Here is a 55603-nt window from a genome sequence, read left to right on the forward strand (position 1 = left end):
CCACACTAGCAGTCCGAGCCGCCCTCCGCAAGCGCAGTGAAGCGCTTCGATCGGCTGGTTCGGATACTTAGATGGACTCGCCAGCTGGCCGGTGCTTCGCGCTCCGTTCCCCGCTGGCCCTAAGAAAGTTACACACATGCAAACGGAAACACAAATACGCAGGTCAACGCCCTCTCGAAGAGTTAACCGGAAGGTTCGGGCCGATCTCTCGCCCGGCGTCGATCGCGGTCTCGTCATATCGCCTAGACTGAGGACGCCCGTCACCAAAGGTGGTGCGGCGCAGAACCAGGCGTGTCCGGAGGTACCCAGTGTTCGAATGGTCAGATACCGACCGCATGATGCGCACCGCTGTCCGTGAGTTTCTCGACAAAGAAGTGCGCCCGCATATCGACGAGCTCGAACACGGCGATCTCCCTCCCTACGCTCTCCTGCGCAAGCTGTTCGCCTCATTCGGCATCGATGCCCTAGCACGCGATTCCGTCACGAAGCTGCTCGAGAGAGAAAAGGCGGCTGCCGCGACTACTGAGGACCGCGCGAAGACATCTTCCCCAGGCCCACTATCAGTTCGCGGACAAGAGTCGCTCGGCATGATTCTGTGCAGTGAGATCTGCGGGGTCTCCATGGGGATGTTCGCCGCTATGGGCGTCAGCCTTGGTCTTGGCGCGGCGACGATCCAAGCGCACGGGACGCTAGCGCAAAAGGAACGCTGGCTGCCGCAGCTCGTCACCATGGAAAAGGTTGCCGCTTGGGCACTGACGGAGCCCGACTCAGGATCTGACGCGTTCGGCGGGATGAAGACGAACGTTCGCCGCGACGGGGACGCTTACATTCTCAACGGACAGAAGACGTTCATCACCAATGGCCCTTATGCGGACGTTCTTGTGGTTTACGCCAAGCTTGACGAGCAGGACGGCACGCCCGTGCGTGATCGAAAGGTACTGACCTTCGTCCTTGAGAAGGGCATGCCTGGCCTCACACAATCCCCGCCAATGCGCAAGATGGGCCTGCACTCCTCCCCGACTGGTGAGTTGTTTTTTGATGATATTCGGCTGACCACTGCGCATCTCCTTGGTGAGACCGAAACACATGCGGCATCCGATGGCCGGATGAGCGCGAAGCAAGGGTTCGTCACCGAACGTATCGGTGTCGCAGCCATGGCTCTCGGCGTCATCAACGAATGTCGTCGTTTGTGTGTGGAGTACGCGAAGGTCCGAAAACTTTGGGGGACGCCGATCGCGGACTTTCAGCTGATCCAGTTAAAGCTCGCAAAAATGGAAGTCGCACGTGTCAACGTCCAGAACATGGTTTTTCAGGCCATCGAGATGGCACGGAACGGCAAACAGCCCACGCTCGCGGAAGCGTCTGCAATGAAGTGGTATGCGTCTGAGACTGCCACGGACGTCGCGATGGATGCGGTGCAGTTGTTCGGGGGCAATGGCTACATGGCCGAGTATCGAGTTGAGCAACTCGCCCGCGATGCAAAGTCGCTGATGATTTATGCCGGCAGCAATGAAGTACAAATCACGCACGTCGCGAAAGGACTGCTCGAACGATGACGACCGGACCGGACAATCGCGAAGCGCCACCGTATCTGACGATGGCCAACATGGCGATCGAACACATGCTAGCTCCGGCGCACCGCATGGGCGTCACCATCGTTGAACTTGAAGAGGGGCGCGCAGCGGCGGAGGTTCCTGTCGAGGGCAATACAAACCACGTGGGCACGATCTACGCGGGCGTGCTTTTCACCGTCGCCGAGGTCCTCGGGGGTGCAATATGTCTTCCAACTTTCGACAGCACCCAGTTCTACCCGATCGTTAAGGACGTCCAGATACGATTCCGCCGCCCAGCAACCACGCGAATCCGGGCCACAACCGCACTGGACTCTGGCACCGTCGAGAAGGTGAGCGCAGCGGCGGCCGCCAACGGTAAAGCAGACTTCGAACTCGACGCCGAACTCACCGATACGGCCGGCACTGTCGTCGCCACCACACATGGCGTTTACCAACTGCGCCGACACGGCACCTAGAAATCGCTCAGACTCCCTCAGCGCGGCACAGTACGCCGACACGCCCCGCCGATTAATGCGGGATTCACGTGCGCAACTCCGCATTCATTCTGTTCCTCGCTGTATCCGCACCATTCACTCAGACGTCATATGCGCTTCGGATATTGCACGGATTGCAGTGTTCCGCTTAGTGCGACCTGCTGACAGTCCATCCCGAATGGAGCCCGGCTGATGTCTGAACCTATACCCGGTGGCGCAATGACGGCTGCGCCCACCTCGGGTGCGCCACAGCGCGAAGCGCGCGGGCCGCTCGACTTTTTGCCGCTCGGAGCTTCGGCACAGAAGTTCGCCAACTGGCTAGGTGTTGCCGCGGGGATCTATGTACTGATCACCGCCGTAAGCCTGATCGGTGGCGGGTTCAAGGCCGCGACCGGAGATCAGGCCGGCCAGCTGTTCCAATTCGCCTCGAATCCATTCATCGCTCTGATGATCGGTGTCCTGGCAACCGCCGCAACACAGTCGTCGTCGACGACGACCTCGATCACGGTCGGTCTTGTTGCTGGCGGTCTGCCGCTCGAGATCGCGATTCCAGTGCTCATGGGCGCGAACATCGGTACCACTCTGACGAATACGCTCGTGAGCCTCGGCATGGTGCGCGATCGCGACGGCTTTAAGCGCGCGTTCGCGGCCGCCACAGTGCACGACTTCTTCAACCTGATCGCAGTGGCGATTTTCCTGCCTCTCGAGCTGATGTTCGGCCTCCTCGCGCGCAGCTCAGCATGGCTTGCCGACCAGACCTCCGGCACCGACGGGGGGATCTTCGCCACCGTTTTCGGTGGGATCGGAGCCTTCGTCAAGGCCGTGACGACACCTGGCGCGGACGCCGTGAAGTGGAGCACTTCAGCGTTGCCGGATCCCTGGTACGGGATCGCGCTTATCGTCATCGGGATTGCGCTGATCTTGTTCGTCATCAGCTTCATCGGGAAGTTGCTCAAGGTTCTGATGGTCGGCAGGGCCGCCGATGTCCTGCACACCGCAATCGGACGGGGTCCGCTCACTGGCATCGGTTCCGGCGCGATTGTGACAGTGATGGTGCAGTCATCTTCGACGACAACGAGTCTCGCGATTCCACTTGCCGGGTCCGGGCAGTTCTCGCTGCGCCAGATCTATCCTTTTACGATCGGCGCAAATGTCGGCACAACTGTGACCGCGCTGATCGCGGCGTTTGGTTTTACGGGCATTGAGGCCTCGCTCGCGTTGCAGGCCGCGTACGTCCATCTGCTTTTCAACTTGTTCGCGACAGTCGTGATATTCGGGCTTCCCTTCCTGCGGAACGTACCGATCAGGGGAGCGACCTGGCTCGCCCAGCTGGCGACGGATAACAAGCTGTACGCAGCGGCGTGGGTGCTCGGCGTGTTCGTCGTCATCCCGCTGGTTCTCATCCTGCTGACTGTCATCTTCTAGTGAGGCTCACATGACTGACACACCGAACCCCCCATCAAGCCGCCCCGGGGCTGATCTCGATCGTGAACTCGAGCAACTTCTCGCTGAGGCGGAGGAGACCGTGGTCCGGCTCCGCCGTGAGCTACAACACCGTCGCGCTTTCGCGGCGCAGCACGCGGAGATCGAGCGACTAGACGAGCACATGGCCAATGCCCGTGTGCGCTGGAGCGAGGTGCGGGCGTTTTTCGAAGACGTTTTGCGCCAGCTTGTGGCCCGCGAAGACCAACGTGGCGGCACCACCGGAGGAGAACAGTGATCTCGGCCAACACATACCGCCGCAGTCTGCTCAGCGCCTCGGCGGTGGCACTGGCACTCACCGCTGTAACGGCGTGCAGCAGCTCGCAGGCTGATTCGCTGATTGAGGTGTCGGGCTCATCGACTGTTGCGCCGATCACCGAGGCGATAGCGCAGGACGGGGGCTTTAGCGTCAGCGTCACCGCGGAGGGCACGGCCGACGGGTTCGCGCGGTTCTGTGCCGGCGAAACGCCGATTAACAACGCATCTGAAGCGATCCCCGGCTCGGGACAGCGGACCGATTTTGTGGCGATGTGCGCCGAAAACGGTGTCGAGTTCATCGAACTTCCGATCGCGCTCGACGCGCTCAGCGTCGTCCGGAACGAAGCCAACAGCTTCGCTGCTGATATGACGCTCACGGAATTGAGGGAAGTATGGTCGCCTGGTTCGGCGGTGACGCGCTGGAGCGACATCCGTCCTGACTGGCCAGACGAGCCCATCAACCTTTATGGCAGGCCAGATGGCTCGGGTACCTTCGACTACTTCACTCACTTCGTCGTGGGTGAAAGTGGGGAGATTCGGGAAGACTATCGGGCCACCGACGACATGTCTGAACTTGCTCGCTGGATAGCCGAGGACGCGAATGCGCTCGGGTTCATGGGAGTCGGCAACTATCTCGCTGCGGACGAAGAGTTCCGCGACCGGATTTCGAATGTCGCGGTGGACGGCGTGGCTCCTAGCCGCAGCAACGCGCAGGATGGCTCCTACGTGCCGCTTACCCGCCCCCTGTTCATTTACGTATCGGCGACGGCGGCTGCGGACGAATCGGTTGTCGCACTCGTCGAGTATTACCTCAGATCAGTGCAGAGCATGCTGCCCCGCGTCTTCTTCTACGGCCTACCCGAGGAGGCGTACCCGCTGGTGCAGCAACGGTTCACAGACCGTGCTACCGGCACGATGTTCGACGGCGACCCATTCACGGACCGACCGATCATGGAGGTTCTTCAGGCGGAGTGACAGGTCAGCCCAGTTCAGTCTGGGCCCAGCAGCGGCCCCAGTGGCCCGAGGTCGATGTTGAGGTCAGCGGGGGTCAGACCGAAGTGGTCGAGCAGTTCCTGCATCTTCTCGTCCAGCAGCATGAGTGTTTGACCGATTGCCTCGACCTGGTCGTCGGTGAGGTCACCTGCGTCCACTCGGCGCAGCGCCTGGCGCTCCATGAGCTGGCGCAGCAGTTCAACGATCGTGAGGACGAGGCTTGCGAGCCCTCGCTCGACGGATTCGGGGGTCGCGTCGATGCGGCGGGTGAGTTCATGCTCGGGCCGCGCTGACTCATCACCCGCCGGCGTCATGGTCTTCTTGCCTTAGCGCGGGTTCGAGAGCGCTCACGGAGGAGATCAGCGTGCGCAACGAGATTCGCACTAAGTCAACATCCGCGATCGATAGGGTGATATCGCCACTGATCACGACTCCCCCAGCGAGCACGCGATCCAGGAGATCAACGAGCGCGATCCGGCGTTCCGGCTCAGCACGCGTTGCCGGTTCATATCGGGCGACGTCACTCATGGCGTCCTCGGTTCGCCTTGTGCCACCCCTTGAACGGCTGCGGTAAACGAATACGGCGGCCAGGGGCCAGTGAGGACTAAACGTAATGTACTGCTATTCATCTCGTTGACTGCGGCAACGAAATCGTCAGTGCGAGAGTGGTCGACGAGGTACGCCCCATTGAGCAGGACGGGTTCGTCGGTGCCGGCTAGCTGAGGACTGGGGGGAGGCTGGCGCCGAGCACCGACCGCGTAGCGGCAGAGCGTTTCGTGGACGGCGGCCGCTTCTTCGGCTGCCGCCCGGTCCGCTTCTTGCCTCGCTGACAGTTCGGATCGTCTGCGTTTGAGATACGCAGCGCCCGCTCCGCGCGGTAATGCGCCGGTGGACCGCTGGCTGCGCGGCATGCCTGACGGGACCGGGGTGGTTTCACCTTTGCGCACGTGCGCTCGTACTCCCCATTCCGATCGGCCGTCGATCAGCTGCAGCGCACTCGTGAATTCAGCCGAATGCTCTGCAAGTACTTCGCGCACACGGTCATCGTCGTGGCAGACGGTCGCTAAGCGCAGCGGCACCGCGGGAACGAGTTCAGCGACCGCGGCAATAACCGTGTCGTGCGCCCGGGCTACCCGCTCAAGCCAGGTGAGGTTTTCTAAGTTGCGGTGGAGCGCCTCTTCACCAAACTCGTCGAGCCTAACCCGGCCCACGATTGCAGTGAGGCCTGCACCAGAAACCGCGTACACACGTTCACCATCGACCCCCGCAATGGAAGGCAGCCACGAACCTGAAGAATCTGGGCGGTCCAATGCACCAGAGCCTTCAGGATCGCGGTCCTCCAGTTCGCCGTCTCCGGCGGAGACCACCGCGTAAAGCCAGACGCCGGTGTGATCACTCATCGTTGCGCGCCTTCTTCTTCCGCGATACCGCACGGCGAGGTTCTTTGACTTCCTGCTCTAGTTCTGCGAGCCGCGACCGCAATTCCTCGTTCTGCTCCTCAAGTTCTGCCGTGCGGCTGCGGCCAGTCAGCCAGGGATCGTGTTCCCACCAATCGATGCCCACCTCCTTGGCCGTTTCCAGAGACGCGACAACGAGCCGCAGCTTGATCGTCAGCAGCTCAATGTCCAGCAGGTTGACCTGGATATCGCCTGCAATAACCAGCCCCTTATCAAGGACACGTTCGAGGATGTCGCCAAGATTCGCCGAGGAGCTGCCGCCACCTCGGTAGGTAGCGGGCAGTTCGCTGCCGCCGCGGGCAATTGTCATTGCGCCTCATCTCCGCGGCCGCGCATGTAACGCTTGGTCCGCCGCCAGGACAGCAGGGTCCCCTCCTGGTCGAGTTGTACTTCGTACAACGCCAGGATGTCCGCTGAAGAGGGCACCCTGTGATCTTCGATGACCTCAACTTCGACTTCCCAGCCCTCGTCGGTGGGCGCGAGCGAAGTCACCGCTTGGGGTTCTTTTCCAGTGAGTTGCGCTAGGTTGCGCGCAGCTACCTGCGCTGCATCCAGCGGCTCCAGCGCAGAATCGCCATCGGAGGCGCCTTTTTCAGTCGCCATCGTCACGCGCACCACCTTCCGTTTCGCCTGGTGTGCTCTCGCGCGGTGCTCGTGCCCGGTCGAGGATTTCTCGCTGCGCCTGAGCCTCCTGCTCCGCCGAGATCTCCCCCGCTGCCCGGCTGGCAGCGAGGACTTCGAGATCCCGGCGGATCGCACCGGTTGAACGCATCTCTTCATCGACTTGATCACGGATAATCTCGGCCACCGCGACCACGCCACGCACTGGCAGTAGGGGCAAACCGAGAATTCCCGAGATAAGTCCCATGGCTCACGCCTCGGGTGATTGGGTGACGACAAAGTCGTACGCGGCGATCGGCCCATAGAGCGTGACGTCGGCGCGCTCGCTCCAGCTTTTCGCGAGTTCGCCAACTGCCTGCTCAAGATCCTGTTGCCGGTCTCGCTCCATAAGCAGCGCGATGCCAAAGGCGTCCAGTTCGTGGGTCGGATTTCGGACGCTCGATGCTGTCGCTAGGGGCCTAAGCAGTTCCCCCGCGGCTTCGGTGTCGGCCTGCCGTTTGGCTTCGATCGCCGTACTTATCAGTTCTCCGAGTGCGAGGCGGGTCTCGCGGGTCGCGTCTTCAGGCTGCCCGACGAGTGATTCGCGTAGCTTCGCCGCATCCTCGTTCTCGGTCAGAACCTCGCGGAGAATCGATTCTTCGATGTAGCGCGCTTTTACGAGAAACTCCACTTTGCCTTCGAGTTCCCGCAGTGCCGAGCGGAGCTGTTCCGTATTCGGCTCAATCAGCTCGTCAATGACGGCCTGCTCGTCAGTGACCACCGCGCCGAACGAGAATGGGAGCACCGTCGTCTTCGCCGCGACCTCATCCAGGACGCGTGCGTGCGCCATCAAGTCTTCGGGCTGCCCTAGGGGCTGGCTGACCTGGACGTCGCTGACGAGCGCGGCGACGGAGCCGTGCTGTACCTTCCTGACAGTTTGCTCTCCGCCACCAACCACGGGTCCACCGTTGGAAACATCCTTCGCCTCATCCCCCTCGCTTGCTGCGACGATCCCGTAGACGTAGACGGCAGTGCGCTCCTGCTGGCGTGTGCTGGCTTGCTCACTCATCAGGAACTCTCCTTCTTGGAGCGCCGACTCGAGGCTTTTTCTTTTTCCTTGTCGTCATCACTGTTCAGAATGTCGCCCACTTTCTCTCCGGCAGCTTCGAGGACACCCTTCGTCTTAGATTTCGCCCCTCCCGCAGTAACACTCTCAGTCAGGTCACCGAGATCTTTGGGCTCTTCGGTTCCCAATTCGAGGCGGTTGACGGCCTCAGCGAATCGGAGGTAGGTGTCAACGCTTGCGACGACGATTCGGGCGTCGATCGTCAGTAATTCGATGCCCACAAGAGAGACACGCACGAACGCGTCGATAACGAGGCCTTTGTCAAGGATGGTGTCGACGACTTCGGCCAAGTCCGAGGAGTTGGGGCGGGCAACACTTCCGCCGCCGCCTTGCTGTGCTGGTTGGATCGCAGTTGTCATGGGGTGGTTCCTCTGCAGTTTTGCGGTCAGACCGAGCACCTATCGAGAGGTCAGCGGTCTGCGTTTGCAAGCGTCATCGTCGACGCGCGGGAGTCAACTACCCGGAATGCGCAAGGTCGGGCCTAAACTCGCCGCCCGCGAAAAGCGGTGGTCTGGCAGTACCCAGCTTTGCTGCGCTAAACCATCCATACACTCACGATAAGACAATTTTTAGCAGACTGTTCGAAATGTCTGATTCATTCGAAACAACCTCTCCAAGCACGCGAAAAAGCCCGGTGCATCGTGGATGCACCGGGCTTTTCTCGTGCGGACTAGATCAGAAGTCCATGCCGCCCATGCCGCCGGTCGGATCGGCAGCAGCCTTCTCCTTCTCCGGCTTGTCAGCGACGACGGCCTCGGTGGTCAGGAACAGAGCCGCGATCGAGGCTGCGTTCTGCAACGCCGAACGGGTCACCTTCACCGGGTCGTTGATACCAGCAGCGAGGAGGTCTTCGTACTCGCCGGTCTCAGCGTTCAGGCCGTGACCGGTGGGCAGGTTGCGAACCTTCTCGGCCACAACGCCAGGCTCGAGGCCAGCGTTGACGGCGATCTGCTTCAGCGGAGCCTGCAGCGCGACGCGAACGATGTTCGCACCGGTTGCCTGGTCACCATCGAGCTTGAGGTCATCGAGGGACGGGCTGGCCTGCAGGAGGGCCACGCCACCACCGGCGACGATGCCTTCCTCAACAGCTGCCTTCGCGTTGCGGACAGCGTCCTCGATGCGGTGCTTGCGCTCCTTGAGCTCAACCTCGGTAGCAGCGCCAGCCTTGATGACTGCGACACCACCAGCGAGCTTGGCGAGACGCTCCTGGAGCTTCTCGCGGTCGTAGTCGGAATCCGACTTCTCGATCTCGGCGCGGATCTGGTTGACGCGGCCCTCGATCTGGGCTGCATCGCCAGCACCTTCGACGATGGTGGTCTCGTCCTTGGTGACGACAACCTTGCGAGCGCGGCCGAGCAGTTCGAGACCAGCGGTCTCGAGGGAAAGGCCGACCTCTTCGCTGATGACCTGACCGCCGGTGAGGATGGCCATGTCCTGCAGCATCGCCTTGCGGCGATCACCGAAGCCAGGAGCCTTGATGGCGACTGACTTGAAGGTGCCGCGGATCTTGTTGACGACGAGCGTGGACAGTGCCTCGCCCTCGACGTCCTCAGCGATGATCGCGAGCGGCTTGCCCGACTGGATGACCTTCTCGAGCAGCGGCAGCAGATCCTTGACCGTCGAGATCTTCGACGAGACAAGAAGGATGTAAGCGTCCTCGAGGACGGCTTCCTGACGCTCCGGGTCGGTCACGAAGTAACCCGAGACGAAGCCCTTGTCGAAGCGCATACCCTCGGTGAGTTCGAGCTGCAGACCGAAGGTCTGAGCCTCTTCCACCGTGATGACGCCTTCCTTGCCGACCTTGTCCATCGCCTCTGCGATGAGCTGGCCGATCTGCGGGTCACCTGCGGAGATACCAGCGGTAGCAGCGATCTGCTCCTTGGTCTCGATCTCCTTGGCCGTGTCGAGCAGCCGCGAAGTGACCGCCTCGACTGCCTTTTCGATGCCGCGCTTCAGCGCCATCGGGTTTGCACCCGCTGCGACGTTGCGCAGGCCCTCGCGCACAAGCGCCTGGGCGAGAACGGTTGCGGTGGTGGTGCCGTCGCCGGCGACGTCGTCAGTCTTCTTGGCGACTTCCTTGACGAGCTCAGCACCGATCTTCTCGTACGGGTCTTCGAGCTCGATTTCTTTAGCGATGGAGACACCATCGTTGGTAATGGTGGGAGCGCCCCACTTCTTTTCCAGAACGACGTTGCGACCCTTGGGTCCCAGCGTCACCTTGACTGCGTCGGCGAGAGCGTTGAGCCCCCGCTCGAGGCCACGGCGTGCCTCTTCGTCGAACGCGATGATCTTGGCCATTGCGTAGTGATCCTCCGGTTAGGGGGTGACACGATGCTGGCCAGGCGCGGTGCCCGCGACGGACGGCTGGGGGTGTCAGCCCCGGCCTCACCGTCCCGACCTAGCACTCGCATGTCTTGAGTGCCAGCTCCATGTTTAGCACTCGGGCCATGCGAGTGCAAGATCCTAGGGAATCAAGTTTGATCGGTTACGTTTGCCTGCGTGCCCCACCCCTCCCCGACTGGCTCGTCGCCGCTCCCGCCACGCGACGGAGTGGACGCCGCGTGGGTGCGTTTTCCCGACTTTTCGCCGTGGGCGACGGTCGGCGCGGCCATTCACGCAAAGTACCCGGAGCACTGGAATCGCTTCGCCGACCGGCTCCGCCGGGGTGCTGTCGTCGACATGCATGGAACACCGGTAGACGCGGAGACTCCACTTCGCCGGGGCATGACACTTTTTTACTATCGCGACCTTCCCGCCGAGGAACCTGTGCCGTTCACCATCACTGTGCTCTACCAGGACGAGAACATCGTCGTCGCAGACAAGCCCCATTTCCTCGCGACGATGCCCCGCGGCCGACATGTGACCGAGACCGCGACGGTACGGCTACGGCGGCAACTGAACCTGCCTGAACTCACCCCGGCGCACCGGCTGGACCGGCTAACCGCGGGTGTCCTCGTTCTCACCGCTCGGGCGCAGGTCCGGGGCGCGTATCAAGAGCTGTTCGCCCGTCGCGAAGCCGAGAAGGAGTATCTCGCTCTCGCCGCGTTCCGTCCGGCTCTCACGCTGCCCCTCACGCGGCGGTCGAGGATTTCCAAAGCGCCCGGAGCGCGGCAGGCGCACGAAATAGCGGGCACACCGAACGCGATCACGCACATCAGTCTCGACGCACACGACGGACGCACCGCCAGGTACCGGCTGCGGCCGGAGACCGGCCGGACGCATCAAATCCGCATTCACATGTGCGCGCTCGGCATCCCGATAGTGGGAGATCCCCTGTATCCCGAGGTCAACCCCGAACCAGCGGGATTCACCGAACCCCTGCAACTGCTGGCGCGCCGGCTCGCTTTCACCGACCCGATCACCGGCAGGCACCATGTTTTCGTGAGCGAGCGGGAGCTCACGTTGAGTTGATGGATTTCAGCAGGTGCGGCAAGTCGGCAACCGAATCGATCACATGATCCGGCTGGTGCTCAGCATCCTCGAGCAACTCCGGCCGGTACTTGCCAGTGCGCACGAGCACGCCGGTCATCCCGGCCGCCTGTCCTGCAAGCACATCGGCGTTGATGTCGTCACCGACCATCGCGATTTCGCTAGGTGCGACGTTCATGAGTTCCGCCGCCGTCGCGAAAGCGCGTCCGGAGGGTTTACCGACGACCGTGACTGATCGCTTTCCAACCATTTCGAGGCCCGGCAAATACGCGCCAACATCGAGCTTGAGCCCTTCCGACGTCGTCCAGGAAAGCGCCCTGTGCATCGCAATAACCGGCAGGCCCTGAATCATCAGTTCTGCGACCCGGCTGAGGTTTTCGTGCGAGAATACCGTGCCAGCACCGCCCAGAATTACGACGTCGGGTGATTCCTCGGTGAACTCGATCCCCGCCATATCAGTTCGGACATCCCCAGCGTTGAGAAGCCAGCACCGCGAGCCTGGGTGCTGCTTGCGGACATACTCAGCCGTGAGTTTTGCGGCTGTGACGATTTCCGCTGTCTCTGCGGGGATGCCGCATTGCCACAGGCGCATGGCGATGTCGGCCTGCGTGAGAGACGTTGTACTTGTCAAAAATGCGCTTGCGTAACCCGATTCAACGACTGTCCGCACAGCGTCAGCGGCACCAGAAATGGGCCGCCAGGAAGTCACGAGCACGCCGTCGATATCGAACAGCACACCCTTGATCGCCATATCCCGAGAGTACTGACTCGCCCCCGCCAGCGGACCCCTGTCACAAGAAATTCACGCGGCCGAAAAAGCGCCGGTCAGGGTCGTGACGATTACGCCCGGTGCGTCGGCTTCAGTGAGCCGCCCGGCGGCGGTTTCTTCCACCGCGCAGTGCATCACGCTGTAATACACGGCCAGGAGCCAGGACTCAGGGAGATCCGCGCGAAATGCGCCGCACCGCTGACCGGCACGAATCACCGCCTGCACGCGAGTTAGAGGCAGATCGTGCAATTCGCGGATCCGCTCAGCTGTTAAACACTCTTGAGCCGCGACGAGCAGCCCTTTGGTTTGCCCGACGACATGCCAGGTCGCGCGCGCAAGCGCCGCCAGGTCGGCGTGCGGATCGTCACCCTGGATGCCGACGCCGCTCAGGATGCGCTCCGCCTCTCCGATGGCGGTTTCGAAGACTGCGTCGATAAGTTCGGTGCGGGTACAGAAGTGGCCGTACAGGGTGACCCGCCCGACACCTGCCCGCGCCGCGATGGCGCCCATGCTGGCCTCGGGTTCGAGCGCCAACGTCGCACGGGCCGCGCCGAGGATCGCCTCGCGGTTACGCCGTGCATCTGCCCTCATCGCGCCCCCTAACTCATACAGCCGTGTTTAGTTTACTGCTAGGGTCTAACTCGAACATTGATGTACAACTTAAGGGGCTAGCATGCGAAATACACCCAAGCGCGTGGTCGTCCTGGGCGGTTATGGCGCCGTCGGCGCACACACGACCGCACTTCTCCGCAGCGCAGGCCACACCGTGATCACGACGGGCCGTGACCCTGCCCGCGCCGATCATTTACTCAACATTCGCGACCACGCAGCGGCCGCGGCGATGGCACGCGGCGCGGACATTGTCATCAACGCCACCGGCGCCGAGGATCCCGGGCTCGCCATGTCCGTCACTGGCGCAGGCGCGGTGCTCATTGATATCACCGCCACACAGAGTTACCTGGAAGACCTTGCACGGCATCACCACACGGCACCGATACTGGTCAGTGTCGGCGTTGCACCAGGGATCACAAACCTGCTCGCTGCAGAGCTTCATCGGCGCACGCCCGGGCCCATCGACATCGTCATCATGCTGGGCGCAGGAAAGAAACACGGCGCGGCGGCCACCGAATGGACCAACAGACTCGTCGGTGCGCACTTCACCACTCCCGACGGCACGCGCGTCCGAAACTTCAGCAGTTCACGCGTTTTTCGCCTGCCCAACCACGGTCGCCGGCGCGCATACCGGGCCGACTTCTCTGACCAGCATGTCCTGAGCCGTGACCTCGGGACACCTGTGCGCAGCTATTTTTTGCTCGATTCACGCGCCGCCACGGGCGCGCTCGCAATTCTCACGCGCTTACCGGGGCCACCACGGATGCCTGCGGGAATGCCCGTGCCTGGAGCGACGGATCGCTTTCTTCTCCTCGCTCGCGCGACCAGCGGCGAGGCTGTTTACGTACCGGGACGGGAGCAATCCCGCGCCACCGCCGCCGTCACCGCGGCGATGGTCACCTTCGCACATCGGCTCCAGCCGGGGATCCAGCACATTCACCACATCGCAGAGCTAGATGAGGTTGCACGCATTACCGGCCTGACCGTGGGCCAACAGTCCTAGCCAGATGCGGCGTCCCCGTCGAGAATTGCCGGGACCTTCGCGAACCACTCGAGGACCGCTTTTTCGTATGCAATACCGAACTCGAGTGTCGCGCGGCCGAAAGGTGTCATCTCAGCTCCCCCAGGATGCAGCAGGTAGTTTCGCAACCGGTCTTCATGCTCCGCGCGATGACGGGCGAGCATCGCGTCGATCTCAGCGCGATCCAAGAAATCTCCAAATGTCAGCGTGAGCAGCATTGGGACGCGGATGGTGTCGCTGCCTGGCTCCCGGGAGATCCAGTCCCTAAATGCCACCCGGCCCGCGTCAGTGAGGCTGTACGGCACGCGCTCGCGCGCCCCCGCCTCGCCGCGCTGCACGAGCCCGGCCTCGGCCATTGCCGCGAGTTCGCGGTACACCTGACTGCGCGTCACAGTCCAGAAGTCACCGATGCGCTCCGCAGCCAGTGCGGCGAGATCCCACCCAGACATTGCCCCTTGATGCAGAAAACCCAGCAGCGCCGCCGCTGTCGAGTTGATTCGCCGACTCACCCGCACTCCTCATCACCGCACCTTGACATTCCACTGTGGAAGGTCGATAGTTAATCGTAGACCTTCCACAGTGGAATGTGGCAAACCGGGAGGAATGATGAATATCGCCGACGGCGTACGCGCCTCGAACCACGACCGCGAGCGCGCCATCGCAGCCCTCAGCACCCACGCAGCTGACGGCCGGCTCACCTTCGAGGAGTTCGAGCAGCGTGTCGACCACGTATACCGCGCTGTGACGACCGCGGAGGTCGACGCTGTGCTCCACGACCTGCCAGCCGCCCAGCGCACTCCCGGCACCGCTCGCAACCGCCAGCTTCGGCTTCCGGTTTGGCTTCACGCGGAGTGGCGCGCCTGGCTTGGCGTCGGCATGCTGTGCATCGCAATCTGGCTGGCCACTTCACTGGCCGCAGGCACGCTGCTCTATCCGTGGCCGATATGGGTCATCGGGCCGTGGGGCGGTGTCCTGCTCGCGCGTTCTCTAGGGCCCGAGCGGGCACTGTGCACTCGCCGCTCTCACCGGTACCAGCGGTACAACCGCCAGCCAGCAAGCGCTGCGGCACCACCAAGTGCGACCAGCACGAGCAATTTGATTGCGACGAACAGCACAAACAACAGTGCTTCCACACCAGCCATGCACCCTGGCTTACACCTTTCCCACCAGTACCGGCAACAATGGCTGCATGCGCTCGGTCACCGAACATCAAGCAGCCATCAACGCGCTCGTCACCAGCCGGCCGGAAACTGAGGCGCGACTCGCGGCGGCGGCCGGCCGGCCGCTTGCCCGTGATGTCATCGCAACGCGGGCGCTCCCCGGTTTCGAAAACTCAGCGATGGATGGTTACGCGGTTCGCGTCGAGGACCTTGCTGGGGCGACAGCCGAGAAACCAGTGACGCTGCCTGTGGCTGAAGACATTCCAGCTGGCCGCACCGACGGTCCACCACTCGCACCTCGCACCGCCCACCGCATCATGACTGGGGCCGCCGTCCCCGCCGGCGCTGACGCAGTCGTGCCTGTCGAACTCACCGATGCTGGCACAAGCACCGTCGCTATCCGCAGTTGCCCCACACTCGGCCAGCATGTGCGCCGCGCCGGTGAGGACATCTCCGCCGGCGAGGTCGCACTGCGCCGCGGCCAGGTGCTCGGAGCACCCCAGCTCGCCCTGCTGGCGTCGCTCGGGTATGCCACGGCACCCGTCATCCCGCCGATCCGGACAATCGTGCTCTCTACGGGAAGCGAACTCGTCGCACCCGGACAGCCCCTGCGCCGCGGCGAAATCTACGAATCGAACGGCATCATGATCGCCACCGCGGTGCGCGAAGCCGGTGGTGAAGCCGCGCAGCTCCGGTTCGTCAGCGACGATCCCACTGAATTTCTCCAGACACTTCGCGACCGCGCCCCCGAAGCTGATCTCATCATCACATCGGGCGGTGTGAGCGCCGGTGCGTACGAGGTGGTCAAGGACTCGCTCACCGAGCACGGAATCGAATTTCTCAAGGTCGCGATGCAGCCTGGGATGCCGCAGGGGTGCGGCTTTTTTGAGGGGACACCCATCGTCACATTGCCTGGAAACCCGGTGAGTGCGCTGGTGTCCTTCGAAGTGTTCATTCGGCCCGCGCTGCGCCGGGCGATGGCGCTGCCTGCGCCTGAGCGTCCGCGCACGACGGCCCGTTTGACTGAGCCGGTCACCTCACCGCGCGGAAAACGGCAGTTCCGGCGGGGTGTCCTTGACCGGCAAACAGGAACGGTGAAACCCATCGGGCCGCCGGCCTCACACCATCTCCGCTGGCTCGCCTCCGCGAACTGCCTCGTTGACGTCGACGAGGACGTTACGGCCCTTCGAACGGGGGACACCGTCACTGTGTGGGACCTCGACTCGTGCTAAATAAGGCATACTCGACGCGGCATCCGGTGTGCACGCTTGCCGTACTCTGACACGTGAACCGATACTCGACGGAGAGGTGCCGACCCGAAGTGGCCCGCAAACCGACACCGCCCGGGCAAGAGCCCCCCAGCGCATTTGGACACGCGTTAACTCTGGCGCGCTCCCATATTCCACCGGTGCACCCTGCCGGGCTCCCCTTCATTGCCGCACCGCTAGCGGTCGCCGCACTCGGCCGCAAATATCCGTGGGTGCGCCGTGGCGGACTGGCACTCGCCGCAGCAAACGCCGCGTTCTTCCGGCATCCGCATCGCGTACCGCCGACACGTCCCGGTGTCGTGGTTGCACCCGCAGACGGCGAAGTCACGCTCGTTGATACGGCGGCACCACCGGCAGAACTCGGGCTCGGGACCACGCCGCGGCCTCGCGTCAGCATCTTTCTGTCGGTTCTTGATGTCCATGTCCAGCGGTGCCCGGTGGCAGGGCACGTTGCCGACGTCGTGCATCAGCCTGGCCGCTTCATGTCGGCTGATCTCGACGAAGCCAGCGACGCCAACGAACGCAACAGCATGCTCATTCGTACACCCAATGAGCATGAGGTCGTCGTCGTCCAGATCGCCGGCCTTGTGGCGCGGCGCATTATCTGTGACGCCCAAGCGGGTGACGTTCTCACACTCGGCGAAACCTACGGGCTGATCCGTTTTGGATCACGCGTCGACACGTTCCTTCCCCCCGGCACACGCGTGCTCGCAGAACGGGGCCAGCGGACGATCGGTGCGGAAACCGTTATCGCAGAACTCCCGTGACGCGAACGGGTAGCAGCCGGGGACGAAATGGCGGAGCGATGAACGACGAGGAACTGATCGGCGAGCAGGGCCGCCCGGTACGGTCCGCGGGCGTCCGGCTGGTACCCAGCGCGATAACGGTGCTGGCGATGGTCGCGGGCCTGTCGTCGATCAAGATGGCTCTCGATGGCAATGTCGGGCTCGCGATAGCGCTGATCGGGGCGGCCGCCCTCCTCGACGGTGTGGATGGCCGTATCGCGCGCTTACTCGACGCCACCACCCGAATCGGGGCTGAACTCGACTCGCTCTCGGACGCGATTTCGTTCGGGGTCGCACCCGCGCTGGTCCTGTACGTGACACTGCTCGCCGGAAACAATTTCGGCTGGGTCGTCGCGCTGATCTTTGCTGTGTCCATCGTGCTGCGCCTCGCCCGGTTCAACACGCTCATCGACGACACCGAGGCGCCTGCTTACCACAAGGACTACTTCGTTGGGGTTCCGTCACCGGCTGGTGGACTCATCGCACTCGCCCCCCTCGCCGCGTACGCGCAGTGGGGTGCCGGCTGGTGGTCGTCGTTCCCGTTGGTGGCTATCTGGATGGTCATCGCTTCGATCTTGATCGTGAGCCGAATTCCCACCCTCGCCATGAAGCAGGTTTCCGTACCCCCGCGCATGGCTGTTGCCCTGCTGATCGCGGTTGCCCTGCTTGCCGCAGGCCTGGTGACCTACCCCTATATCCTGCTCATCGCGGTCGTCTTTCTCTATCTCGGACATATTCCCTACGCGGTCCACACGCAACGGTGGGTGGCCGCACGTCCCGAAACCTGGGATATCCCGCCCTCTGAGCGCCGTGCGCTGCGTCGCTCTAATGCTCAGCGCCGGTCGCTGGCCCGGCTCGGACTGCGCAGGTCGAAGCCACGCGGCAGGTACTCGAGAGTTGCTGGGCGCGGGCGCGGACGGTAGCGGGCGCGCTCCACTCGTCTAGGCTCGTGGGCGTGAACTACGCCGAGGATGCTGCACAAGTCACGCTCGTCGCGCGGCTGAATACGTCCCACATGGATTCGCGGCGCGGCGTTGTCCGCGTTCACCCGGAGGTGCTTTCCGCTCTCGGCTTGCGGGAATGGGACGCAATAGGGTTGTACGGGACGCGCGCCACAGCCGCCGTCGTGGCACGGTCACCCGAGGGCACGGCACCGCGGGTCGCGCTGCTCGATGACGTGACGCTCTCCAACGCGGGCATCCGCGAAGACACCACCCTCGTGGTCCATCCCGTGCCAGTGCAGACTGCGCGGCGGCTGGTACTCAGTGGCTCAGCGCTGACCACCACGTCCATCGACCCTGCCACGTTGCGCCAAGCTTTGCTCGGAAAAGTGCTCACCGTCGGTGACACCGTTTCCCTGCTCCCCCGCGATCTCGGACCCGGCACCAGCAGTTCGGCTGCCACTCAAGCGCTGCGGCTTGCCGTCGGTATCACGTGGACCTCGGAACTTCTCACCGTCGTCAGCACCGAGCCCGCGGGTGCCGTGAGTGTGCAGCCGAATTCGGCGTTGTCTTGGGATTCAACAAGCGCGCCAAGCCCGAAAGGGCTCACGCGCGCGGTGAATACCGCAGGACAGCCAAATTTCAGCAGCCGCGAAACGCCCGGCCGCCGCAACGACCCGGACCCTGCCGTGCCCGCCCCCCTCGCCGAACGCAAAGCGACACTCTCAGTGGGTGATCTGGTCGGTGTCTCAGATCAGGTAAGCAAGCTCACCGACTGGCTCAGTCTCGCACTGGACGAGCCGGAACTACTCGCTTCCCTGGGAGCGTCACCCCGGCTCGGAGTGCTTGTCACTGGCCCCGCGGGCGCAGGGAAAGCAACCATGGTGCGAGCTGTATGCGCGCAACGGAACCTCGTGGAACTCGATGGACCCGGCACAGGCGCACTCGAAGCGGGCAGCCGGGCGGAAACCGTTTCACAAGCGATCAATGCCGCCGCGGGTGGCGGAGTGCTCCTCATCACCGAGGTCGACGCGCTGCTTCCGGCTGAACCCGAACCGGTATCAAGCCTGATTCTCAGCAGACTGCGCCGGGCGATCAGTGACGACCAAGTTGTCCTCATTGTCACCACCGCGCACCCGGATGCAGTGGACCGCCGTGTCCGGGGTCAAGACTTGTGTGACCGCGAACTGACCGTCGCGCTCCCGGGCAGCGCAACGCGGCGGGCACTGCTCGACCACCTGTTGCGCGATGTGCCCACATCTGAGCTGGACCTCGAAGCGGTCGCCTTGCGCACACCCGGCTTCGTCGCTGCCGACCTCATGGCCCTGCGGCGTGAAGCCGCACTGCGCGCGGCGTCTCGCGCCAGCAAGGACAGTACCGAAGCGATGATCGAACAGCGCGATCTCCTTGGGGCACTTGAAGTAATTCGGCCGCTCTCTCGCTCCGGAACCGAGGAACTCTCGATCGGCGGACTCACCCTCGAGGACGTCGGCGACATGGTGGAGACGAAGCAGGCGCTCACCGAAACTGTGCTCTGGCCCCTTCGGCACCCCGATACCTTCAAGCGGCTTGGCGTTGACCCACCGCGCGGGGTTCTTCTCTATGGCCCGCCTGGATGCGGCAAAACGTTCGTCGTCCGCGCGCTCGCGAGTTCCGGACAGTTGAGCGTTCACGCCGTCAAAGGGTCCGAGCTCATGGACAAATGGGTTGGCTCCTCGGAGAAGGCCGTGCGCGACCTCTTTCAGCGTGCCCGCAACACCGCTCCGTCGCTGGTCTTCCTCGACGAGATCGACGCGCTCGTACCGCGTCGCGGGCAAAGCACGGACTCCGGCGTGGGTGACAAGGTCGTTGCCGCTCTCCTCACTGAACTCGACGGCGCCGAGCCGCTGCGTGACGTCGTGGTGCTCGGTGCGACTAACCGGCCCGAATTGATCGACCCCGCAGTGCTTCGCCCGGGGCGCCTCGAACGGCTCGTCTTTGTGCCGCCGCCAGACAGCGAGGCTCGAGCCGCAATCCTCCGCGCTGCGGGAAGCTCCATCCCGCTCGCCGACGACGTAGATCTCGATGCACTCGCAGATGAACTCGACGGCTACTCCGCGGCCGACTGCGCCGCCTTGCTGCGCGAATCTGCACTGGCCGCCATGCGGCGCTCGATGGATGCCACCGACGTCACTGCGGAAGACGTCGCTACCGCGCGAAAAGCTGTCCGGCCCTCGCTCGACCCCGAGCAGGTGTCGAGCATCAAGGCTTTCGCGGATCGCCGTGCTGCTGAGTGATCGCACCGATGGCCCGTATGCTGCGCTGATGCCCGCCGCCCCGCAATCCCAGCACGCGCCACTGCTTCCGCTCACCGCGCTCACGACGTTTCTCGTGCCCGCCGCAGCGGTGCTGTTGCTCGCAGGTGCTGTGCCGGTGACGGTGCTCACGCCCGCATACGAAGCGGGAGTCACCGCGCTGGCATATGGCGAGCCAGTGACGGCAGGCCTGGCTGCCGTGGTCGCGGTTGTGACCGCGCGGCTCGGCGGGCGAGTCCACATGACGTGGCTGCTCGCGCTCACCGGCTTGCTGGTCGCGACGGCGCTGCTCGGGTTCTTCGGAAGTTCCGGATACTCAGGTGCCGTAACGGTGTCGTCGTACCTGGTACTCCGCAGCATCATTGCCGTGTGCGCGGGTATCGCGCTGGGCGCAGCGTTCTCGCGTGCCTGGTCGTACGAATCGCCGGTGCCCGCAATCGCAGCCGTGAGCGGGACGGGGGCCACACTTCTGCTCGCAGAGGCGCTTGCGCGCCCGGCATCGGGACTGTTTCCCGGCGCCTACCTGCTCGGCTCTACGTCTGGGGCGACTCTAGTTACCTGGTCTGTGCTCGCGTGCGCGATCTCAGCCGCCATCATGGCGATGATTCTCGATGCTGCCCCGCCCCCAGCGCTCGCGCGCGAGACGATATCCCGGGCACGGGCCGGGCTCGCTGGTACTGCGGGCATCGTAGTCATCCTTGCAGCGCTGCAGATCGCCGGAGTAGACGTACTCGCACGCGCAGGACTCTTCTGGCCGCCTGCGGCCCGATTCGCGGCTGGTGCTGCCGTGATCGCGATCCTCTTCCTCGCTACCTGGTTAGCGGCGATGTGGCTCGGTCTCAACGACAGCCCGTGGTCTGGAGCACTGCTGCTTGTCGCGACTGCCGTCGCGGCAGCCGCACTGCCAGTTATCCCAGCAGTTCCGCGCATCGGCGCGTGGTGGGTCCTTCTGGTCGTCGCCATTGTTTTTATCGCTGCCCTCGCGCTCGGCGTGGCTGTACGGCACCGCGGCTATCACGCTGTCAACGGCTTGCTCGCACTCGCTGTCGTGCCGGTAGTGGGCCTGATAGCCGGCGGCACCGCGATCGGCGTCTTCGTGCAGCTCATTCTCGTCGCACTGGGTGGCGGCTTCGCGCTCGGTGTCTGCTTGCCCGGCGCAGGCCCCGCCGCGACCCTGCTGGGCTTTGGCGTCATCTTTACGGCACACACCTACAACGCATTGCTCGGCGGGGCGCCGTCGACCGGCGCGGTTCCAGTGTCGCTGTTCACAGGCAGCGCCAACGAGATTCCGCACTCCTGGTGGGCGGTGATCCCCGAAGGATCCGGAGCGATACTTTCCGTTGCTCTCGTCGGACTATGCGGTGTGGGGGTACTCACTTGTGGCTACACCGCATACCGCTTAGCGCGCCGCGGCGGAGGACCTCCCCCTAAGATGTAAACGCATCCCGCCCAGGGCGCTCCTGCCCACGACCCGGACGGAGTGGCCCTTGATCGCGGTCCTAGTGGCTCATGCGCTCGCCGCCCTCATCGCGCCGCTGCTCGTCAGGATCCTTGGGCGAAACGCGTTTCTCCCCCTCGCACTGGTGCCGTTCGGCGGTTTCCTGTGGACGGTCGCTCACTTCAGCGAGCCGCATCGAGTCAGTATCCCCTGGGCGTCTGAACTCGGCATGGACATCGACCTGTGGTTCGACGGGCTCAGCGCGATCATGTCCTGCATCATCCTGGGCGTCGGCGCGCTTGTGCTTGTGTATTGCGCCCGGTATTTCCCGCCACATGCAGCGCGGCTTGGGTCATTCGCCGCGTATCTCGTCGCTTTCGCGGGCGCGATGTTCGGGATTGTCACGTCGAACAACACACTTTTGCTGTTTATCTTCTGGGAAGCGACGACGGTGCTGTCGTTCTTGCTAATCGGATACAAAGCGGAGAAACAGACCAGCCGCCGGGCCGCCACGAAAGCGCTCCTTGTCACGACGCTGGGCGGGCTCGCCATGCTCGTCGGCCTCATCATCTTCGGACAGATGACCGGCAGCTACCTTTTGACAGACCTTCTCGAGGCACCGCCCCAGGGGTGGCTCGCCGATGTGGCGCTCGTCCTCATCATCGTCGGAGCGCTGAGCAAATCAGCGATCGTTCCGCTGCACTTCTGGCTGCCCGCAGCGATGGCCGCGCCCACCCCCGTCAGCGCATACCTGCATGCGGCGGCGATGGTGAAGGCGGGAGTCTTCCTCGTCGCCCGCCTCTCCCCTGCGTTCGCTGACGCATCCCCGTGGCGCTTGGTCATCATCACGCTCGGGGCGCTGTCGATGGTGCTCGCCGGCTGGCGCGCCCTGCGCGAGTTCGATCTGAAGCTGATCCTTGCGTTCGGCACCGTGAGCCAACTCGGATTTTTGATGGTGCTGGTCGGTATCGGAACGCGGCATGCCGCGCTCGCCGGTATCGGGCTTGTGGTCGCGCACGCCCTGTTCAAGGGCACCCTGTTCCTCGTCGTCGGCATCATCGACCGGGCCACCGGAACCCGCGACGTCCGGAAACTATGGTGCCTCGGACAGCGAGCTCCCGTGCTCGCGCTCATTTCAATCGCCGCAGCAGCGAGCATGGCTGGCCTGCCGCCGTTTCTCGGCTTCTACGGAAAGGAAACCGCGTTCACCGCGCTTTCCGAAGCTGACGGGCCGTTTCCAGGCTGGCAACTCGCCACACTGATCGCGGTCGTTGTCGGTTCGGTATTCACCGTGGCCTACACGCTGCGTTTCGTATCCGGTGCTTTCGCCCGCAAAGGACACTCTGCTCCAAGCCTTGCCGTGGAGTCGATGAAGCCACCAGGCCCGCTTTTTCTCGCGTCACCCGCAGTGCTGTCTGTTGGCGGACTGGCCGCCGGATTTCTGACCGTGCCACTCGTCGACGCGATGCTGCCGTACGTGGACCTGTTCCCCGTTGGCGTCGAAGGAGACCATCCGCACCTGGGCGGTTCCACACTGGCCCTCGGCCTCAGTGCCTTCGCGGTCATCGCTGGCTTCGTCGTTTTCTTCGCGCACCGGCGGGTGACGAAGTTGCGGTTCGCCACACCGCCGCTGGGAAATGCGGACCGTGTGTACGACGCGACGCTGCGATTCACCGATGTACTGGCGCAACGGGTCACCAGCCTGACGCAGCGCGGATCGCTGCCATTCACGCAGGCTGTCATCCTTGCGACCCTCATCGCGCTGCCGTCGACGGCACTCCTGCTGTGGCCCGATTGGCCATCGCTGCCAAACGGCGCGCCGAACTCGATGCTGCAGCTTTCCATCGGTCTCGTCATGGTCGCGGCGGCCCTCGGCGCCACGGTGCTCCGCAACCGGCTGACGATCGTTTTACTGATCGGCATCACCGGGTACGGCACCGCCGTTGTTTTCGCACTGCACGGTGCTCCCGATCTCGCGCTGACACAGGTGGTCGTCGAAACGCTCACCCTCGTCATTTTCATACTCCTGCTGCGCAAGCTGCCGGCTGAGCCGGTGCCGCACCGGCCTATGGGGCACCGCGCGGTTCGTGCGGCCCTCGGATTCGGCGCAGGCGTCATCGTCGTCACCGTGGGAATGTTCGCGGTGAGCGCCCGCGCCGCACAGCCGGTTTCAGCTTTCCTCCCCGACCTCGCGTACACACAGGGGCATGGCGCAAACGTGGTGAACGTTGTCCTCGTGGACATTCGGGCGTGGGATACGCTCGGTGAGATCAGTGTTCTGCTCGTGGCCGCGACTGGTGTCGCGAGCCTGATCTTCAGACACCGCCGTTACGGCAACACGCCACGGGTTGCTGACGCGCCGCCACCTCTCCCCCAGCCGGCCACCGTGGCAGTAGCCGCGGCACTCCGCGATGCAGACAGGACAGGCGAGGCCGGGTCCGGGCCAGTTGAGGCTGCGGAGCGGGAGATGGCTCCGATGCCGACACGCCGCCACCTCGAGTACACAGAAATCGTGTGGCTGCGCGGCAGCGAGCTCCGTAACCCGCGCAACCGGTCGTTCATCCTCGAAGTCACCACCCGTCTGCTCTTCCCGGCGATGATGGTGCTCTCGCTGTATTTCCTGTTCGCCGGCCACAACGCACCAGGTGGCGGGTTTGCAGGCGGGCTCGTTGCCGGATTGGCCCTGGTCCTTCGTTACCTCGCCGGCGGACGCTACGAGCTGGGTGAATCCGTCCGCGTGGACGCTGGAAAGATTCTGGGTCTCGGGCTTGCGCTCGCGGCCGGTACCGCGCTGTTCTCGATCCTGCTGGGTGCGCCTGCGCTGTCGTCTTCCACGATGTATTTCAGCCTGCCGCTGTTCGGGGAGGTCAAGCTAGTCACCGCCCTTATCTTCGACATCGGCGTGTACTTCCTGGTGATTGGGCTCGTCGTCGACGTCCTGCGCAGCCTTGGCGCCCGCCTCGACTCACAGATTGAGGTGACCCACCAGTGACCGTCACCGAAACCGTGGCCGGCGAAACGCTCACTACCAGCTTCGAAATCCTGGTCGTGGTGGGGATTCTCGTCGCGTGCGGCGTCTACCTGGTTCTCGAGCGCACTATCCTGAAAATGCTGCTCGGGCTCCTGCTCCTCACGAATGCGGTAAATCTCCTCATCATCACAATGGGCGGACTCTCCGGCGCGCCTCCGATCATCGGACGGCAGCCGAACGGGAGCACGGAGATGGCCGACCCATTAGTTCAAGCGCTGATCCTCACCGCGATCGTAATCGGGATGGGTCTCGCGGCATTCGTCATCGCCCTGATTTACCGGTCGTTCACCCTCCAGACCGTCGACGACGTCGAGGACGACACCGAAGACGTTCACGTCGCTCACCGCACCCGCATTGAGGCGCCGGACTACGAGCCTGAAGCCACAGTGCCCGAGTCTGCGGACGATCCACTTGGACCTCCGGTCGACGGCTCCGACTCCGACTTCGACGAATCGGAACGCTCCGACGACGGTGACAGCGAGAGAGGCGGCCGCTGATGCTGAATTTTTTGGGACCGTCCGCCGCGGAAGCACTCATTCCGCTGCCCGTGCTTCTCCCCCTGCTTGGCGCAGCGGCGACGCTGTTCTTCAGCCGCCACTATCGTGTGCAGCGGTACATCGCGCTCGCTGTGATCGGGTCCGTCTTTGTCGTGGCAACGATGCTGATGTATCTCACCGACGAATACGGCACCCACGTCGTTCAGGTCGGCGGGTGGGGCGCACCGGTTGGGATTTCACTGGTCGCTGACCGTCTATCCGCACTCATGCTGATGATTTCCGCGGCGATGCTGCTCGCCGTTCTTATCTACTCAGTCGGCCAGGGTATTCGCGACGGCCACCACCAGCAGCCAGTATCGATCTTCGCGCCCACTTATCTCGTCCTGACCGCAGGAATTTGCAACGCCTTCCTCGCGGGCGACCTCTTCAACCTGTATGTGGGCTTCGAGATTCTGCTCGCCGCAAGCTTCGTGCTGCTGACAATTGGCGTCAGCAAGGAGCGCGTCCGCGCAGGCATCACCTACGTGCTGGTGTCGATGGTGTCATCAATTGTTTTCCTCGTCGGCATCGCGTTCGCATATGCCGCGACCGGCACACTGAACCTCGCGCATATGGCTCTGCGCATGCAAGAGGTTCCGGAAGGGACGCGCAGCGCAATCTTCGCTGTTCTGCTCGTCGCGTTCGGCGTCAAAGCCGCTGTTTTCCCGTTGTACGGGTGGCTGCCCGACTCATATCCCACGGCCCCGGCCCCGGTTACCGCGGTGTTCGCCGGTTTGCTGACGAAGGTGGGCGTGTACGCGATCATTCGCACGCACACGCTGGTCTTCCCGAGCGGGCTTCTTAATGACGTCTTGCTGGTGGCTGCGCTGCTGACGATGGTCATCGGGATCTTGGGCGCCATAGCCCAATCGGATATCAAGCGGCTGCTGTCGTTCACACTCGTCAGTCACATCGGCTACATGGTCTTCGGCATTGCTCTGTCGTCGAACCTGGGCCTCGCTGGCGCGATCTTCTATGCGGTGCACCACATCATCGTCCAAACCACACTGTTCCTTGTCGTCGGGTTGATCGAGCGACAAGCAGGCTCATCATCGCTGCGCAGGCTGGGTGGGCTCGCGAAAGCCAGTCCGCTGCTTGCGCTCATCTTCTTCATTCCCGCGCTCAACCTCGGCGGGATACCGCCCTTCAGCGGATTCATCGGGAAGGTGGCGCTAGTCCAGGCTGGTGTTGACGATGCGGGTGTCCTCGCCTGGGTGCTTGTTTTTGGCAGTATCGCGACAAGCTTGCTCACCCTGTACGTCGTTGCTCGCATTTGGACAAAAGCGTTCTGGCGTGACCGCGCAGACGCACCGGAAGGACATCTGGTTGCCTCCCGTCCAACCGCACTCGTCGACGACGCGTTCGACGTGCCCTACGGCGAGCGTGCCGATGTCGGGCGCATGCCCGCCCTGATGGTTGCACCGACTGCGGGCCTCGCGATCTTGGGGATTTCGCTGACGCTCCTCGCAGGCCCGTTCTTCGCATATGCGAACCGCGCTGCCGAGGCACTGCGCGAGCGCACTGACTACGTCACAACTGTCCTCGACGCGGATCCCGAGGTACTTCACGGCCCAGCCGAGAGAATAAGCGGCACGACTCCAGCCGGAGGTGAGCGATGATCCGGGCGGTACTGCTGCGCGCGTTCGGCGTTATGTGGCTAGCGGGTATTTGGGTGCTGCTGTGGGGGACCTTGTCCGTCGGCAACGTGCTCTCCGGAATCCTGGTCGGGCTTGCCGTGGTGTACCTGCTGCCGCTGCCGCGGATCCCTATTGGCGGGCGGCTGCATCCGTTCTCGTTCATCATGCTCAATCTTGTGATCGCGGCGATGCTCGTTCGCGCCACGCTCCAAGTCACGTGGATTACGATCCGTCCAGGGCCGCCGCCCCGCAGCGCCGTTCTGAAACGGCGCCTGGATGTCCGGTCCGACCTGGTTCTCACGCTGATGGTCGATGCGCTCAGTCTCATCCCAGGCAGTCTCGTCTTGCAAATCGACAAGGCGCAGCGTGTCGTGTTCGTCCACGTCATCGACATCACCGACAAACGCGCAATCGCGAAGTTTCACAAAGACACCGACCGGCTCGAACGCTGGTTCGTGAGAGCGTTCGAGCGGCGCGACGAGTGGCGGGACATCACCTCCAACGCATCATTGGGGCGGGCCGAGCGATGACACTGATGAACGTTGTCTATCTGGTGTGCGCAATCATGCTCGTCACGGCGAGTCTTGTGACCACTTACCGATTGGTAGCAGGCCCCAACTCGCTGGACCGCCTCGTTGCCGTCGACATGCTCGTCGCGCTGTCGCTGTGCGGACTCGCGGTGTGGGCAGCGTACTCTCGCGACACGACCGTAGTGTCCGCCGTCGTCGCGCTAGCGCTCCTTGGTTTCATCGGGTCGATTGCCGTCACGCGGTACCGCGTCCCCGACGACCGGCTAACGGGCGAGGCTGACTCATGATCATCGACGTGCTTGTAGGCGTTCTCCTGCTCACCGGCTGTGCACTCGCGCTCATCGCCTCGATCGGGGTGGTCCGGTTCCCCGACACCCTCACCCGCATGCACGCAGCGACGAAACCGCAGATTCTCAGTGTGATTCTCGTGCTGACGGCGGCCGGTATCACCCTGTGGGGGTCTGTGGATGTCGGCATGCTATTTCTGGCAATCCTGTTCGCCGGGCTCACTGTTCCCGTCGTCGCCCACCGCGTGGGACGGCTCGCCTACCGCGAGAAACTGTACCGTCAGGACCTCATTACCATCGACCAGATGGAGCCGAACCGCGACGACTGACACCGCTCACATGACACTGCCGCGAAGTTCACCGACGAGGGAATCCACGATCGAGGCGAGGCTGCCGCCACCTTCCACGATGCTCCGCTGCCGCTGGTACGACGCCCCGTAGCGGGGGATGTCCGCGACTGACCCGAGTTCCCGCGCGCAGTCTAGCGATTTCGCGACCGGTTCGAGCTTCTCCAGCATCACCGCGAGATCATCGGTCACGACTTGCTCGTTGCAGTCACGATCAAGAATGACCTCTGCATCCAAGCCATACCGTGCGGCGCGCCATTTGTTTTCCTGCACCAGCCAAGGCGGCATGGAAGGCAACTCCTCCCCCGCTTCGAGCCGCCGGTCCAGGTCCACCACGATGCAGTGAATGAGAGCGGTGAGCGCGGCGAGTTCACGCATTGTGGGGATGCCGTCGCACACACGGACTTCGATCGTGCCGAACCCGGGAGACGGCCTGATATCCCAGTGCAAACCACCGAGTGACTCAATGATGCCGGTTTTCATCTGATCGCCGGTGAACTGTTCGAACTCTTGCCACGTTTCGAACTGGAATGGCAGCCCCGCTGTCGGAAGTTGCTGGAACAGCAGCGCACGGGTACTCGCATACCCGGTGTCCTTCCCGTCCCAGATCGGAGAGGACCCGGACAACGCCAGCAAATGCGGGTATTTCATCAACAGTGCGTTGAGGATCGGGAAGACCTTGTCTGCGCGGGAGACGCCGACATGCACGTGTACGCCCCAAATCAGAAGTTGCCGGCCCCAATACTGATTCCGGTTGATGATTTCGACGTAGTTCGGTTTGTCGGTGAGCATCTCATCGGTCCAATGCGCGAACGGATGTGTGCCAGCGCAGAAGAAATCAACTCCTAGTCGATCCCCTGCGGCGAGTACGGCCCGCAGGGAACGGGCGACGTCATCCATCGCTTCGCCGACGGTATTGTGCACCCCAGTAACGATCTCCACGGTGTTGCGCAGAAACTCTTTGTGGATCGGGGATTCAGCTTGGGTTGGATCTATGCCGTGCCGCTCGGCTAGCTCATCGAGCACTGCTTCAGCAGCGTTGACGAGGTCGCGGTCACCCCGGTTGACGATCGCCAGCTCCCACTCGACTCCCAGGGTCGGGCGGGGCGAACCGCTGAACGAAATCTCCACACCCTGATAGAACCACAAAGGACACCGCCCGGCAGGGCAGTGTCCTTTGTCTTATCTGAGCGTGTTGGGCGCGTTGGCGATTAGCTGCGCTCTTCGATCACACCGCAGGCGAGCCGGTCCCCCGAGTCGCCGGTTGACAGTGTTTGTTCATCCGGTACTGCGCCGCCGTCAGCGAGTTCGTAACGGTCCGGGATGTTGGCGAAATTGTCCGGTCCAGCGTGCAGGATGAAGGCCGCGCCGTCACCACTAAGCAGATCATCGACTGTCACGCGGTCGGTCGTTGTAACAAGCTCACCGGTACCGTCGTCAAGGATCAGAATCGACGTGAGATCTCCGCTGTGGTCCGCATGATCTTCACCGTCGAGATTCAGGTGACTGCCCGCGGACGTGAACGCACCGTTGTCGCCGTTAGCCTCGCACACACCAGTTTCGTGGATATGGAAGCCCTTGAAGCCCGGCGGGACCTCGCTCGGATCGGCATCGATGAGGGCACGGATGCGCAGATGATCACCCGACTCGGTGATCGTCACAGTACCGATCTCGGTGCCGTCTGCGAGCGCGAGCTGGGCCTCCACACTCTGCCCCGCCGGATCCTCGCCATGCATCTCGTCGTCCTCTTGCTGATGATCGACTGGAGCTGCTTCGCCTGTCCAGACCGGCGGCGGAGGCGGCGTCTCAGTCATCGTGGAGGGGGCCTCGCCTGGCGCTGCGCATCCACTCAGAACAAGCGCACCGGCAGCGACTGCTGCGGCAGCTACTGCGGGATTCCGCCACGAAGCTCCCCCGCGCCGGAGGGTCCGCCGTACCTGTGAGGCCATCACAAAAGCTCCTTCGCCAGAAAGGTCTCGCCCGGGCTGGGGTGACCACACGGTATCCCGGGATGTTGAGCGTTCTTCAGTGCCACAGCATATCGGTGGCCGTGCCGAGACCAGCGAGCACCCCGAACTATCCGGCCAGAATCACGACCACGCCGGGTGGCTGGTCCGAGATTCCCGGAAACCGGGGCGCTGTCGATGCTCCCAGCGTCGCGGCGACGCGCTCAGCGACTTGCTGTTCACCTGGTGCGTCCCCGTAGTACACGGTTGTGCCACCGACGATGCTCGCACTGTAATTCCCGACGGCACCGACCGGCCAGCCGGACGCCCGCAGTGTATCCGCGGTACGGCCCGCGAGCCCCTGCACGGTGCTGTTGTTGAGTACGTGCACGTCAACAGCAGGTACCGGCGGGGGCGCCAGCGATGTAGTCGGCTCCGGCTCATCCGTCGGCTCCGGATCGGCGGTGGTGGTCGGCGCGACCGTCGTCGTGGTCACCATCGGCGCACCCGCCTGTGGATCCGGTTCCGCGTTCGCGTCACGAAGAACGAAGACCCCGATGGCGATAAAGACGACAGCCGCGGAAAGCAGCATGAAAGCGAATGACCGCAACGGCAGCCGGTTCGCATCAGAGCGTGGAGTAGTCACCGTTCATCTCCCGGCTACGTGGTTCTGAAACCCAGGCGGCGCGCCGCCCGGGCCTTCTGCCTGCCAGCACGCAAGCGACGAAGCCGCTTGACCAGCATTGGGTCCGCGCTCAGCGCTTCTGGCCGATCGAGCAGCGCATTCAGCACCTGGTAGTAACGTGTGGCGGACAGGCCGAAAAGGTTCTTGATCGCCTCTTCCTTCGCGCCTGCGTACTTCCACCACTGCCGCTCGAACGCAAGGATGTCGCGTTCGCGGCGGGACAAACCCGAATCGTCGTCAATCGCGAGATCGTGAGCAGACGCCTCGGGTGCACTGTGTGGCTCCTGTGCTGGCTGCCCGGCTCGCGCTGCTGCGCTTTCCATCTCGCTCCTCAGGGAAATAACGTGCGTGTCGTTCGCCCATTATTGAACCATCGCACGCCGCCGAAACTCTGGCTCTCACTGCGGCGAGTCTGGCCGATGCGGGAATCCGGATTCCCTATCTGGACCCGAAATCAGTAATCTTTCACCTCATGGCCATCCACCCGATCCGCGTCATCGGTGACCCAGTTCTTCACAAGCCGACCCGCGCTGTCGAGCAGACGCCGGGGGAAAGCGCTGACATCGCTGAACTCGTTCAGGACATGTACGACACGATGGCAGCCGCCAACGGTGTTGGGCTCGCTGCCAACCAGATTGGTGTCGACCTGCGAATTTTCGTCTATGACTGCCCAGACCGCGACGAAGAAACCGGCACCGTAGTGCGTCGCAAGGGTGAAGTGATCAACCCGGTGCTCGAGACGTCGGAAATCCCCGAAACCATGCCCGACCCGGAAGACGATCTCGAAGGCTGCCTCTCCGTACCCGGGGAGCAGTTCCCCACCGGTCGTGCCACGTGGGCACGTGTCACCGGCGTCGACGTCAAGGGCAACCCGGTCGACATTTCTGGAACGGGTTTGTTCGCCCGCTGCTTGCAGCATGAGGTGGGGCATCTCGATGGCTTTCTTTACATCGATCGACTCATCGGCCGGAACGCGCGCGCCGCGAAGAAAACGATTAAGAAGAACGGCTGGGGTGTCCCGGGCCTGTCCTGGACTCCTGGCACTGTTCCCGATCCGTTTGGACATGACGACTGATGCGAATCGCCACCTGGAACGTCAACTCCGCCCGCGCACGCATCGAGCGTATAACGTCGTGGCTCGAGCGCTCCGACGTTGATGTCCTGGCCATACAGGAAACCAAATGCCGGGATGACCAGTTTCCCGCGATGGCTTTCGAGGCTGCCGGGTACGAAGTAGCGCACCACGGCACGAACCAGTGGAATGGTGTTGCACTCGTGTCACGCGTCGGCCTGGACGACGTACAGATCGGCTTCCCAGGTGTACCCACCTTCCGTGACCAAGCGGAACCACGTGCCATCGGGGCGAATTGCGGCGGCGTCACGGTGTGGAGCCTCTACGTGCCGAACGGACGGACACTCACCGACCCGCATTACGAGTACAAACTTCGGTGGCTCGATGCACTGTGGGACGCGACCGCAGCATGGCTCGGAAGTGCGCCGGGGGCACGTTTGGCACTCACCGGCGACTGGAATATCGCGCCGCACGACGAGGACGTGTGGGACATGGCGGTGTTCGCGGACTCTACACACGTGTCCGACCCAGAACGCAAGGCGTACCAGCGCTTCTTCGACTTGGGGCTCTCCGACGCGGTTCGGCCTTTCACACCGGGCCCGGGCATTTATACCTATTGGGACTACACCAAGCTCCGCTTCCCGCGGCGCGAAGGCATGCGCATAGATCACATGCTCGTTTCGCCCGCGCTGCGTGTGACCAGCGGCCGGATCGACCGCGACGAACGCAAAGGAAAAGGCGCGAGCGACCACGCTCCAGTGATCATGGAAATCGAATGAAGTCTCCGCCTCGTGAACGAGGCGGTTTCCTTACTCACTGCCGTGGTTCGGCGGCGGTTTTCGGGTTTTGACGTTTCACAGCCTGCCTGGTGGCGTTGGGCTCGACGTCCTGCAAGGCCACTTCCTGGCCCCGTTGTTTGATCACGATCGCAGCGTTGGTGTCCGCGTTCCCGGTCCACCCACAGGCCGGGTTCTTGCACCGGAACACCGCTTGGCTTTCGCGTTGTCCTGGTGTGGTTGACCCGCATGCGTGGCACGTTGTTGATGTGCCGTGTGGCCGGACCGCGATGACCCGCGCTCCTGCTTGATCTGCTTTATACGTGAGCAGGGTGTGGATCTGCGTCCACCCCTGATTGAGTATCGACCGATTCAGCCCGGCCTTTTGCTTGACGTTCACACCGGGTTCTTCGATGGTGCCTTTCGCACTGCGGGTCATGTTCGCTACCCGCAGGTCTTCGACCATCACTGCCGCGACGCCGGTATTGAGCAGGGCGGTCGTGGTTTGGTGGGCGAAGTCGTACCGGCGTCGTGCTTGTCGCGCTTTCAGCCCGCCGATTTGGGCATACGTGAGTTGGAGTCGCCGGCTCGGCTTGTGCCCGCGCGGCTTGGTGGCCTTCTGTCGCGCGGCTTTTCGTTCGAGTCGGTACAAGCGCTTCGCCTCACCGGCGGTGAGAGTGGGAGCCGGGTCAATGAACGACCCATCCGACAAGGCGATCGTGTGAGTGACTCCGCGGTCAATCCCGACGGCGCCCCGCTCGCTCCGGCGTGGCCGTGGCTTGACGACCTGGTTCTCACCCCGCACGACCAGCACCCACCCCGTGGCTTCCAATACGACTCGTGCCCCGGTGACCTTCTCCGGCAACGCCCGGTGCAGGCGGATCGTGCAGACCCCGACTTTCGGGATCTGCACGGTGCCCCACTTCCGGTTCAATCGGGTGATGTTCAGATCCCGCGCTTGAGGGACATCGACCGCTCGACGGGCACGCCGCGATTTCCATGCCGGGCGGTCGTGGGTGCCGCCCCAAAAGTTCTTCCACGCCTGCACATACGCCTTCAATACCTGCTGCGCCGCTTGGGCAGGCAGTACCGCGAGCCAGTCGATGTCTTTGCGGGCCTGACGGATCGCGGCATCAGATTCAGTCCACGTCGGCCACCGCCGTGATGATTCATGGAAAGTGTGGTGGGCGTGGATCAGGTTCCACATCACACGTGCCGCATTCGCCTGCGCGAGCAGTGTCTGAGCTTGGGTGCGTGACGGTGTCAGCGGGTACCTCACGCACCGCTTCACCGTCATCAGTTCGCTCACGCCCACAGTGTGGCTCACACCAGTGACAGTATCATTGGTTTATGTCACCTCGATGGGAACCAAACAAGGATGTACGCACAGGTCGGCATGTTGTTTATAACCTGCACGCCCATTTGGTTTTCGTCACCAAGTACCGCCGAAACGTGTTCACCGACGACATGCTGAAACGATGCGAGCAGATCATGCGGGACGTGTGCACTGATTTCGAAGCCGAGCTGCGGGAGTTCAGCGGCGAACACGACCACGTTCACCTACTCGTGCACTATCCACCCAAAGTTGCGTTATCGAAACTGGTGAACAGCCTCAAAGGCGTCACCGCCCGCCGCCTCCGGCAGGAATACACACCCCACGTCCGCAAATACCTCTGGGGCGGTCATTTCTGGTCCGGGTCCTACTTCGCCGGGTCCTGCGGCGGAGCACCCCTAACCGTGGTCAAGCAATACATCGAAAACCAGCAACGACCCGTTTAACCAACAAACCGTCTCGCTACGCGAGCCCAAAAGACGGGATGCCCTTCACCCCCGGCGTGAACACCGGAGCACTGCGCAAGATTAGAGGTAGACCTGCTCGTGCTGCGGCTTGTACTGGATCAGTTCGAAAACCTCGGTCCGGAAGACGATGGCGCCTGCCGTGGACGCGGCGCCGCCGCCAGCCTCGTCGCCACGCTAGGCCGTTTGAGACTAGCCAGCCGTGTTGAGTGCGCGTTCGCCCTCGAATGAACCGGGCCGGCCGGGCCCGGTGGAAACGAGGTCCCGGAGACTGCCATTGATGTACTGGCCCCACGCGTTCGAGCACACGCTGTAGCACTCGTGGCCGGGAACCAGTCCGGCATGGGTGAATCGGACCCGGGTGGCGCCATCCTCATCAAAGACTTCGAAGATGACGGTTGTCCCCGTCCACTCTTCGTTGTCTTCGGTAAAGCTGAGATAGCTGTCCAGCACCAGCCAGGCGACCTTCTTCGCCGGGACGAACTCGGTGATCCGGAACTTCGAGTAGTGCATGCCCGGGACGCGGTACGTGAATTCCCCACCGAGTGTGTCCGTACTGCCGTCAACCTGTCCTGACCACCACCCGGGCACGTCGATGATGGCGTCAAAGGCTTCTTTCGGAGTCGTCCCCTCCACCGAGAAACTGGTGGTAAAGCCGTTATCACTCATGATTTCCTCCAATTCGTGGGGCTGAGTGTGAAATGCCAGCGCTCACCGGCCAAGGTGATCCTTCAGCCGGTCTAGTGAGTCGTCCCAGTCGCGGGCGAGGGCGTTGAGGAACTGTTGCGCCACCTGCATCGGGGCGGATCGGAGCCGGTACCGCACCCGGCGCCGCTCCCCCGGTTCGCCTGTCACGAGGCCAGCCTCGGTTAGCAGTGCGAGGTGTTTGGCGATCGCTTGCCGCGTGATTGGCAGGCGGTCGGCCAGGTCGGTAGCGGTGGCGGGGCCGGCTGCTGAAAGTGCGGCCAGGACGGCGCGCCGGGTCGGATCGGCCAGGGCAACGAAGACCTGTTCCGCGATTGCCTCGGTATCAGGACGCATCGAGGTAGTCGGCGAGTTCACCCAGCTCGCTCGCCCAGCCTTCGGTGTGGGCGTCATACGCCTTGCCGTAAGCGTCGTCGGGCAGCTGCGCGAAGCCGGATTCGACAACGGTAAGCCGCGTGCCTGCACCGTTCGGCTCGAGCGTGAACTCGACATAGGTGCGTCGCGGATCGCCCTCGGGCATCCCGTACATGGGCCACGTGAAGCCGAACACGGCCCGCTCCTCTACTCGCTCGACCCGGAACTCCGCGGATTCACCGCTGGTCCACGTCATCGTGCCTGATCCGGCAGGACGGAGGTCGATCGTCGCCGTGTTGCCGAACCAGGCGGCCAGACCCTCGGCTGTGGTGAGCGCTTCCCATACCTTGCCTGGCGGGTGGGCGAGCTCGACAGTGCGCTCGATCCGGTCAGGAAAACCCATAACTGCCTCCAATCAATAGCAACCGATTGGTTGCTATACTATGGCAACCAATCGGTTGCGTCAAGGCGCCAGATCCAGCGAATTCCGGCCGTCAGGCCTGACGCGCAGATAACGCCTCACCGATCTCCGCCAGGATGTCGACGACGGCGCGCACAGCGAGCCGGGCATAGCGGTCGGGCCGTGACAGAGCGACAACGCTTCGGTCTGCGTGAAGACCAGTGAGTGGCCGCAGAACGACCCCGCACCGCGGTGACGTGGTGAAACGTGGCAGCACTGCCAGCCCCACGCCCGCCGCAACGAGACTCTCAACCAGGCGGTTGTCGCGTAACCGGATCCTGCGGTGCAATGCGTGGCCAGTAATGCGCTCGACGGTAAGGAGGATGGTGTCAAAGGGGTATCCGGCGGGTACCCCCACCCACGTCGTACCTATCAGGTCTTGGGGCGCGAGAACGGCCCGATCAGCCAGGGGATGATCGGCAGGAAGCGCGACATCGAGAGTCTCGCGCGCAATGACCGTACAGGTCAGCCCTTCCGCACCCGCTGGAACGTCACCTGTAAGGCTATGTGCGATAACGATATCCGCGTCAAGGGCACGCGCTGCGAAGTCGGCTTCGGCGAGGTCGAAATCGTCAATGTCGAGGCTGATCTGTGAATCGCGCAGCCGGGTGACGAGGCCGGGGAGTAACGCTTCGCCGGCGCTCGGCAGGGTGCCGATGCGTACGGTCCCCCGGGGCTCGCCTGCCATCGCGTCAAGGCGCGCTTGCACCGCGGCGAGCGCCCGGCAGACCTCGTCGGCACTATCTGCAAGAAGCTGGCCCTCGGCGGTGAGCCGAATTCCGCGCGAAACTGGCTCAACGAGCCTCACCCCCAGCTCACGCTCAGCGGAACGCAACTGCTGAGAGAGCGCCGAGGGGGTGCGGTGTGTTGCTTCGGCGACGGCCGCAAGAGTGCCACGGACGGACAGTTCACGGAGTAGCTCCAGATGCCTAACCTCCATGTAGGGAACCTACACTAATTGGTCAGAATTTTTCGCTAGACCTTAATTATGCGAACTAGCACAGTGATCTTGTGCCTACCCGCCATGTTCTTCTCGCCGCATTGGTTGCGGCGCTGTGGGGCGTGAACTTCCTCGCGATACACGCGTCGCTGCAACAGTTCCCTCCCCTGTTTCTCGTGAGCCTCAGGTTCCTGCTGCTCGCGGTCCCGGTAGTGCTGTTCGTGCCCAGGCCGCGGGTGCCGCTTCGATGGCTTATCGGCTATGGCCTAGGGTTTGGCACCCTGCAATTCGCTGGTCTCTACCTCGGCATGGCGGCCGGGTTCCCGACGGGCCTTGCGTCCCTCGTGCTCCAGTCGTCCGCGCCATTCACAGTGGTGCTGGCCGTCTTGCTGCTCCGGGAGCGGCTCACTGGGCGGCGTGTGTTTGGGGTCGCGGTAGCTGTTGCCGGGCTCGTGCTCGTCGGCTTCTCACGAGCGGATGCCACATCCTGGTGGCCATTCCTGCTCGTGCTGATCGGTGGACTGGGCTGGGCACTGGGCAATCTCGCGAGCCGGCTCGCGGCCCCGCCAAAGCCGCTTCACCTGACACTCTGGATGTCGGTGATCCCCCCGCTCCCAATGTTCATGCTGTCCCTGACTATCGAAGGCCCGCTACAGATCCGCGATGCAATGGCAGGATCGCTAAGCCTTAGTGCCCTGCCGGCGTGGCTCGGCCTGGCCTACACAATCATTCTGGGAACGGTCGCCGGATCAGGCATCTGGGTGTGGCTGATGGCCCGGCACCCAGCAGGGGTGGTTGCGCCCTTCTCGATGCTGGTTCCGATCGTTGGCGTCGCCACCGCATGGGCGGTTCTTGGTGAGCAGCCAGCGGTCTTCGAACTCGCGGGCGGACTTCTCGTGGTTGGTGGAGTTTTATGGGCGAGCCGCCCACACCATAAGCCTTATGCTGCCGCCTCCGGCAGAAATACGCACCCCACGTACGCGCAAATACCTGTGGGGCGGGCATTTCTGGTCCGGGTCCTACTTCGCCGGGTCTTGCGGCGGAGCGCCCCTGGCCGTGGTCAACCAGCACACGAGAGCTAGCAACGACCCGTCTAACCGATCAGCGGCCACGCTATGCGAACCCAACGGAGTCGGGATGCGCTTCACGCCCCCGAGATCGCCAGAGCACTGCGCAAGACTAGAGGTAGAAGTCCAGCGAGCGTGACTGACTAGTCGGCGCGGGCGGCCACCCCGGCACCGTCGGACGGCGCGGCGAGTTCCCGATACTCCGGGAACCGCGTGAGGAATCGCTGCACATAGGTGCATACCGGGCGGAACGTCTGCTGCCGCGCGCGCATGCCGTCGAGGATCTCGCGCACCATCGCACGCGCATACCCCTGCCGACTGTACTTTTCGTCAATGATGGTGTGCAGCAGCGTTATTACACCGTCATCGCCGATCTCATAACCTTCGATCCCGGCTAACTCCTCCCCCACCCAGATCTCGTATCGGCACCGAGACTGATTGTCGCGCACCTCAACGGGCTTCGCGTGCCCGAGATTGCCGGCCATCGCACCTCCATCTTTGTGTTGATCCTCACATCTTCTCACCCGTACAAGGATCACGCGCGGCAGCAAAAATGTGTAGCCCCGCTCACAGAAATTGTCCGCGTCCGCTAGGGTGGGGGACGCAACTGCACATTTCCACGGGGGCTCGCACCAGCGGGCTGAGAGGACGGCTAGGGCCGTCGACCGTATGAACCTGACCGGGTAATGCCGGCGTAGGGAGTTCGTTTTGCCAACCAATCCTGCACCCAGCACCGTCGTTGAAGGCGTCACAACTGGCCCGATCGAGGGCAGCAGCAAAGTGTACAAACCCGTACCGGGAGCGGACAGCTTGTCGTTTCCGATGCGCCGCGTGCACCTGACCAACGGTGACCACCTCGATCTCTATGACACCTCTGGCCCGTACACGGACACCGCAGCCGAGATCGATCTCGAGCTCGGACTCCCAAAGCAGAGGGACAACTGGCTCAAACCCGAGCCCATCGACGGAGCATCCACACAGCTCGCGTGGGCCCGCGCGGGCATCATCACGCATGAAATGCGGTATATCGCCGCCCGCGAAGCGGTGTCGCCGGAACTCATTCGGGACGAGGTCGCCGCAGGCCGCGCGGTGATTCCCGCCAATCACAAACATCCCGAGATCGAACCGATGATCATCGGGAAGGCCTTCGGCGTCAAAATCAACGCGAACATCGGAAACTCTGCGGTGAGTTCCGGAATCGCTGAAGAGGTCGAGAAGATGGTGTGGGCTACCCGCTGGGGCGCGGACACCATCATGGACCTTTCCACCGGCAAGGACATTCACGAGACGCGCGAGTGGATCCTGCGCAATTCTCCCGTACCGGTTGGCACCGTGCCGATCTACCAGGCGCTGGAGAAGGTGAAAGGCGATCCGACCAAGCTGACCTGGGAAATCTACCGGGACACAGTGATCGAACAGTGCGAGCAGGGCGTCGACTACATGACGGTGCACGCCGGGGTGCTGCTTCGCTACATCCCGCTCACCGCAAAGCGCGTGACGGGCATTGTTTCCCGCGGCGGCTCGATCATGGCGGCGTGGTGCCTTGCGCACCACAAGGAGTCGTTCCTGTACACGCATTTCCGTGAATTGTGCGACATCCTCAAGCAATACGACGTGACGTTCTCGCTTGGTGACGGCCTGCGTCCGGGTTCGATCGCGGACGCGAACGACGAAGCGCAATTCGCAGAGTTGCGCACGCTTGGCGAACTCACAAAGATCGCGAAGTCGCACGGCGTACAGGTGATGATCGAAGGCCCCGGCCACGTGCCGATGCACAAGATTGCGGAGAACGTCCGGCTCGAGGAAGAGTTGTGCGAAGAGGCGCCGTTCTACACTCTTGGACCACTCGCGACGGATATCGCACCCGCATACGACCACATCACGTCGGCGATCGGCGCAGCGATTATCGCGCAGGCCGGCACCGCCATGCTCTGTTACGTCACACCGAAGGAGCATCTGGGTCTCCCCAACCGGGATGACGTGAAGCAGGGCGTCATCGCCTACAAGATCGCTGCCCACTCCGCCGATCTGGCGAAAGGGCACCCGCGTGCGCAGGAACGTGATGATGCGCTTTCGAAGGCACGGTTCGAGTTCCGCTGGGTGGATCAATTCAACCTGTCCCTCGACCCAGACACGGCTCGGGAGTACCACGACGAAACGCTTCCGGCAGAACCCGCGAAAACTGCACACTTCTGTTCGATGTGTGGGCCCAAATTCTGTTCTATGCGGATCACGCAGGACATTCGTGATTATGCCGAGGAGCACGGTCTGTCAACGCAAGAAGACATCGACCGTGTGATCGCCGAGGGCATGGCAGAGAAATCAGCAGAATTCGCGGAGCAGGGCAACCAGGTCTACTTGCCGCTCACGAGCCGCTGATGGACTGGCTGCTCCCGCTGCCGAAACCTGGGGAAACGCCCGCGCGTGCCCTCACCATCGCCGGATCTGACTCCGGCGGTGGGGCGGGCATCCAGGCCGATATGCGGACGATGGCGTTATGCGGCGTGCACGGGTGTGTCGCTGTCACGGCGGTGACGGTGCAGAATTCTGTCGGCGTGCAGGGTGTCCACGAAATACCTCCGGGGATCGTGGCCGCGCAGATACGCTCCGTTGCCAGCGACATCGGGGTGCAGGCCGCAAAGACTGGCATGCTTTCGTCCGCCCCGATTATCGAGGCAGTCGTCAGCGCGTGCGAGGAACTCGGCATCGGCCACGGCCAGAGCGTGCCGCTGGTCGTGGATCCGGTGGCCGCGTCAATGCATGGAGATCCGCTGCTGCGCAGCGACGCGCTCGATGCGCTGCGGACACGGCTCATTCCGCAAGCGACGATCGTGACACCGAATCTCGACGAGGTGCGACTCCTCACCGGCGTCGAGGTCACCGGTGAGGTGTCACAGCGTGACGCGGCAGAGAAGCTGCTCGAGATGGGTGCAGAATGGGCACTCATCAAAGGTGGTCATTTGCGGTCTTCGCCGGAGAGCCGGGACCTGCTGATGAGCGACGCTGAGCGTCACGAATTGACGAGTTACCGAGTTCGCACCGGCCACGACCACGGGGGCGGTGACACACTCGCGGCCTCGATAGCGTCCGCGCTGGCGCATGGACATTCGGTGCCTGCTGCGGTGACCTTCGGCAAAAGGTGGGTGACGAAGTGCCTTGAATCGGCATATCCGCTCGGCAGTGGGCACGGCCCCGTCTCACCGCTATGGCGGCTGGACCCGAAGGACGACTAGCCGCGTCACCCGCCCGGTTCGCTGCTGCGCCGCTTGATCGCATAGAGACGGATGCCTTCCGGGACACCCGGCATTTTCACTCGGAGGAACCTGCGGTGGGGCTTGGCGTAAAGACCCATCTCGCCGAGTTCTTCGTCTCCAAGCGCGTCATAGGTCTCACCGGAGATCATGACACCGCCGTTCCCCGCTGCGTCCATGATGCGCGCGGTGATATTGACATCGACACCGAGCCAATCGCCGCCGATTGGGCGCGGTGACCCGGTGTGAATGCCGACGCGCATGCGCGGCTCGTACCCACTCACGCTTACTATTTTGAGCTCCGCGCGTGCCTGCATCGCGGCTTCCAGAGCTAGCCGCGGCGCCGGAAAGACGGCCATCACCCCGTCCCCCATGCGTTTGACCACCTGGCCACGGTGCTCAGCGATAGGAGTCTCGACGCACTTCGCCACCTTGCGAAGCAACCGGAGTGTGGCGTCGTCACCTGCTTCAAGCGCCCAGGACGAGAAGCCTACGAGATCGGTGAAGACGATCGTGACTTCACGAGCGCCCCGGCCGCGCCCGAAACGCTCAAGTACAGCCTGCCACACCTGGAGCGCACCAAAACCGGCCTCGCGGGTAGCGCCTGGCGCTGGATCGAGCACTCGTTCCATGACGCGCGCTACGCGGCCTGGTCCGCTGCTCCCGGCGGTCGACAAGGGATCACCGAAACCTGGGTCACCAGGAAGAGCGCGCCGCACCCGACGCGCAAATCCCACGAGGTGGGGGTTTTGATCAGTACGCTGCAGCCACTCCGAAACACGCTGTCCGGCACCCGGCTCAGTCTCCTTCTCAGGTACCGCTGGCTCCGGTGCGTTGTCGGTCACAGATAAACCATACGTGAGACGAACTGGCCACTGCCGAAGATGGGACGGAAGCCGTGGCGACGTTGTGGGGTGTCCCACCATCTCGGCATCCAGAGTAAGGTGAGCCTGACCATACTCATTGATCAGGATGGATTGAGAGTGACCAAGCGCCGACATCGATCCGCTGCGCGCACAGTGTTCCGTGCAGCCACATTGACCCTTTCCCTGGCCGCCGCCGCGACATTCGCTGTCGCATGCGGGAACGGCACTGACACCACCGAGCCGGGTGCGGGCGCCGCAGCTCCAGTCGAGGAGGGCGCCTTCCCGGTCACCATCGACCACGCGTACGGGTCCACGCCAATCACGGAAGCGCCCCAGCGGGTAGCTGCCGTGGGGCTTGCTGACGCAGACGCTCTGCTCGCCCTCGACGTCACACCGGTCCTCGTCACGCCGTGGAGCGGTGCCACCGACGCTGGCGTGGGCGAGTGGGCGCTGCCCGAACTCGACGGGGCGCGGCCGGTCGTCCACGACTACACCGACGGCATCAACATCGAACTGATTGCCAGCACGAGCCCTGACCTGATTGTGGCGATCAATCAGTCCGTGGACGAGCAGACGTACGATCAGCTCAGCTCGATCGCGCCGACAATCGTCCGTCCCGCCGAAGCGATCGACTGGGGCGTGTCGTGGCAAGATGCGACGCGGATTATTGGCAGTGCGGTGGGGCAGCCGGCCCGTGCTGACGAGATCATCGCCGAGACCGAGGAGTTGTTCGCGCAGGTGCGCAGCGACCACCCCGAAATCGTGGAGAAAACCGGCGCGGTGATGCTGTTGAATCAAGCTGGCGGCTACTACACCTACACCGAAGAGGACGGCCGCGGGCAATTCATGAAGGCCCTTGGATTCGAACTCCCCGGCCAGCTGCGCGCGCTCGAGGACGGACAGTTCTATGTCGACGTTTCCGCAGAAAACGCCCAACTTCTCGAGACCGACATCCTGATCGTGCTGCCGAACCACGACGCCGCCGGCGTGCTCTCCCGTGACGATGCGTTCCAGGCAACCGGGGTTGCCCGCGACGGTCGCTACATCGTTGTCGACGCACCCACCGGAATCGCCATGTCGATGGCTACAGTGCTGAGCATCCCGTACGCGCTCGACCGGGTGGTACCGGAGATAACGGAGCGCATCAGCTGATCACCGCGACTGCTCCCGCTCGTCGCGTCCCGGTACGCCGTACTCACCGCCGATGTCTTGCGAGTAGTACGCCACCGCATACGCGACCGCGGGAGCCGTCCGCGATAACGCGTCGCGATTGCTGTTTTCGAGGGTGTCACGAGCAGTGTGATAGTTCGGGTCGAATCGGCTTCCCGCGACACCGCCCCACCGTTCCGCTTGGTCGCGCGTCATCACGTCCTCAGCACCAGTGAAGATGCCGCCAACCGGTATGCCCGCCTCCATAAACGGCGCGTAATCCGATCTGCCGTCAAGCCCGGAATCATCCGCCTCGATGCCGATCTCCTCAAAGTATGCCCGGAACAGCGCCTCAATCTGCGCAGACCCTTCTGGACCCGCCCCCGGGCCACCTGCTTCCGTGCCCGCACCGTCGAGCACGAAGTACCCGGCGTTGTGCGAGGCAATCATGTCGAAGTTCAGGTACAGCGCCATATCGAGCCGCTCCGGCGGACTGAGCTCTTCCACGTACGCGGTCGAACCGACCAGACCGATCTCTTCAGCACCCCAGAACGCGAACCGTATCGCCTGTTCAACCCCAGGTTCGGACCCTAGCTGGAGGGCAGTTTCGAGCAGCGCGGCAACGCCGGAGCCATTGTCGTTAATTCCGGGTCCAGCTTCGACACTGTCGAGGTGCGCGCCAGCAACTACCACGTCAGTCGCGGAGCCAGTTTTCGTCTGGGCCACAACGCTGCGCGATGTCCGGATAGAGGTTTGGGCGTCGACGAGCAGCGTGGCGGCACCATCGGCCTCCCGCAGGCGCTCCCCTTCGCTGCTTGTTGTCAGTACAGTCGGTACGCGCGCTTCTGGTCCACTGCCCAAAGACGCGTCGATGAGCTCGTCGTCCGTGTTGACGATCACGACAGCGATGGCCCCGCGCTCTGAAGCGAGCTGCTGCTTCACAGTGAAACTGCACTGGCCACGATCGACGACGACGATCCTGCCAGCAGCATCGATATCCGCGTAGTCCGCCACCGAGCAGCCCAGGGTGCCGGACGGCAGCACCGCCAGACTCACTGCGACGCCCCCGTCGGGCGTTGACGGCGAGTAGCGAAGCGCCCGGACGTTCACGTCACGGTCGTCGATCGTCAAGCGCTGTGCCGCGATCTGGAAATGCTCGAATTCGAACTCGGGCACCTCAACATCGAATCCAGCGTCGCGCAAGCGACCGGCCACCATGTCGACCGACGCATCGTAGCCGCTGCTGAAGACGGCACGATTCCCGCCGTGATCATTGGCGATCCGCTGCAGCTCGTCCATGTGCGACCACACAGCGTCCACCGAAATGCGGCCAGCAACCGCCTGCGCGAAGCTCGCTGGGCTCAGGTCGTGCCCGACACCAATATTTCCGGCGACTCCGGGGTCCTCGTCACGACCCTGACCACACCCTGTGGCAAGCACCACAGCTGCCGTCACCGCCACGATCTTAGCCGCGCACCGCATCGGTCAATTGGATCACATACCGAGTACCACCCGAGGGTAATAGCCACCCGAATAGCGAAGAACCCGGCGCCGCTGGGGGGCACCGGGTTCCTCGGCCCGGTCTCAACGAGGCGCACCACCACCCCGGAGTCCGGTTCCCTGTGATTACTCCCGACTAGCAATCACCAGGCGTATTCGATTATCCCAGATTGTCACGCGTCACGGGAGTTGACGAGCGCGATACTCGCCGCGAAAACAATCGCTACGAAAGCCGCGAAGTAGGCAATGCCTCCCCACGGGCCCCAATGGAAGTTTCCGCCCACCGCCATCGCATCTCCACTGATGAAAAGGTTGGCGTTCGCGAATGGCAAGAACGGGCCGACATGCTCGCCAACGCGGGGCAGCACGGTGACAATCGACTCGATTACCAGCGGCCACAGCAAGAGGATTGCGACCGCTCCCGCCGTCTGCCGAACGATTGCTCCTACCCCCACTGCAAGGAACATCGCAAGCGCTGCGTAAAGCGGAATCGTGTACAGCAATCGTCCTGAATCTGAGCCGCTGAGTCCTAACTGCGCGCCCGCGTCAGAACCTGCTGCGAGTTGCGCCAAAACCAGTGCACCTAGTGTGACGGCCGCGCTCAGTACTGCCGCGAGAACAGCGGTCAGCGCCGCCTTGGACAGCAGCACCTTGCCCCGTTGATTTGCGGCAAGAAACGTATTACGAATCACACCGAAGCGATATTCGCTGGTAACGACGAGTGCGGCCAGGATCATCAGCACCAGGACGCCGAAACCATGAATACCCAGTGTGGCCTCGTACGGACTGATGAGCCATTGTTCGAATCCCGGCTGCTGAATCTCCTGGTAATTATCCCAGGCCATTCTTGCCGAGAAACCCATGAGCCAGGCGAAACCAATTCCGATGACGATGACAATGCCGCTGCACCACCACGGAGATTTGACCGATGTGAGCTTGATTCGCTCAGCTGCGAGGACACCCATCAGCGAACACCTCCCTGGCTTCCGACTCCCGCCGCGTGGTATTCCACGGAATCTCCTGTGAGTTTCATGAATGCGTCTTCCAGGGAACCCCGCTGCGCGGAGAGTTCGTGCAGCGTAATGCGATGCTGAGCGGCAAGTTCACCGACCGCATCCGTCGTCGTGCCTGGAACGAGGAAGGCGGGCACGCCATCGGGCCCATCACCTTCCTCGCGGACTGTGAGGCCCTGCGACGTCAGGGCGGTGCGCAGCGCATCGCCGTGGGGCGAGCGAACGCGCACTGTCGACGCACTCGCCCGTTCGACGAAGTCGTCGACGGTCGTGTCGGCGATCAACTGCCCCTTGCCGATTACCACAAGGTGTTCGGCCGTCTGCGCCATCTCCGACAGCAGGTGGCTCGACACGAGCACCGTGCGCCCTTCCCGCGCGAGCTGCTGCATGAAAAGCCGTATCCAGCGGATGCCTTCGGGGTCGAGACCGTTAACCGGCTCGTCGAAGAGCAAGACCTCCGGATCACCGAGCAATGTGGAGGCGAGGCCCAGGCGCTGCGACATGCCCAGTGAAAAGCCACCCGCCTTTTTGCCCGCTACCGCCGTGAGACCAACCAATTCGAGCACTTCATCCACGCGCTGGGCGGGGATGTTGTTAGTAGCCGCCATCCACCGCAGGTGACTGCGCGCCGACCGGTTGGGGTGCACCCACTTCGCATCCAGCAAGGCCCCGACATGCCTCAATGGATCCTTCAGTTCGTGGTAGTGCTTGCCGTTGATCGTGGCAGTGCCCGCGGTGGGGCGATCTAGCCCCAGAATCATTCGCATGGTCGTCGACTTCCCGGCACCGTTTGGACCGAGGAAGCCGGTGACTATTCCAGGGCGGACGTCGAAGGTCAGGCTGTCCACTGCCTTCGTCTGCCCGAACACCTTGGTCAGGCCCCGTACTTCGATCATGGCAAGAAGTTTTCCTTACCGAGTATCCTCCGCACATCGTCCGGAGGTCTCGACTCGTGTCATACCTGAGTATGACCCCAACCCTGACAACGCCCCGAGCACCGCATTAGCGCGTTCGCGCAAGCTAGTCGTCACGCGCCGGCGAGGACGCTTCCGCCCAGAAACGCTTGGGGATGCGTCCCGCATGCCGAGCCAGTCGGCCCGCGGTGACTGCCGCAGCCATCGCTTGCGCCATTCGCGGCGGGTCGTCAGCCCGGGTCACCGCTGTGGCAAGCAGGACCGCATCACATCCCAATTCCATTGCGAGAGCGGCATCACTAGCAGTCCCGATCCCGGCATCAAGGATCACCGGCACCGACGACCGCGACACGATCATCGAGATGTTGTGTGGATTGCAGATGCCCAATCCAGTGCCGATCGGTGCGCCGAGCGGCATCACGGCGGCGCAACCGGCGTCTTCGAGACGCTGTGCCAGCGCCGGATCGTCATTCGTATAGGGCAGGACCGTGAAACCGGCATCCACCAACTGCTCGGCTGCACTCAGTAACTCGATTGCGTCCGGCAGCAAAGTCCGTTCATCGGCAACGACTTCAAGCTTTATCCAGTTCGTTTCCAGCGCCTCACGCGCCAGTTTCGCAGTCAGTATCGCCTCGCGCGCAGTTCGGCAACCCGCCGTGTTGGGCAGGGTCGCGATCCCGAGCCGCTGCAGGAGCGAGAGGACACCGCTGCCGCCTTCGAGATCAGCTCGCCGGATCGCGACAGTCGTCATTTCGGTGCCGGACGCGATCAGCGCCTCTTCCAGCACGTCCAGGCTGGACGCTCCGCCGGTACCCATAATCAGCCGGGAAGCGAACGTGCGGTCCGCGATCGTCAGAAGATCACCCTGCACGTCTACCACCGTGCCCTGCATGCTACTCACCCACCTTGCACAGCAGTGACAATTTCAATGCGCGACGCAGGCTCCACCGCGGTATCCGGCCAGTCATCTTTCGGGACAACTTCGCCGTTGATCGCGATAGCCAGCCCCTTCGATGGCAGTCCCAGACTTTCAAGCAGGCCGCTCAGCGAGGCCCCGTCTGGGTAGCTGCGCCATTCGCCGTTGATCTGAACTTCACGCGTCACATTTGTCATGGCAGTTTCTGAACCTCCTAGGGTCGGTGTACTTCGTCTCGTCAAGGGGGGCTCCGGCGAGTTCCGCGACCACGGCGTCCGCGGTGAGCGGCGCGAGCAAGATACCGCCGCGCCCGTGCCCAGCCGCGATCGTCACGCGCTCGTCGAGCCGCCCGAGGATTGGCAGATTGTCCGGCGTCATTGGACGCATACCCGCAATTGCCTCGGCGAACTCGTATTCGCTGAGGCCGGGAAAAACAATCTCGGCATCGGCGAGCAGATCACGCACACCACCGGCAGTGACTTGTGTGTCAAATCCCGCCTCGTACTGCGTAGCCCCGACGACAACCCCGTCCGGCCGCGGAACCAGGTACACCGGTCGTCCATGGATCACAGCCCGGACCGTTGCCGACGGCGGGTCCGGCGATCCTGGCCGCTTCCGCAACCGCAGTACCTCCCCCTTCACCGGCCGGACTGGCATCCGGGAGAGGAGCGTGCTCGTCCAGGGACCAGTCGCCACAACGACCTGGTCTTCATGCAGCGAAGCGACGTTTTGCACTCGGTGCGGCGTCATTCTCACTCCCGCCGCGGCGCACGCTGCGGCCAGTGCGCGCACAAGCGTGCGATTATCCACAGCGCGCTCGTCGCTTACCGCGAACCCCGGGCGCAGCGACCTCGCAAGTTCTGGCTCAGCCTGCCTGAGTTCCGCGCGGGTCAGCGCGGTCACGCAGTGGTTGTGCTGGTCAAGCCAATCCCGGACGCGGTGCAAGTCGCGCACATCAGCCTCATCCGCTGCGACGGTAATCGTCGAGTGGGCGGTGACGACGCTGCTGCCGAAATCAGCGAGTGCGGCCGCGAACTCGTCCCAGCGGCGAAGCGACGCGACCCCCAGTTCGAGCAGACGCTCCTCACCTGGCCATCCCTCGGTCATTGGCGCGAGCATCCCGCCCGCCACCCATGATGTCGACCTTTCGATCGGGTTCGGGTCGTACACCGTAACGCGCCAGCCCGCGGTGGCCGCGCGCCAAGCGATTGATAACCCGATCACGCCGCCACCGGCGACTGCAACTGTTCCCTGCGTATCCTTCACGATTCCTGCAACTCCCTGCGCCAGCATTACCCGGATCAGGTTCGGCGGTCGAAGCGGCGTGCTTCCTCTCAGCCCACGTTCCGTAAGCTCCCGCGAGATTGTGTGACATCTCCACCGTAGCCCGATACGGTCAACAATGTGGAATCTCCGCGTGAACGACTTCGCTCAGCCCGCCTGTATCTCTGCACCGACGCGCGCCGCGAGAAAGGTGATCTCGCGGAGTTCGCGGAGGCCGCACTCGCTGGCGGTGTAGACATCATTCAGCTTCGGGACAAAAACTCCGAAGGTGAGCGGAAGTTCGGCCCACTCGAAGCGCAGCAGGAGATCGCCGCACTCGCGGTGCTCGGCGCAGCGGCGAACCGGCACGGGGCGCTCCTTGCCGTGAATGATCGTGCTGACATCGCCCTGGCCGCTGGGGCAGACATACTCCACCTCGGGCAGCACGATCTGCCTGTTCACTACGCGCGGCAAATCCTCGGCGACCGGCCTGTAATCGGCCGCTCGACGCACGACATAGATCAAGCCCGGGATGCCGCGATCGAAGAGGGTGTCGACTACTTCTGCGTCGGGCCTTGCTGGACAACTCCGACCAAGCCGGACCGCGCGGCGGCCGGACTCGCCCTGGTCCGCGCGACCGCGGATCACACACCAATGCGGCCGTGGTTCGCGATCGGCGGAATCGATGAGGAACGCTTGCCGCAAGTGCTCGGGTCCGGCGCCACCCGCATCGTGGTGGTCCGCGCAATCACGCAGGCTGACGATCCGCACGCAGCCGCGGCGCGCATCAAGGCGGCCTTGCTAGCCGCTGGCTGACAGGTCCGAGCCAGGCCGCGCATCGTCTGCTTCGTCCAGCCAGGACAACACCTCAGAGGGACTGAGCGTCTGAACATGGCCGGGCAAGCGCGACCGCAGTCCCCGGTCCGCGGTAGCAACGGCGTGCACGACTGTCTCAGCGTGTGCAGACTCTTCGCACAGCCGGACGATTTCGTCGTCACCACTGGCGGCAGCGCGATGGACGCGACCGGCCGGGAGGTCGGCGATCTCGCCAGCCCGCCCCTCAAGCACGAACTCGAGACTAGTCAGCCAGCAAAATCCGCCAGTCTTCAGCGCAACGGTCCGCGGCAGTGCGGTGGCGAGTTCCTGCGCGAGCGCGCGCGTGGCCCCCACCCGGTCACGCCACCACCCGTTCGGCCGCGCACCGACCACATTTGCGGTGTCGACGATCAGCCGGAGCGGCCTCGCTTCGAGCGTCGGCCAGCTTGCGGCGAGGCCCGTGTGCAGCGGAAAGCCGGCCACCTCGGATTCGGGCACCCATTTCAGGTCGAGGCTTTCACCATTCGCAATGGTTTCCAGTTCGGTGTCGGCATCCGCGACGACGGTGGTATATGTCCAGCCGGAGACGCCACCCGCCGTCGTAACCGCAGCCCGCACACGGATCCGGTCTGGCTCGATCCCGGCCTCTTCGCCCGCCTCCCGGATCGCGGCAGTCACCTCGGTTTCGTGGCTATCGCGCGCACCACCGGGCAGTGCCCACGTTCCGCCCTGATGGCTCCAATGCGCCCGATGCTGCAGCAACACCACCGAACCGCCGCCCGCGCCGGGCGCTCGAAGCAGTAAACCGGCCGCGCCGTGTTTGCCCCAGCGCCGCGCCCCATCACTGCCTACCACCCAGCCGTCGCCGTCGCCGCGCATAGCTCCACCTCAATCACCGCCCGCGATCCCGCCTCCGGGAGCCTCCTCCCACCACAGTAATGCGGTGGCCACCGAAACATCACGATCGCGACACGACCCCCGGTTGGGCGTAATGCCGGCCACACGAGAGAAGATGAAAGATATACGACATGGTGTGAGTCTTGTGACTAGCTCTGCGGGAGGTGCTGCGCGATGCCTAAGACGCCAGGCGCGCAAAAGCACGAGCCCGCGTCGTTCGGCTTCAATCGTTTTGGTATCGACCCATCCGCTGCACCACCAGAGGAGGCGGCCACACCAGAGTGGCTGATGCCGAAGGCCAGCAAACCGGTCAGCCGCAATCGCTATGCGCGCTACTACCCCACGCAAGCGAACCTCGTCACAGACCTGGCGACGTCGAGCCCCGGCAAGCTGGTAATCGCCGCATTCGTCCTGATCGTGATGTGTGTCAGCGCTGGCGCGATAACCGCCACCTCGATCAGCGCGCGTCAGGATCAGCTTGACACGATGATCAGCAGCACCGAGCCGATCGCCCACTCCGCGCTCGAGCTCTACACCGCCCTGTCCGTCGCCGATGCTGCCGCGAGCACCGCGTTCGTTTTCGGCGGTATCGAACCGGATGACGTCCGCACCCGCTACATCCACGCGGCACGCGATGCCGCACGCTCGCTGGTTAACGCGTCTTCACAGGTTGGCGAGGAAAACACGCGCGCCCAGCGGCTCCTCGCTGAGATCGCGATGCAACTACCGATCTACACCGGTCTCATTGAGACCGCGCGCGCCAACAATCGCGTGGGAAATCCGGTTGGTGCCGCGTACCTCAACGAGGCCTCACATCTGATGCGCACGGAAGTGCTGCCGCGCTCCGAAGACCTTTACCGTACGCAAGCTGCCCGCATCTCCGACGGCCACGACACCTTCATCAGACCGCCGCTGCTGGCGGTCTTCGCGGTGTTCCTCGTCATCGTCGCACTGGTGGCGGCGCAGTTCCGGTTGTCCCGGAAGACGCAGCGCACAATCAACGCGGGATGGCTGATCGGCAGTTTGCTGATGACACTGGTGCTGGTGTGGCTGCTGACAGTCGGGCTGTATTCGCGTGCTGAAGCTACCCGCGCAGCCGATGAGGGAGCGCGGCCGCTCGAAGCGCTCGCGACGGTTCGCATACTCGCCCAGCAGGCTCGCTCAGACGAGACCCTGGGGCTCGCGCGGCGTGGTGAAGCCGCCGAGATCGAAGCCAGCTTCCGGAACACATCAGCAACGCTGACGCAGCGCCTTACCGCCCTCCACGACGACGCTCGCGTCACGGTCGGCCGCAGCGCGATCGACGACGCTATCACCGCGAACGAAGACTGGGTCACCACGCACGACCGGATGTCGGCGCTCTACAGTGCTGGTGACCATCTTGAAGCCGCAAATATCGCCGTGGGCCCCGGGACGGACGGTTCCACAGCAAGTTTCGCTGCGCTCGACGATGCACTGCAGGAAGGGATTACCGACACCCGGGCAGAGTTGAGAAGCGCACTTATCCGGGCGCGGACCGCGCTGGTCTTCGCTGCCGGCGGTGTACTCGGGCTTTCCGTCGCCGCTGGGCTCGCGATCGCGGCGGGAGTATGGCCACGGCTGCGGGAGTACCAATGATGCGATTCACACGACGCGCTAGCTCAGTCGCTGCGGTGGCGGTGGCGGCAGTACTGACGTTCACGGGATGCGCGCTGCCAGACCCAGCACCCGGTGTTCCGCCGACATACCCGCCGCTGCCACAGCCCAGCGGTGCGGAGATCGTGCCCCACCCCGACGAGGTCGAACCGCCGCCCAGCCTCGATTGTGATCCCACCGCGAGCCTGCGGCCTCCAGAACCAAATCCCCCGCCGGGTGAGCTTCCACCCGAAAACCCGGTCTCGGAGATTTACGAACGTGGCCGGCTCATTGTGGGACTTGACGCGGGCAGCAACCTCTTCAGCTTCCGTGACCCCATCACTGGTGACCTTGTAGGTTTCGACGTGGACATCGCCCGGGAAATCGCCCGGGACATCTTCGGTGACCCCGACCGCGTCGAGTTCGAGATCCTCACGTCTGCGCAGCGCATCCCTGCCCTCGAGACGTCACAGGTGGACGTCGTCGTCAAAACGATGACGATCACATGCGAACGGCGTGAACGCGTCGAATTCTCGACCTCCTACTTCCAGGCTTACCAACGGCTGCTTACCGTGAGCGGATCCGGCATCGACAGTGTCGAAGACCTCGCCGATCGCACCGTGTGCGTCGTGCGCGGCACCACCTCACTCGCACGAATACAGCGGCTGCAGCCGGATGCGAAGATTCTCGGCGTGCCAGCGTGGGCTGACTGCCTGGTCGCCCTGCAACAGGGACAGGCTGATGCGATTTCCACCGACGACTCAATTCTCGCCGGACTGAACGCACAGGATCCTTATCTCGAAATCGTTGGCGGATTCCTCAGTTCCGAGCCGTACGGGGTCGGGGTCAATTTGACCAACACGGATCTCGTGCGCTTCGTGAACAATACGCTCGAACGGATTCGCACCGACGGCACCTGGAACGAGCTGTATCAGCGCTGGCTCTCCGTGCTCGGCCCCTCGCCTGGGCCACCGCCTGCCCGGTACCGGGACTGACTGGACTGAGGGGACCTGGCATGACAGACGACAACTCAGCAGGCGACCGCGACGCGGCGGAAGAGCCCGGCGAGTACCCAGCCACCCAGGCGGTCGGTGCGGGCGGCCGGAACCTCCCGGAGATGGATGAGCGGACACAGGCCGTGCATGTAGAGCCCGAAACGATGACCGCCGGTGGCACCGTTTTCGTCCCGCCCGCGAGAGGCAACGCCACCACCAGCGACGTCACGTCGGCCACTGTAGTGACGACTGGCGGGATGTCCCGAACGAGCGGCCGGTTCGTGCGAACCCGCACCGGGGGTACCCTTCGCCTCGGTGGGGGTCTTGTGGAAATTCCCGCGGCGCCGCCGATCGACCCCGCGTCCGCGATCCTGAAAAGTCCCGCGGTTCCCGAGTCCAAGCGCTACTGCCGCAACTGCGGCCAGCCAGTCGGACGGTCCGACGGTGGGGAAAAGGGGGAACCAGACGGTGTTTGCGCCAATTGCGGGACGCCGTACTGGTTTACACCACTGCTGAGTGAGGGTGACATCATCGCGGGGCAGTACGAGATCAAAGGGTGCCTCGCACACGGCGGTCTTGGCTGGATCTACCTCGCGATCGACCGCAACGTCGAGGATCGCTGGGTTGTCCTGAAGGGATTGCTGCACTCGGGTGACGCGAAAGCGCAGGCTGTCGCGATGGCCGAGCGGCGCTTTCTTGCCGAAGTATCCCACCCGAGCATCGTCAAGATCTATAACTTCGTCGAACACGTCAACCGCAGCGGCGAGACCATCGGCTACATCGTCATGGAGTACGTCGGTGGAACGACGTTGCGTCACCTCGTGCACAACAGGCGCAAGGAAACTGGCGACACCAGCGCTTGCATGCCCATCGAACACGCCATCGTTCTCGTCCAGGAAGTTCTGCAGGCACTCGGCTATCTGCATGCGCTCGGTTTGACGTACAACGATCTCAAACCAGACAACGTGATGATCACCGACGAGGGCATCAAACTGATCGATCTCGGGGCTGTCGCTGCTATCGAAAGCTACGGGTATATCTTCGGCACGCCCGGCTTCCAGGCACCTGAACTCGCCCGCACCGGGCCTACCGTTGCGTCCGACATCTACACCGCCGGGCGCACCCTTGCAGCGCTAACGACGCGATTGCCCTCAGAGAACGGCGTGTACAAGCCTGGGATACCGACAGCCGATCAGGAGCCGCTCTTCCGCGAACACGAGTTTTACTACCGGCTGCTCCTTCGCGCTACGAACCCGGACCCTGCGCGCCGCTTCGTCTCAGCGGATGAAATGTCGTGGCAACTCGCAGGCGTGCTGCGCGAAGTGCTCGCCCAGAAACGGGGCGAACCGCATGCCGGGATGTCGACCATGTTCACGCCGCAGCGCACAGCGTTTGGCACCGAACAGGCTGTTCGGCAGACCGACGTGTACGTCGACGGGCACTTCCGCGATATGCATGTGGAAGCGCGGGATGTTGTGGCTGCACTGCCGCTGCCACTGATCGACCCGGCGGATCCGGCGGCACGCATGCTTGCAGCGACCGCAGCGAGCGATCCGAGCGAAATCTTGGAGTCGATCCGCAAAATAAGAGAGTCGGCACGCGAAGAACTCGATCATGAAGATGGGGCCGGTGAGAACGCTGCCGTTCTCGAAGACAGCATGGCCGTGCCGCTGGCAGAGATCCGCGCACACATCGACCTCGGTGAACCCGAGCAAGCACGCGAAATCATCGGGGAACTGCGCAAACGTGCAGTACCAGATTGGCGGCTCGACTGGTACAGCGCCTTCACCGACCTGCTAGCGGGCGAATTTCGCGCGGCGTTCGACAACTTCGAAGCGGTTCTTTCGGCGCTGCCTGGCGAGTCCGCCCCGAAGGTCGCGCTTGCCGCGACCGCTGAACTGATCCTCGATCACTGGGAAACCGAAGACGATGCGGTATGGCACAAGTTTGCCGAGGACTACTACCGAAGCGTATGGCGCACCGACCGCAACATCGTAAGCGCCGCGTTTGGGCTCGCCCGGCAGCTTGTCCACGCCGGGAACCGGGCTGGTGCGGTCGCAGCGCTCGACCAGGTGCCGCTGAGTTCGCGTCACTATAACGTGGCGCGATTGTCCAGCGTAATGGCGCTGATTGGCGGCCGGCCTGTGGAGAGCATCAACGAACTCGAGCTGCGTGAGGCGGCGCGGCGCGTCGAAATGGTTCCGGAAACCGAGCGGCGTTCACTACAGATGCGGGTTGTCGTCCTTGGAGTGGCGCTGGATTGGGTGCGTTCCGGCAACCATGCTCGCTTCCCGGAACCGTTTCTCGGGGTGACGCTGAACCAGGAAGCACTGCGCGGCAGCACCGAGCGCGCGCTGCGAATCCTCGCCCGCAATGCACCCGAACGGCGGCACCGTTATCGGCTCGTCGATCTCGCGAACGCGATCCGTCCACGCAGCTTGTTCTAGGCGGTCAGATCCCGCTCAACCTGAGAGTTCCGCGGCGGCCCGGGCAATCGCAAGTTCTTCGTTCGTTGGGACGACAAGGACGGCTACCTTACTCTCCGGCGCCGAGATCACT

The 55603-nt window shown here is 63.4% G+C and carries 62 protein-coding genes, 1 pseudogene and 2 riboswitches (1 of these 65 cut by a window edge); of the genes and pseudogenes, 31 read left to right on the plus strand and 32 right to left on the minus strand.

Translation table 11 applies throughout. The annotated features are described in order from the left end of the window. The first annotated feature begins 308 nt into the window (after positions 1-308). From ONR57_RS00500 to ONR57_RS00520, 5 genes are all read left to right on the plus strand, one after another. Positions 309-1556: an acyl-CoA dehydrogenase family protein gene (locus ONR57_RS00500; protein ID WP_265120848.1), complete on the plus strand. Its 1248-nt coding sequence runs from the start codon at positions 309-311 to the stop codon at positions 1554-1556. Next, positions 1553-2029 (plus strand): PaaI family thioesterase, encoded by a 477-nt coding sequence (locus tag ONR57_RS00505; protein ID WP_265120849.1) that lies wholly within the window; start codon positions 1553-1555, stop codon positions 2027-2029. Before ONR57_RS00500 ends, ONR57_RS00505 begins: the two co-directional genes overlap by 4 nt. A gap of 210 nt (positions 2030-2239) precedes the next feature. Next, entirely contained in the window at positions 2240-3472 is a 1233-nt protein-coding gene (locus ONR57_RS00510; protein WP_265120850.1) for a Na/Pi symporter, read from the plus strand. A gap of 10 nt (positions 3473-3482) precedes the next feature. Beyond that, positions 3483-3767, plus strand: a complete 285-nt coding sequence (locus ONR57_RS00515; protein WP_265120851.1) for a hypothetical protein — start codon at positions 3483-3485, stop codon at positions 3765-3767. Then, positions 3764-4762: a PstS family phosphate ABC transporter substrate-binding protein gene (locus ONR57_RS00520; RefSeq protein ID WP_265120852.1), complete on the plus strand. Its 999-nt coding sequence runs from the start codon at positions 3764-3766 to the stop codon at positions 4760-4762. Before ONR57_RS00515 ends, ONR57_RS00520 begins: the two co-directional genes overlap by 4 nt. 14 nt (positions 4763-4776) lie before the next feature. On the opposite strand, the gene ONR57_RS00525 is transcribed toward ONR57_RS00520, so the two are convergent. The 9 genes from ONR57_RS00525 to groL form a co-directional block, all read right to left on the minus strand. Further along, entirely contained in the window at positions 4777-5094 is a 318-nt protein-coding gene (locus ONR57_RS00525) for a gas vesicle protein K (RefSeq protein WP_265120853.1), read from the minus strand. Next, complete coding sequence (locus ONR57_RS00530) at positions 5078-5308, minus strand: gas vesicle protein (RefSeq protein WP_265120854.1); 231 nt, start codon at positions 5306-5308, stop codon at positions 5078-5080. The genes ONR57_RS00525 and ONR57_RS00530 overlap by 17 nt, the downstream gene beginning before the upstream one ends. Then, positions 5305-6180: a GvpL/GvpF family gas vesicle protein gene (locus ONR57_RS00535; protein WP_265120855.1), complete on the minus strand. Its 876-nt coding sequence runs from the start codon at positions 6178-6180 to the stop codon at positions 5305-5307. Before ONR57_RS00535 ends, ONR57_RS00530 begins: the two co-directional genes overlap by 4 nt. Further along, positions 6173-6547: a gas vesicle protein GvpJ gene (locus ONR57_RS00540; protein ID WP_265120856.1), complete on the minus strand. Its 375-nt coding sequence runs from the start codon at positions 6545-6547 to the stop codon at positions 6173-6175. The genes ONR57_RS00535 and ONR57_RS00540 overlap by 8 nt, the downstream gene beginning before the upstream one ends. Continuing rightward, entirely contained in the window at positions 6544-6840 is a 297-nt protein-coding gene (locus ONR57_RS00545) for a gas vesicle protein (RefSeq protein WP_265121034.1), read from the minus strand. The genes ONR57_RS00540 and ONR57_RS00545 overlap by 4 nt, the downstream gene beginning before the upstream one ends. Continuing rightward, the gene (locus tag ONR57_RS00550; protein WP_265120857.1) at positions 6830-7105 is read right to left on the minus strand and encodes a gas vesicle protein GvpG; all 276 of its coding nucleotides are present in this window, start codon (positions 7103-7105) and stop codon (positions 6830-6832) included. Before ONR57_RS00550 ends, ONR57_RS00545 begins: the two co-directional genes overlap by 11 nt. Before the next feature lie 3 nt (positions 7106-7108). Continuing rightward, on the minus strand, positions 7109-7906 hold the full coding sequence (locus tag ONR57_RS00555) for a GvpL/GvpF family gas vesicle protein (RefSeq protein WP_265120859.1): 798 nt from the start codon (positions 7904-7906) through the stop codon (positions 7109-7111). Next, positions 7906-8322: a gas vesicle protein GvpJ gene (gvpJ, locus tag ONR57_RS00560; protein WP_265120860.1), complete on the minus strand. Its 417-nt coding sequence runs from the start codon at positions 8320-8322 to the stop codon at positions 7906-7908. The genes ONR57_RS00555 and gvpJ overlap by 1 nt, the downstream gene beginning before the upstream one ends. 316 nt (positions 8323-8638) lie before the next feature. After that, positions 8639-10261, minus strand: a complete 1623-nt coding sequence (groL, locus tag ONR57_RS00565) for a chaperonin GroEL (RefSeq protein WP_265120861.1) — start codon at positions 10259-10261, stop codon at positions 8639-8641. 201 nt (positions 10262-10462) lie between these two features. Between groL and ONR57_RS00570 the strand changes: the two genes are divergently transcribed. Beyond that, the gene (locus tag ONR57_RS00570; RefSeq protein ID WP_265120863.1) at positions 10463-11374 is read left to right on the plus strand and encodes a pseudouridine synthase; all 912 of its coding nucleotides are present in this window, start codon (positions 10463-10465) and stop codon (positions 11372-11374) included. Here the strand turns inward: ONR57_RS00570 and ONR57_RS00575 are convergent. Both ONR57_RS00575 and ONR57_RS00580 read right to left on the minus strand, forming a co-directional pair. Then, the gene (locus ONR57_RS00575; RefSeq protein WP_265120865.1) at positions 11361-12143 is read right to left on the minus strand and encodes an HAD-IIA family hydrolase; all 783 of its coding nucleotides are present in this window, start codon (positions 12141-12143) and stop codon (positions 11361-11363) included. The genes ONR57_RS00570 and ONR57_RS00575 overlap by 14 nt on opposite strands. Positions 12144-12194: 51 nt before the next feature. Then, a complete protein-coding gene (locus ONR57_RS00580) occupies positions 12195-12752 on the minus strand; it encodes a TetR/AcrR family transcriptional regulator (RefSeq protein WP_265120867.1) in 558 nt (185 codons plus the stop codon). A gap of 82 nt (positions 12753-12834) precedes the next feature. Here ONR57_RS00580 and ONR57_RS00585 point away from each other — a divergent pair, with 82 nt between their 5' ends. Continuing rightward, on the plus strand, positions 12835-13776 hold the full coding sequence (locus tag ONR57_RS00585) for an NAD-dependent epimerase/dehydratase family protein (protein ID WP_265120869.1): 942 nt from the start codon (positions 12835-12837) through the stop codon (positions 13774-13776). Here the strand turns inward: ONR57_RS00585 and ONR57_RS00590 are convergent. Further along, positions 13773-14303 (minus strand): PadR family transcriptional regulator, encoded by a 531-nt coding sequence (locus ONR57_RS00590; RefSeq protein WP_265120871.1) that lies wholly within the window; start codon positions 14301-14303, stop codon positions 13773-13775. The genes ONR57_RS00585 and ONR57_RS00590 overlap by 4 nt on opposite strands. A 94-nt stretch (positions 14304-14397) precedes the next feature. Between ONR57_RS00590 and ONR57_RS00595 the strand changes: the two genes are divergently transcribed. From ONR57_RS00595 to mnhG, 12 genes are all read left to right on the plus strand, one after another. Further along, positions 14398-15048: a DUF1707 domain-containing protein gene (locus ONR57_RS00595; protein ID WP_265120872.1), complete on the plus strand. Its 651-nt coding sequence runs from the start codon at positions 14398-14400 to the stop codon at positions 15046-15048. Next, the gene (gene glp / locus ONR57_RS00600) at positions 14984-16186 is read left to right on the plus strand and encodes a gephyrin-like molybdotransferase Glp (RefSeq protein WP_265120873.1); all 1203 of its coding nucleotides are present in this window, start codon (positions 14984-14986) and stop codon (positions 16184-16186) included. The genes ONR57_RS00595 and glp overlap by 65 nt, the downstream gene beginning before the upstream one ends. An 89-nt stretch (positions 16187-16275) precedes the next feature. Next, positions 16276-16989, plus strand: coding sequence for a phosphatidylserine decarboxylase (locus ONR57_RS00605; RefSeq protein WP_265120874.1), 714 nt, complete (start codon positions 16276-16278; stop codon positions 16987-16989). Positions 16990-17027: 38 nt separating this feature from the next. Next, on the plus strand, positions 17028-17930 hold the full coding sequence (locus ONR57_RS00610) for a phosphatidylcholine/phosphatidylserine synthase (RefSeq protein ID WP_265120875.1): 903 nt from the start codon (positions 17028-17030) through the stop codon (positions 17928-17930). Between the two features lie 92 nt (positions 17931-18022). Then, positions 18023-20224, plus strand: coding sequence for an AAA family ATPase (locus ONR57_RS00615; protein WP_265121036.1), 2202 nt, complete (start codon positions 18023-18025; stop codon positions 20222-20224). A 28-nt stretch (positions 20225-20252) separates the two neighbouring features. After that, positions 20253-21680 (plus strand): hypothetical protein, encoded by a 1428-nt coding sequence (locus ONR57_RS00620; protein WP_265120877.1) that lies wholly within the window; start codon positions 20253-20255, stop codon positions 21678-21680. Between the two features lie 49 nt (positions 21681-21729). Further along, positions 21730-24672, plus strand: coding sequence for a Na+/H+ antiporter subunit A (locus tag ONR57_RS00625; RefSeq protein WP_265120878.1), 2943 nt, complete (start codon positions 21730-21732; stop codon positions 24670-24672). Continuing rightward, positions 24669-25208 carry a Na(+)/H(+) antiporter subunit C gene (locus tag ONR57_RS00630; protein WP_265120879.1) on the plus strand — a complete coding sequence of 180 codons (540 nt, stop codon included), beginning with the start codon at positions 24669-24671 and terminating at the stop codon, positions 25206-25208. The genes ONR57_RS00625 and ONR57_RS00630 overlap by 4 nt, the downstream gene beginning before the upstream one ends. Next, a complete protein-coding gene (locus ONR57_RS00635) occupies positions 25208-26866 on the plus strand; it encodes a Na+/H+ antiporter subunit D (RefSeq protein ID WP_265120880.1) in 1659 nt (552 codons plus the stop codon). The genes ONR57_RS00630 and ONR57_RS00635 overlap by 1 nt, the downstream gene beginning before the upstream one ends. Beyond that, the gene (locus ONR57_RS00640; protein ID WP_265120882.1) at positions 26863-27414 is read left to right on the plus strand and encodes a Na+/H+ antiporter subunit E; all 552 of its coding nucleotides are present in this window, start codon (positions 26863-26865) and stop codon (positions 27412-27414) included. Before ONR57_RS00635 ends, ONR57_RS00640 begins: the two co-directional genes overlap by 4 nt. A gap of 5 nt (positions 27415-27419) precedes the next feature. After that, on the plus strand, positions 27420-27701 hold the full coding sequence (locus tag ONR57_RS00645) for a monovalent cation/H+ antiporter complex subunit F (RefSeq protein WP_265121037.1): 282 nt from the start codon (positions 27420-27422) through the stop codon (positions 27699-27701). Then, a complete protein-coding gene (gene mnhG, locus ONR57_RS00650) occupies positions 27698-28030 on the plus strand; it encodes a monovalent cation/H(+) antiporter subunit G (RefSeq protein ID WP_265120883.1) in 333 nt (110 codons plus the stop codon). The genes ONR57_RS00645 and mnhG overlap by 4 nt, the downstream gene beginning before the upstream one ends. A gap of 6 nt (positions 28031-28036) precedes the next feature. Here mnhG and ONR57_RS00655 read toward each other — a convergent pair whose 3' ends face one another. The 4 genes from ONR57_RS00655 to ONR57_RS00670 all read right to left on the minus strand — a co-directional run bounded on the left by ONR57_RS00655 (position 28037) and on the right by ONR57_RS00670 (position 31002). After that, the gene (locus tag ONR57_RS00655) at positions 28037-29179 is read right to left on the minus strand and encodes a glutamate--cysteine ligase (protein ID WP_265120884.1); all 1143 of its coding nucleotides are present in this window, start codon (positions 29177-29179) and stop codon (positions 28037-28039) included. A gap of 80 nt (positions 29180-29259) precedes the next feature. Continuing rightward, positions 29260-29997, minus strand: a complete 738-nt coding sequence (locus ONR57_RS00660) for a superoxide dismutase family protein (protein WP_265120885.1) — start codon at positions 29995-29997, stop codon at positions 29260-29262. Positions 29998-30124: 127 nt separating this feature from the next. Continuing rightward, complete coding sequence (locus ONR57_RS00665) at positions 30125-30640, minus strand: LytR C-terminal domain-containing protein (RefSeq protein ID WP_265120886.1); 516 nt, start codon at positions 30638-30640, stop codon at positions 30125-30127. Positions 30641-30654: 14 nt separating this feature from the next. After that, positions 30655-31002, minus strand: coding sequence for a DUF3263 domain-containing protein (locus tag ONR57_RS00670; RefSeq protein WP_265120887.1), 348 nt, complete (start codon positions 31000-31002; stop codon positions 30655-30657). A 149-nt stretch (positions 31003-31151) separates the two neighbouring features. On the opposite strand from ONR57_RS00670, the gene ONR57_RS00675 reads away from it, so the two are divergent. Both ONR57_RS00675 and ONR57_RS00680 read left to right on the plus strand, forming a co-directional pair. Further along, positions 31152-31754, plus strand: a complete 603-nt coding sequence (locus tag ONR57_RS00675) for a peptide deformylase (protein ID WP_265120888.1) — start codon at positions 31152-31154, stop codon at positions 31752-31754. Continuing rightward, the gene (locus ONR57_RS00680; RefSeq protein WP_265120889.1) at positions 31754-32530 is read left to right on the plus strand and encodes an exodeoxyribonuclease III; all 777 of its coding nucleotides are present in this window, start codon (positions 31754-31756) and stop codon (positions 32528-32530) included. Before ONR57_RS00675 ends, ONR57_RS00680 begins: the two co-directional genes overlap by 1 nt. Before the next feature lie 34 nt (positions 32531-32564). On the opposite strand, the gene ONR57_RS00685 is transcribed toward ONR57_RS00680, so the two are convergent. Further along, entirely contained in the window at positions 32565-33854 is a 1290-nt protein-coding gene (locus ONR57_RS00685) for a transposase (RefSeq protein ID WP_265120890.1), read from the minus strand. A 23-nt stretch (positions 33855-33877) separates the two neighbouring features. On the opposite strand from ONR57_RS00685, the gene tnpA reads away from it, so the two are divergent. Beyond that, positions 33878-34306: an IS200/IS605 family transposase gene (tnpA, locus tag ONR57_RS00690; RefSeq protein WP_265120891.1), complete on the plus strand. Its 429-nt coding sequence runs from the start codon at positions 33878-33880 to the stop codon at positions 34304-34306. 81 nt (positions 34307-34387) lie between these two features. Here the strand turns inward: tnpA and ONR57_RS00695 are convergent. From ONR57_RS00695 to ONR57_RS00715, 5 genes and pseudogenes are all read right to left on the minus strand, one after another. After that, positions 34388-34474 (minus strand): annotated as a pseudogene (locus ONR57_RS00695) (hypothetical protein); the annotation flags it as partial. A gap of 42 nt (positions 34475-34516) precedes the next feature. After that, on the minus strand, positions 34517-34993 hold the full coding sequence (locus ONR57_RS00700) for an SRPBCC domain-containing protein (protein WP_265120892.1): 477 nt from the start codon (positions 34991-34993) through the stop codon (positions 34517-34519). A gap of 42 nt (positions 34994-35035) precedes the next feature. Further along, positions 35036-35365, minus strand: coding sequence for a metalloregulator ArsR/SmtB family transcription factor (locus ONR57_RS00705; protein WP_265120893.1), 330 nt, complete (start codon positions 35363-35365; stop codon positions 35036-35038). Beyond that, a complete protein-coding gene (locus ONR57_RS00710; RefSeq protein WP_265120894.1) occupies positions 35355-35786 on the minus strand; it encodes an SRPBCC domain-containing protein in 432 nt (143 codons plus the stop codon). The genes ONR57_RS00705 and ONR57_RS00710 overlap by 11 nt, the downstream gene beginning before the upstream one ends. Before the next feature lie 91 nt (positions 35787-35877). Then, complete coding sequence (locus tag ONR57_RS00715; RefSeq protein ID WP_265120895.1) at positions 35878-36783, minus strand: LysR family transcriptional regulator; 906 nt, start codon at positions 36781-36783, stop codon at positions 35878-35880. Between the two features lie 71 nt (positions 36784-36854). Between ONR57_RS00715 and ONR57_RS23250 the strand changes: the two genes are divergently transcribed. Then, entirely contained in the window at positions 36855-37865 is a 1011-nt protein-coding gene (locus ONR57_RS23250) for an EamA family transporter (RefSeq protein ID WP_265120896.1), read from the plus strand. Further along, on the plus strand, positions 37774-37989 hold the full coding sequence (locus ONR57_RS23460) for a hypothetical protein (RefSeq protein ID WP_374116361.1): 216 nt from the start codon (positions 37774-37776) through the stop codon (positions 37987-37989). The genes ONR57_RS23250 and ONR57_RS23460 overlap by 92 nt, the downstream gene beginning before the upstream one ends. A gap of 4 nt (positions 37990-37993) precedes the next feature. Here the strand turns inward: ONR57_RS23460 and ONR57_RS00725 are convergent, their stop codons facing one another. Further along, positions 37994-38335, minus strand: a complete 342-nt coding sequence (locus tag ONR57_RS00725; RefSeq protein ID WP_265120897.1) for a GNAT family N-acetyltransferase — start codon at positions 38333-38335, stop codon at positions 37994-37996. A 124-nt stretch (positions 38336-38459) separates the two neighbouring features. After that, positions 38460-38568, plus strand: a riboswitch (TPP riboswitch). Between ONR57_RS00725 and thiC the strand changes: the two genes are divergently transcribed. Together thiC and thiD are read left to right on the plus strand one after the other, a co-directional pair. Continuing rightward, positions 38559-40229, plus strand: a complete 1671-nt coding sequence (thiC, locus tag ONR57_RS00730) for a phosphomethylpyrimidine synthase ThiC (protein ID WP_265120898.1) — start codon at positions 38559-38561, stop codon at positions 40227-40229. It overlaps the preceding riboswitch by 10 nt. Beyond that, complete coding sequence (gene thiD, locus ONR57_RS00735) at positions 40229-41083, plus strand: bifunctional hydroxymethylpyrimidine kinase/phosphomethylpyrimidine kinase (protein ID WP_265120899.1); 855 nt, start codon at positions 40229-40231, stop codon at positions 41081-41083. The genes thiC and thiD overlap by 1 nt, the downstream gene beginning before the upstream one ends. A gap of 5 nt (positions 41084-41088) precedes the next feature. Here the strand turns inward: thiD and ONR57_RS00740 are convergent, their stop codons facing one another. Next, positions 41089-41946: an adenylate/guanylate cyclase domain-containing protein gene (locus tag ONR57_RS00740; protein WP_265120900.1), complete on the minus strand. Its 858-nt coding sequence runs from the start codon at positions 41944-41946 to the stop codon at positions 41089-41091. 138 nt (positions 41947-42084) lie between these two features. On the opposite strand from ONR57_RS00740, the gene ONR57_RS00745 reads away from it, so the two are divergent. Beyond that, entirely contained in the window at positions 42085-43119 is a 1035-nt protein-coding gene (locus tag ONR57_RS00745; protein WP_265120901.1) for an ABC transporter substrate-binding protein, read from the plus strand. On the opposite strand, the gene ONR57_RS00750 is transcribed toward ONR57_RS00745, so the two are convergent. The 6 genes from ONR57_RS00750 to thiO all read right to left on the minus strand — a co-directional run bounded on the left by ONR57_RS00750 (position 43120) and on the right by thiO (position 48725). Then, positions 43120-44571: a M20/M25/M40 family metallo-hydrolase gene (locus ONR57_RS00750; protein WP_265120902.1), complete on the minus strand. Its 1452-nt coding sequence runs from the start codon at positions 44569-44571 to the stop codon at positions 43120-43122. Between the two features lie 218 nt (positions 44572-44789). Continuing rightward, a complete protein-coding gene (locus tag ONR57_RS00755) occupies positions 44790-45581 on the minus strand; it encodes an ABC transporter permease (protein WP_265120903.1) in 792 nt (263 codons plus the stop codon). Next, positions 45581-46525 (minus strand): ABC transporter ATP-binding protein, encoded by a 945-nt coding sequence (locus tag ONR57_RS00760; RefSeq protein WP_265120904.1) that lies wholly within the window; start codon positions 46523-46525, stop codon positions 45581-45583. Before ONR57_RS00760 ends, ONR57_RS00755 begins: the two co-directional genes overlap by 1 nt. A 124-nt stretch (positions 46526-46649) precedes the next feature. Beyond that, a complete protein-coding gene (locus ONR57_RS00765) occupies positions 46650-47435 on the minus strand; it encodes a thiazole synthase (protein ID WP_265121038.1) in 786 nt (261 codons plus the stop codon). Between the two features lie 5 nt (positions 47436-47440). Continuing rightward, positions 47441-47656 (minus strand): sulfur carrier protein ThiS, encoded by a 216-nt coding sequence (thiS, locus tag ONR57_RS00770; protein ID WP_265120905.1) that lies wholly within the window; start codon positions 47654-47656, stop codon positions 47441-47443. Then, positions 47637-48725: a glycine oxidase ThiO gene (gene thiO / locus ONR57_RS00775; protein WP_265120906.1), complete on the minus strand. Its 1089-nt coding sequence runs from the start codon at positions 48723-48725 to the stop codon at positions 47637-47639. The genes thiS and thiO overlap by 20 nt, the downstream gene beginning before the upstream one ends. Next, positions 48721-48829: riboswitch (TPP riboswitch) on the minus strand. Its footprint overlaps the gene before it by 5 nt. 34 nt (positions 48830-48863) lie before the next feature. Here thiO and thiE point away from each other — a divergent pair. Then, complete coding sequence (gene thiE, locus ONR57_RS00780) at positions 48864-49538, plus strand: thiamine phosphate synthase (RefSeq protein WP_265120907.1); 675 nt, start codon at positions 48864-48866, stop codon at positions 49536-49538. Here thiE and ONR57_RS00785 read toward each other — a convergent pair. Beyond that, positions 49524-50417, minus strand: coding sequence for an NUDIX hydrolase (locus ONR57_RS00785; RefSeq protein WP_265120908.1), 894 nt, complete (start codon positions 50415-50417; stop codon positions 49524-49526). The genes thiE and ONR57_RS00785 overlap by 15 nt on opposite strands. 192 nt (positions 50418-50609) lie before the next feature. Between ONR57_RS00785 and ONR57_RS00790 the strand changes: the two genes are divergently transcribed. From ONR57_RS00790 to ONR57_RS00800, 3 genes are read left to right on the plus strand one after another with little or no spacing between them, the layout of a single operon-like run. Next, on the plus strand, positions 50610-52052 hold the full coding sequence (locus tag ONR57_RS00790; protein WP_265120910.1) for a hypothetical protein: 1443 nt from the start codon (positions 50610-50612) through the stop codon (positions 52050-52052). Next, positions 52049-53044 carry a glutamate ABC transporter substrate-binding protein gene (locus tag ONR57_RS00795; protein ID WP_265120911.1) on the plus strand — a complete coding sequence of 332 codons (996 nt, stop codon included), beginning with the start codon at positions 52049-52051 and terminating at the stop codon, positions 53042-53044. The genes ONR57_RS00790 and ONR57_RS00795 overlap by 4 nt, the downstream gene beginning before the upstream one ends. Positions 53045-53064: 20 nt before the next feature. Further along, positions 53065-55491, plus strand: a complete 2427-nt coding sequence (locus ONR57_RS00800; protein ID WP_265120912.1) for a serine/threonine-protein kinase — start codon at positions 53065-53067, stop codon at positions 55489-55491. Positions 55492-55506: 15 nt separating this feature from the next. On the opposite strand, the gene ONR57_RS00805 is transcribed toward ONR57_RS00800, so the two are convergent. Further along, positions 55507-55603, minus strand: the final stretch of a protein-coding gene (locus ONR57_RS00805; protein WP_265120913.1) for an acetate kinase. 1088 nt of this gene lie beyond the right edge of the window; the window shows 97 of its 1185 coding nt (coding positions 1089-1185); its start codon lies beyond the right edge, outside the window; it ends in the stop codon at positions 55507-55509.

Origin of the sequence: Hoyosella sp. YIM 151337, assembly GCF_026041215.1 — a bacterium.
Taxonomy (GTDB): Bacteria; Actinomycetota; Actinomycetes; order Mycobacteriales; family Mycobacteriaceae; genus Hoyosella.

Excerpts from the sequence above, each read along its gene's own strand:
- ONR57_RS00505 (WP_265120849.1), top strand. The coding sequence starts at position 1,553 with ATGACGACCGGACCGGACAATCGCGAAGCGCCACCGTATCTGACGATG.
- ONR57_RS00510 (WP_265120850.1), top strand. The coding sequence starts at position 2,240 with ATGTCTGAACCTATACCCGGTGGCGCAATGACGGCTGCGCCCACCTCG.
- ONR57_RS00515 (WP_265120851.1), top strand. The coding sequence starts at position 3,483 with ATGACTGACACACCGAACCCCCCATCAAGCCGCCCCGGGGCTGATCTC.
- ONR57_RS00525 (WP_265120853.1), bottom strand. The coding sequence starts at position 5,094 with ATGACGCCGGCGGGTGATGAGTCAGCGCGGCCCGAGCATGAACTCACC.
- ONR57_RS00530 (WP_265120854.1), bottom strand. The coding sequence starts at position 5,308 with ATGAGTGACGTCGCCCGATATGAACCGGCAACGCGTGCTGAGCCGGAA.
- ONR57_RS00535 (WP_265120855.1), bottom strand. The coding sequence starts at position 6,180 with ATGAGTGATCACACCGGCGTCTGGCTTTACGCGGTGGTCTCCGCCGGA.
- ONR57_RS00540 (WP_265120856.1), bottom strand. The coding sequence starts at position 6,547 with ATGACAATTGCCCGCGGCGGCAGCGAACTGCCCGCTACCTACCGAGGT.
- ONR57_RS00545 (WP_265121034.1), bottom strand. The coding sequence starts at position 6,840 with ATGGCGACTGAAAAAGGCGCCTCCGATGGCGATTCTGCGCTGGAGCCG.
- ONR57_RS00550 (WP_265120857.1), bottom strand. The coding sequence starts at position 7,105 with ATGGGACTTATCTCGGGAATTCTCGGTTTGCCCCTACTGCCAGTGCGT.
- ONR57_RS00555 (WP_265120859.1), bottom strand. The coding sequence starts at position 7,906 with ATGAGTGAGCAAGCCAGCACACGCCAGCAGGAGCGCACTGCCGTCTAC.
- gvpJ (WP_265120860.1), bottom strand. The coding sequence starts at position 8,322 with ATGACAACTGCGATCCAACCAGCACAGCAAGGCGGCGGCGGAAGTGTT.
- groL (WP_265120861.1), bottom strand. The coding sequence starts at position 10,261 with ATGGCCAAGATCATCGCGTTCGACGAAGAGGCACGCCGTGGCCTCGAG.
- ONR57_RS00575 (WP_265120865.1), bottom strand. The coding sequence starts at position 12,143 with ATGGCGATCAAGGGTGTGCTGTTCGATATCGACGGCGTGCTCGTGACT.
- ONR57_RS00580 (WP_265120867.1), bottom strand. The coding sequence starts at position 12,752 with ATGAGGGCAGATGCACGGCGTAACCGCGAGGCGATCCTCGGCGCGGCC.
- ONR57_RS00585 (WP_265120869.1), top strand. The coding sequence starts at position 12,835 with ATGCGAAATACACCCAAGCGCGTGGTCGTCCTGGGCGGTTATGGCGCC.
- ONR57_RS00595 (WP_265120872.1), top strand. The coding sequence starts at position 14,398 with ATGATGAATATCGCCGACGGCGTACGCGCCTCGAACCACGACCGCGAG.
- glp (WP_265120873.1), top strand. The coding sequence starts at position 14,984 with ATGCGCTCGGTCACCGAACATCAAGCAGCCATCAACGCGCTCGTCACC.
- ONR57_RS00610 (WP_265120875.1), top strand. The coding sequence starts at position 17,028 with ATGAACGACGAGGAACTGATCGGCGAGCAGGGCCGCCCGGTACGGTCC.
- ONR57_RS00615 (WP_265121036.1), top strand. The coding sequence starts at position 18,023 with ATGGATTCGCGGCGCGGCGTTGTCCGCGTTCACCCGGAGGTGCTTTCC.
- ONR57_RS00620 (WP_265120877.1), top strand. The coding sequence starts at position 20,253 with ATGCCCGCCGCCCCGCAATCCCAGCACGCGCCACTGCTTCCGCTCACC.
- ONR57_RS00635 (WP_265120880.1), top strand. The coding sequence starts at position 25,208 with ATGCTGAATTTTTTGGGACCGTCCGCCGCGGAAGCACTCATTCCGCTG.
- ONR57_RS00640 (WP_265120882.1), top strand. The coding sequence starts at position 26,863 with ATGATCCGGGCGGTACTGCTGCGCGCGTTCGGCGTTATGTGGCTAGCG.
- ONR57_RS00645 (WP_265121037.1), top strand. The coding sequence starts at position 27,420 with ATGAACGTTGTCTATCTGGTGTGCGCAATCATGCTCGTCACGGCGAGT.
- mnhG (WP_265120883.1), top strand. The coding sequence starts at position 27,698 with ATGATCATCGACGTGCTTGTAGGCGTTCTCCTGCTCACCGGCTGTGCA.
- ONR57_RS00660 (WP_265120885.1), bottom strand. The coding sequence starts at position 29,997 with ATGGCCTCACAGGTACGGCGGACCCTCCGGCGCGGGGGAGCTTCGTGG.
- ONR57_RS00670 (WP_265120887.1), bottom strand. The coding sequence starts at position 31,002 with ATGGAAAGCGCAGCAGCGCGAGCCGGGCAGCCAGCACAGGAGCCACAC.
- ONR57_RS00675 (WP_265120888.1), top strand. The coding sequence starts at position 31,152 with ATGGCCATCCACCCGATCCGCGTCATCGGTGACCCAGTTCTTCACAAG.
- ONR57_RS00680 (WP_265120889.1), top strand. The coding sequence starts at position 31,754 with ATGCGAATCGCCACCTGGAACGTCAACTCCGCCCGCGCACGCATCGAG.
- tnpA (WP_265120891.1), top strand. The coding sequence starts at position 33,878 with ATGTCACCTCGATGGGAACCAAACAAGGATGTACGCACAGGTCGGCAT.
- ONR57_RS00700 (WP_265120892.1), bottom strand. The coding sequence starts at position 34,993 with ATGAGTGATAACGGCTTTACCACCAGTTTCTCGGTGGAGGGGACGACT.
- ONR57_RS00705 (WP_265120893.1), bottom strand. The coding sequence starts at position 35,365 with ATGCGTCCTGATACCGAGGCAATCGCGGAACAGGTCTTCGTTGCCCTG.
- ONR57_RS00710 (WP_265120894.1), bottom strand. The coding sequence starts at position 35,786 with ATGGGTTTTCCTGACCGGATCGAGCGCACTGTCGAGCTCGCCCACCCG.
- ONR57_RS00715 (WP_265120895.1), bottom strand. The coding sequence starts at position 36,783 with ATGGAGGTTAGGCATCTGGAGCTACTCCGTGAACTGTCCGTCCGTGGC.
- ONR57_RS00725 (WP_265120897.1), bottom strand. The coding sequence starts at position 38,335 with ATGGCCGGCAATCTCGGGCACGCGAAGCCCGTTGAGGTGCGCGACAAT.
- thiD (WP_265120899.1), top strand. The coding sequence starts at position 40,229 with ATGGACTGGCTGCTCCCGCTGCCGAAACCTGGGGAAACGCCCGCGCGT.
- ONR57_RS00755 (WP_265120903.1), bottom strand. The coding sequence starts at position 45,581 with ATGGGTGTCCTCGCAGCTGAGCGAATCAAGCTCACATCGGTCAAATCT.
- ONR57_RS00760 (WP_265120904.1), bottom strand. The coding sequence starts at position 46,525 with ATGATCGAAGTACGGGGCCTGACCAAGGTGTTCGGGCAGACGAAGGCA.
- ONR57_RS00765 (WP_265121038.1), bottom strand. The coding sequence starts at position 47,435 with ATGCAGGGCACGGTGGTAGACGTGCAGGGTGATCTTCTGACGATCGCG.
- thiS (WP_265120905.1), bottom strand. The coding sequence starts at position 47,656 with ATGACAAATGTGACGCGTGAAGTTCAGATCAACGGCGAATGGCGCAGC.
- ONR57_RS00785 (WP_265120908.1), bottom strand. The coding sequence starts at position 50,417 with ATGCGCGGCGACGGCGACGGCTGGGTGGTAGGCAGTGATGGGGCGCGG.
- ONR57_RS00790 (WP_265120910.1), top strand. The coding sequence starts at position 50,610 with ATGCCTAAGACGCCAGGCGCGCAAAAGCACGAGCCCGCGTCGTTCGGC.
- ONR57_RS00795 (WP_265120911.1), top strand. The coding sequence starts at position 52,049 with ATGATGCGATTCACACGACGCGCTAGCTCAGTCGCTGCGGTGGCGGTG.
- ONR57_RS00800 (WP_265120912.1), top strand. The coding sequence starts at position 53,065 with ATGACAGACGACAACTCAGCAGGCGACCGCGACGCGGCGGAAGAGCCC.